The sequence below is a fragment of the Plantactinospora sp. DSM 117369 genome, assembly GCF_053764795.1.
In genome coordinates, this window is the sequence record NZ_CM132446.1 from 6,121,555 (window position 1) to 6,179,225 (window position 57,671).

At 70.4% G+C, this 57,671-nt stretch carries 49 protein-coding genes (2 of these 49 only partly in view); 25 read left to right on the top strand and 24 right to left on the bottom strand.

Annotation, left to right across the window (positions count from 1 at the left end; all coding sequences use genetic code 11):
* Positions 1-1,016, bottom strand: the 5' portion of a protein-coding gene (locus ACSMXO_RS26240) for a LacI family DNA-binding transcriptional regulator (protein WP_346256976.1). The gene continues 55 nt to the left of window position 1, outside the view; 1,016 of the gene's 1,071 nt are visible here — the first part of the coding sequence; the start codon lies at positions 1,014-1,016; the stop codon falls past the left edge of the window.
* Positions 1,017-1,279: 263 nt separating this feature from the next.
* On the opposite strand from ACSMXO_RS26240, the gene ACSMXO_RS26245 reads away from it, so the two are divergent.
* The 5 genes from ACSMXO_RS26245 (at position 1,280) to ACSMXO_RS26265 (ending at position 10,004) form a co-directional block, all read left to right on the top strand.
* Complete coding sequence (locus ACSMXO_RS26245) at positions 1,280-3,106, top strand: glycosyl hydrolase family 28-related protein (RefSeq protein ID WP_455414203.1); 1,827 nt, start codon at positions 1,280-1,282, stop codon at positions 3,104-3,106.
* 16 nt (positions 3,107-3,122) lie between these two features.
* Entirely contained in the window at positions 3,123-4,481 is a 1,359-nt protein-coding gene (locus ACSMXO_RS26250) for a sulfatase family protein (protein ID WP_455414204.1), read from the top strand.
* On the top strand, positions 4,478-5,347 hold the full coding sequence (locus tag ACSMXO_RS26255; protein WP_455414205.1) for an alpha/beta hydrolase fold domain-containing protein: 870 nt from the start codon (positions 4,478-4,480) through the stop codon (positions 5,345-5,347). The genes ACSMXO_RS26250 and ACSMXO_RS26255 overlap by 4 nt, the downstream gene beginning before the upstream one ends.
* 14 nt (positions 5,348-5,361) lie before the next feature.
* Positions 5,362-6,597 carry an SGNH/GDSL hydrolase family protein gene (locus ACSMXO_RS26260; RefSeq protein ID WP_455414206.1) on the top strand — a complete coding sequence of 412 codons (1,236 nt, stop codon included), beginning with the start codon at positions 5,362-5,364 and terminating at the stop codon, positions 6,595-6,597.
* 251 nt (positions 6,598-6,848) lie between these two features.
* On the top strand, positions 6,849-10,004 hold the full coding sequence (locus tag ACSMXO_RS26265) for a family 78 glycoside hydrolase catalytic domain (RefSeq protein WP_455414207.1): 3,156 nt from the start codon (positions 6,849-6,851) through the stop codon (positions 10,002-10,004).
* 282 nt (positions 10,005-10,286) lie between these two features.
* Here the strand turns inward: ACSMXO_RS26265 and ACSMXO_RS26270 are convergent, their stop codons facing one another.
* Positions 10,287-11,207: a hypothetical protein gene (locus tag ACSMXO_RS26270; RefSeq protein WP_455414208.1), complete on the bottom strand. Its 921-nt coding sequence runs from the start codon at positions 11,205-11,207 to the stop codon at positions 10,287-10,289.
* A gap of 113 nt (positions 11,208-11,320) precedes the next feature.
* Here ACSMXO_RS26270 and ACSMXO_RS26275 point away from each other — a divergent pair, with 113 nt between their 5' ends.
* Positions 11,321-11,761, top strand: a complete 441-nt coding sequence (locus tag ACSMXO_RS26275) for a hypothetical protein (RefSeq protein WP_455414209.1) — start codon at positions 11,321-11,323, stop codon at positions 11,759-11,761.
* On the opposite strand, the gene ACSMXO_RS26280 is transcribed toward ACSMXO_RS26275, so the two are convergent.
* Together ACSMXO_RS26280 and ACSMXO_RS26285 are read right to left on the bottom strand one after the other, a co-directional pair.
* On the bottom strand, positions 11,758-15,033 hold the full coding sequence (locus ACSMXO_RS26280) for a hypothetical protein (RefSeq protein ID WP_455414210.1): 3,276 nt from the start codon (positions 15,031-15,033) through the stop codon (positions 11,758-11,760). The two genes, ACSMXO_RS26275 and ACSMXO_RS26280, sit on opposite strands and share 4 nt — an antisense overlap.
* A gap of 92 nt (positions 15,034-15,125) precedes the next feature.
* Positions 15,126-16,772: a sialidase family protein gene (locus tag ACSMXO_RS26285; RefSeq protein ID WP_455414211.1), complete on the bottom strand. Its 1,647-nt coding sequence runs from the start codon at positions 16,770-16,772 to the stop codon at positions 15,126-15,128.
* A gap of 229 nt (positions 16,773-17,001) precedes the next feature.
* Between ACSMXO_RS26285 and ACSMXO_RS26290 the strand changes: the two genes are divergently transcribed.
* Positions 17,002-18,126, top strand: coding sequence for a LacI family DNA-binding transcriptional regulator (locus ACSMXO_RS26290; protein WP_455414212.1), 1,125 nt, complete (start codon positions 17,002-17,004; stop codon positions 18,124-18,126).
* A 140-nt stretch (positions 18,127-18,266) separates the two neighbouring features.
* Here the strand turns inward: ACSMXO_RS26290 and ACSMXO_RS26295 are convergent, their stop codons facing one another.
* Positions 18,267-20,210 carry a M1 family metallopeptidase gene (locus ACSMXO_RS26295; RefSeq protein WP_455414213.1) on the bottom strand — a complete coding sequence of 648 codons (1,944 nt, stop codon included), beginning with the start codon at positions 20,208-20,210 and terminating at the stop codon, positions 18,267-18,269.
* Positions 20,211-20,516: 306 nt separating this feature from the next.
* On the opposite strand from ACSMXO_RS26295, the gene ACSMXO_RS26300 reads away from it, so the two are divergent.
* A complete protein-coding gene (locus ACSMXO_RS26300; protein WP_455414214.1) occupies positions 20,517-21,089 on the top strand; it encodes a hypothetical protein in 573 nt (190 codons plus the stop codon).
* A 435-nt stretch (positions 21,090-21,524) separates the two neighbouring features.
* On the opposite strand, the gene ACSMXO_RS26305 is transcribed toward ACSMXO_RS26300, so the two are convergent.
* From ACSMXO_RS26305 to ACSMXO_RS26330, 6 genes are all read right to left on the bottom strand, one after another.
* Positions 21,525-22,928, bottom strand: coding sequence for an MFS transporter (locus tag ACSMXO_RS26305; protein ID WP_455414215.1), 1,404 nt, complete (start codon positions 22,926-22,928; stop codon positions 21,525-21,527).
* 673 nt (positions 22,929-23,601) lie between these two features.
* Entirely contained in the window at positions 23,602-24,918 is a 1,317-nt protein-coding gene (locus ACSMXO_RS26310; RefSeq protein ID WP_455414216.1) for an extracellular solute-binding protein, read from the bottom strand.
* Between the two features lie 87 nt (positions 24,919-25,005).
* A complete protein-coding gene (locus ACSMXO_RS26315; protein WP_455414217.1) occupies positions 25,006-25,905 on the bottom strand; it encodes a carbohydrate ABC transporter permease in 900 nt (299 codons plus the stop codon).
* Positions 25,902-26,786, bottom strand: a complete 885-nt coding sequence (locus tag ACSMXO_RS26320; RefSeq protein ID WP_455414218.1) for a carbohydrate ABC transporter permease — start codon at positions 26,784-26,786, stop codon at positions 25,902-25,904. Before ACSMXO_RS26320 ends, ACSMXO_RS26315 begins: the two co-directional genes overlap by 4 nt.
* The gene (locus tag ACSMXO_RS26325) at positions 26,783-27,604 is read right to left on the bottom strand and encodes an IclR family transcriptional regulator (RefSeq protein ID WP_346256993.1); all 822 of its coding nucleotides are present in this window, start codon (positions 27,602-27,604) and stop codon (positions 26,783-26,785) included. The genes ACSMXO_RS26320 and ACSMXO_RS26325 overlap by 4 nt, the downstream gene beginning before the upstream one ends.
* 116 nt (positions 27,605-27,720) lie before the next feature.
* A complete protein-coding gene (locus ACSMXO_RS26330) occupies positions 27,721-30,834 on the bottom strand; it encodes a golvesin C-terminal-like domain-containing protein (RefSeq protein WP_455414219.1) in 3,114 nt (1,037 codons plus the stop codon).
* A 143-nt stretch (positions 30,835-30,977) separates the two neighbouring features.
* On the opposite strand from ACSMXO_RS26330, the gene ACSMXO_RS26335 reads away from it, so the two are divergent.
* The 3 genes from ACSMXO_RS26335 to ACSMXO_RS26345 are packed head-to-tail and all read left to right on the top strand — an operon-like array spanning position 30,978 to position 33,774.
* Positions 30,978-32,123 (top strand): mandelate racemase/muconate lactonizing enzyme family protein, encoded by a 1,146-nt coding sequence (locus tag ACSMXO_RS26335; RefSeq protein ID WP_346256995.1) that lies wholly within the window; start codon positions 30,978-30,980, stop codon positions 32,121-32,123.
* On the top strand, positions 32,120-33,016 hold the full coding sequence (locus ACSMXO_RS26340) for a dihydrodipicolinate synthase family protein (RefSeq protein WP_455414220.1): 897 nt from the start codon (positions 32,120-32,122) through the stop codon (positions 33,014-33,016). The genes ACSMXO_RS26335 and ACSMXO_RS26340 overlap by 4 nt, the downstream gene beginning before the upstream one ends.
* Positions 33,013-33,774, top strand: coding sequence for an SDR family NAD(P)-dependent oxidoreductase (locus tag ACSMXO_RS26345; protein ID WP_455414221.1), 762 nt, complete (start codon positions 33,013-33,015; stop codon positions 33,772-33,774). The genes ACSMXO_RS26340 and ACSMXO_RS26345 overlap by 4 nt, the downstream gene beginning before the upstream one ends.
* A gap of 111 nt (positions 33,775-33,885) precedes the next feature.
* Here the strand turns inward: ACSMXO_RS26345 and ACSMXO_RS26350 are convergent, their stop codons facing one another.
* On the bottom strand, positions 33,886-34,710 hold the full coding sequence (locus tag ACSMXO_RS26350; RefSeq protein WP_455414222.1) for a hypothetical protein: 825 nt from the start codon (positions 34,708-34,710) through the stop codon (positions 33,886-33,888).
* Positions 34,711-35,129: 419 nt separating this feature from the next.
* On the opposite strand from ACSMXO_RS26350, the gene ACSMXO_RS26355 reads away from it, so the two are divergent.
* The 3 genes from ACSMXO_RS26355 (at position 35,130) to ACSMXO_RS26365 (ending at position 38,212) form a co-directional block, all read left to right on the top strand.
* Positions 35,130-36,194, top strand: coding sequence for a DUF2330 domain-containing protein (locus ACSMXO_RS26355; protein ID WP_455414223.1), 1,065 nt, complete (start codon positions 35,130-35,132; stop codon positions 36,192-36,194).
* A 295-nt stretch (positions 36,195-36,489) separates the two neighbouring features.
* Complete coding sequence (locus ACSMXO_RS26360) at positions 36,490-37,692, top strand: MFS transporter (protein WP_455414224.1); 1,203 nt, start codon at positions 36,490-36,492, stop codon at positions 37,690-37,692.
* 292 nt (positions 37,693-37,984) lie between these two features.
* Positions 37,985-38,212 carry a hypothetical protein gene (locus ACSMXO_RS26365; RefSeq protein ID WP_346257001.1) on the top strand — a complete coding sequence of 76 codons (228 nt, stop codon included), beginning with the start codon at positions 37,985-37,987 and terminating at the stop codon, positions 38,210-38,212.
* A gap of 207 nt (positions 38,213-38,419) precedes the next feature.
* Here the strand turns inward: ACSMXO_RS26365 and ACSMXO_RS26370 are convergent, their stop codons facing one another.
* Positions 38,420-38,641 (bottom strand): hypothetical protein, encoded by a 222-nt coding sequence (locus ACSMXO_RS26370; protein WP_455414225.1) that lies wholly within the window; start codon positions 38,639-38,641, stop codon positions 38,420-38,422.
* A gap of 419 nt (positions 38,642-39,060) precedes the next feature.
* Here ACSMXO_RS26370 and ACSMXO_RS26375 point away from each other — a divergent pair, with 419 nt between their 5' ends.
* From ACSMXO_RS26375 to ACSMXO_RS26400, 6 genes are all read left to right on the top strand, one after another.
* A complete protein-coding gene (locus tag ACSMXO_RS26375) occupies positions 39,061-39,237 on the top strand; it encodes a hypothetical protein (RefSeq protein WP_346257003.1) in 177 nt (58 codons plus the stop codon).
* Positions 39,238-39,271: 34 nt separating this feature from the next.
* A complete protein-coding gene (locus ACSMXO_RS26380) occupies positions 39,272-41,038 on the top strand; it encodes a thiamine pyrophosphate-dependent enzyme (protein WP_455414226.1) in 1,767 nt (588 codons plus the stop codon).
* 70 nt (positions 41,039-41,108) lie between these two features.
* Positions 41,109-44,246 carry an FAD-binding and (Fe-S)-binding domain-containing protein gene (locus ACSMXO_RS26385; RefSeq protein WP_455414227.1) on the top strand — a complete coding sequence of 1,046 codons (3,138 nt, stop codon included), beginning with the start codon at positions 41,109-41,111 and terminating at the stop codon, positions 44,244-44,246.
* On the top strand, positions 44,243-45,331 hold the full coding sequence (locus tag ACSMXO_RS26390; RefSeq protein ID WP_455414228.1) for an enolase C-terminal domain-like protein: 1,089 nt from the start codon (positions 44,243-44,245) through the stop codon (positions 45,329-45,331). The genes ACSMXO_RS26385 and ACSMXO_RS26390 overlap by 4 nt, the downstream gene beginning before the upstream one ends.
* A gap of 281 nt (positions 45,332-45,612) precedes the next feature.
* Positions 45,613-46,206 (top strand): lytic polysaccharide monooxygenase auxiliary activity family 9 protein, encoded by a 594-nt coding sequence (locus ACSMXO_RS26395; RefSeq protein ID WP_455414229.1) that lies wholly within the window; start codon positions 45,613-45,615, stop codon positions 46,204-46,206.
* Between the two features lie 167 nt (positions 46,207-46,373).
* Positions 46,374-46,556, top strand: coding sequence for a hypothetical protein (locus ACSMXO_RS26400; protein WP_455414230.1), 183 nt, complete (start codon positions 46,374-46,376; stop codon positions 46,554-46,556).
* A 53-nt stretch (positions 46,557-46,609) separates the two neighbouring features.
* Here the strand turns inward: ACSMXO_RS26400 and ACSMXO_RS26405 are convergent, their stop codons facing one another.
* Complete coding sequence (locus tag ACSMXO_RS26405; protein ID WP_455414231.1) at positions 46,610-47,017, bottom strand: hypothetical protein; 408 nt, start codon at positions 47,015-47,017, stop codon at positions 46,610-46,612.
* Positions 47,014-47,880 carry a class I SAM-dependent methyltransferase gene (locus ACSMXO_RS26410; protein ID WP_455414232.1) on the bottom strand — a complete coding sequence of 289 codons (867 nt, stop codon included), beginning with the start codon at positions 47,878-47,880 and terminating at the stop codon, positions 47,014-47,016. The genes ACSMXO_RS26405 and ACSMXO_RS26410 overlap by 4 nt, the downstream gene beginning before the upstream one ends.
* Before the next feature lie 68 nt (positions 47,881-47,948).
* Here ACSMXO_RS26410 and ACSMXO_RS26415 point away from each other — a divergent pair, with 68 nt between their 5' ends.
* Positions 47,949-48,536 (top strand): TetR/AcrR family transcriptional regulator, encoded by a 588-nt coding sequence (locus tag ACSMXO_RS26415; protein WP_455414233.1) that lies wholly within the window; start codon positions 47,949-47,951, stop codon positions 48,534-48,536.
* A 199-nt stretch (positions 48,537-48,735) separates the two neighbouring features.
* Positions 48,736-49,440: a VOC family protein gene (locus tag ACSMXO_RS26420; RefSeq protein ID WP_455414234.1), complete on the top strand. Its 705-nt coding sequence runs from the start codon at positions 48,736-48,738 to the stop codon at positions 49,438-49,440.
* Positions 49,441-49,526: 86 nt separating this feature from the next.
* Here the strand turns inward: ACSMXO_RS26420 and ACSMXO_RS26425 are convergent, their stop codons facing one another.
* Both ACSMXO_RS26425 and ACSMXO_RS26430 read right to left on the bottom strand, forming a co-directional pair.
* Positions 49,527-50,780, bottom strand: coding sequence for an RNA polymerase sigma factor (locus ACSMXO_RS26425; protein WP_455414235.1), 1,254 nt, complete (start codon positions 50,778-50,780; stop codon positions 49,527-49,529).
* Positions 50,777-51,148 carry a YciI family protein gene (locus ACSMXO_RS26430; RefSeq protein WP_346257013.1) on the bottom strand — a complete coding sequence of 124 codons (372 nt, stop codon included), beginning with the start codon at positions 51,146-51,148 and terminating at the stop codon, positions 50,777-50,779. The genes ACSMXO_RS26425 and ACSMXO_RS26430 overlap by 4 nt, the downstream gene beginning before the upstream one ends.
* Positions 51,149-51,402: 254 nt before the next feature.
* Here ACSMXO_RS26430 and ACSMXO_RS26435 point away from each other — a divergent pair, with 254 nt between their 5' ends.
* The gene (locus ACSMXO_RS26435; RefSeq protein ID WP_455414236.1) at positions 51,403-52,896 is read left to right on the top strand and encodes an MFS transporter; all 1,494 of its coding nucleotides are present in this window, start codon (positions 51,403-51,405) and stop codon (positions 52,894-52,896) included.
* Positions 52,897-52,983: 87 nt separating this feature from the next.
* The gene (locus tag ACSMXO_RS26440) at positions 52,984-53,670 is read left to right on the top strand and encodes a DNA alkylation repair protein (protein ID WP_455414237.1); all 687 of its coding nucleotides are present in this window, start codon (positions 52,984-52,986) and stop codon (positions 53,668-53,670) included.
* 164 nt (positions 53,671-53,834) lie between these two features.
* Here ACSMXO_RS26440 and ACSMXO_RS26445 read toward each other — a convergent pair whose 3' ends face one another.
* On the bottom strand, positions 53,835-54,293 hold the full coding sequence (locus ACSMXO_RS26445; RefSeq protein WP_455414238.1) for an Lrp/AsnC family transcriptional regulator: 459 nt from the start codon (positions 54,291-54,293) through the stop codon (positions 53,835-53,837).
* Positions 54,294-54,407: 114 nt separating this feature from the next.
* On the opposite strand from ACSMXO_RS26445, the gene ACSMXO_RS26450 reads away from it, so the two are divergent.
* On the top strand, positions 54,408-55,460 hold the full coding sequence (locus ACSMXO_RS26450) for a Glu/Leu/Phe/Val dehydrogenase dimerization domain-containing protein (RefSeq protein ID WP_455414239.1): 1,053 nt from the start codon (positions 54,408-54,410) through the stop codon (positions 55,458-55,460).
* On the opposite strand, the gene ACSMXO_RS26455 is transcribed toward ACSMXO_RS26450, so the two are convergent.
* From ACSMXO_RS26455 to ACSMXO_RS26480, 6 genes are all read right to left on the bottom strand, one after another.
* Positions 55,457-55,690, bottom strand: coding sequence for a DNA-binding protein (locus ACSMXO_RS26455; protein WP_455414240.1), 234 nt, complete (start codon positions 55,688-55,690; stop codon positions 55,457-55,459). The genes ACSMXO_RS26450 and ACSMXO_RS26455 overlap by 4 nt on opposite strands.
* A 126-nt stretch (positions 55,691-55,816) precedes the next feature.
* Positions 55,817-56,371, bottom strand: a complete 555-nt coding sequence (locus ACSMXO_RS26460; protein WP_455414241.1) for a hypothetical protein — start codon at positions 56,369-56,371, stop codon at positions 55,817-55,819.
* A 9-nt stretch (positions 56,372-56,380) separates the two neighbouring features.
* The gene (locus tag ACSMXO_RS26465; protein WP_455414242.1) at positions 56,381-56,923 is read right to left on the bottom strand and encodes a MauE/DoxX family redox-associated membrane protein; all 543 of its coding nucleotides are present in this window, start codon (positions 56,921-56,923) and stop codon (positions 56,381-56,383) included.
* The gene (locus ACSMXO_RS26470) at positions 56,920-57,360 is read right to left on the bottom strand and encodes a lasso peptide biosynthesis B2 protein (protein ID WP_346257021.1); all 441 of its coding nucleotides are present in this window, start codon (positions 57,358-57,360) and stop codon (positions 56,920-56,922) included. Before ACSMXO_RS26470 ends, ACSMXO_RS26465 begins: the two co-directional genes overlap by 4 nt.
* On the bottom strand, positions 57,357-57,617 hold the full coding sequence (locus tag ACSMXO_RS26475) for a lasso peptide biosynthesis PqqD family chaperone (RefSeq protein ID WP_455414243.1): 261 nt from the start codon (positions 57,615-57,617) through the stop codon (positions 57,357-57,359). Before ACSMXO_RS26475 ends, ACSMXO_RS26470 begins: the two co-directional genes overlap by 4 nt.
* A 9-nt stretch (positions 57,618-57,626) precedes the next feature.
* Positions 57,627-57,671: the 3' end of an asparagine synthase-related protein gene (locus tag ACSMXO_RS26480; RefSeq protein WP_455414244.1), read on the bottom strand. The gene runs 1,767 nt beyond the window's last position; 45 of the gene's 1,812 nt are visible here — the last part of the coding sequence; its start codon lies beyond the right edge, outside the window — the gene reads right to left on this strand; its stop codon occupies positions 57,627-57,629.

Sequence of the window (57,671 nt, forward strand, 5' to 3'; positions counted from 1 at the left end):
TCGGTGCACGGGACGAGCAGTTGGATCGGCCGTTCCTGCACACCGTCGAGCAGTTTGACCAGCAGGTCGACCGCTGCCCGGCCCATCTCGACCCGGGGCAGCTCGAAGGAGGTCCAGATCCGGGTCGCCGTCGGTGCGGGCGCGGAGCCCAGGAAGGCCACCGAGATGTCGTCGGGTATCCGGATTCCCGCCGCCCCGGCGACCTCGGCCAGCGCCACGCCCGTGGCGTTGTCCTCGGACGGCTCCACGAGGATCGCCGTCACGCCGGCCCGGATCCAACCGCTCACCCGCTCGGCGGTGACGTCCGCCGCGCCGGAGGAGAACTCGACGAGCAGGTCGGCGGCGGGTAGGCCGGCCGCCTGGGCGCCGGTGCGGCTGCCCAGTTCACGGTCCTCCCCCGGCTCGGCGCCGTCGGTCTGTCGCAGCAACAGCAGGCGCCGGTGACCGAGCGCGACAAGCTCCTCCACGAGGCCCCTTGTCGGTGCGACGTAGTCCGGGGCGACGTAGGAGAGCTCGGCGCCCTCCACCGTGCGTCGACCGATGAAGACGAACGGGAAGTCCTCCCGGACCAGGTTCGCCAGGTCGTCGCGGGAGATGTGCCGGCCCAGCAGGACACAACCGTCCGCCTTCAGCAGCGCGTTGTGCCCCCGGGCGTAGACGCCGTCCCGGGCCGTGTTGGCCGAGGTGAACAGCAACAGGTCGTAGCCGAGGCGGGCCGCCTCCTCCTCCACGCCGAGCAGGAACGGGTAGTAGAAGTCCCGCTGGTCGACCGGGAAGACCGACTCGAACGTGTAGAGCCCGATGGTCTTGACGGTCATGCCGCGCAGCGCCCGGGCGGCCGGGTTCACCGCGTATCCCAGGTCCTCGATCGCCTGGTGGACCCGCTGGCGGGTCTGCTCCGAGACCGGCACACCGTCGGTCTCGTTCAGCACGAGCGAGACCGTGGCCTGGGAGACCCCGGCCCGGCGAGCAATCTCGACCTGGGTGGGCCGTCTCGGCCCAACACGTTTCCGCATCTCGACCCATCTGACTAATACGTAACGAACTTCGGCACACAGTAGGGGTCCCGGGGCGTCTTCACAAGGGGTCAGGATCACGGAACGATGACAACGATGCTGCCGAGGCGTTACAGAAGGACCACTCGCCGCCTCTTGTGACACCTGGACGATCTTCTGTACGCTGCCGCCTCAATACGTATCAGTTGATCGCGCCGGTGCTGACCCGGAACGCACGACGACCGGGCGCTCCGCCCAACCCACTCCATGAGGGGGCCAATCGCATGGGCACCGTCAACCGCCGTCACCTCTTGCGCTCAGCCGGCATCGCGGGTATCGCCACGGCTGCCGTCGGCGCAGTCAGCCCTCCCGCCCACGCGGCGCCGGTCAACCTGGCCGACGCGACGACTCCGCAGGACTTCGGCGCGGTCGCGGACGGGGTGGCCGATGACACCGATGCCATCCAGCGGGCCATCGACGCGCAGCTCCAGCGGGCGACCAAAATCGTCTACTTCCCGCCGGGCACGTACCGGATCACCCGGACCCTGGTCATCCCGGACGTGGAGGGGGCGGGAGGCCCGCACTTCAACCGCCTCGTCCTCGCCGGCGCCGGCACGATGGGCTCGCGGACCTCGATCATCGACGTCGACTTCGACGGGACCGGCATCCTGCTGCGGGCACCGCTGGCGGCCGTTCGCGGCCTCTGCTTCGTCGTTGCGGCGAGCCTGAAGAACTCACAGGCCATCCACATCGCCCGGGATCCCGATGCCGAACGGGCGAACACCGACGACATGGACGCCACGATCACCGAGTGCACCTTCGTGGAGTTCTACACCGCCGTCAAGCACGTCGGGCGCGGACTCGTCTTCACCAACAACCTGGTCGCGGTCGGTGACTTCGGGCTGGACATCTCATGGCCCACCGCCGGGGTCTCCGGCAGCGGCGTCCACCTGCTGCCCTACGGGATGCGCAAGTGGCTCATCGAGGGAAACCACTTCCACAGCATGGGCACGGCCATCGTCACGTCGGGCGCGGACGCCCACAACTTCCGCGGCGCGGTCATCTCGAACAACGTTCTCGACATCGGCCGACGGCTGTTCTCCGGCGGGATCGTCAACTCGACGTTCGCCGGCAACGTCGTCGAGAACGGGTCCGGCGGATCAGTCGTCGCCATCACGTCCGGCGGCACGAACCTCACCTTCACCGGCAACATCTTCGGCGGCGGTGAGCCCACCGGCGGAGGCCGCCCGTCGCACGCGATCGAGTTCCGCCCCGAGGCGGCCGCGCGGAAGGTCACGATCACCGGCAACAGCTTCAACTGGGTCCTCCGCTCGCCGGTCTACTTCGCCTCGTCGGCGTCCGAGATCACGGTTGCCTCGAACTCGTTCGACAACTGGAATCTCGACCGGGACGAACGGTGGGGTGCTGTCCGGATCAACGGCGACGCGGCAAGCGTGACGGTGATCGGCAACGTGTTCGGCGACAACCCGGTGGCCAGCACGGCTCCGGTACGGGTCGTCGGTGCGATCTCCGGGTCCACGGTCGCGGGCAACACGTTCGGCAACACCGCCGGCGTCCTGCACGCCGGCACGGTCGGCGCCGACAACTATGTCGAGCGGCGCAGCGCCGGAGCCAACCAACACCAGCTCACCGCCGCCGTCAATGGCTCCGTCATCGTCCGGTCCACCACCACCGCCGCACCCAACGTCGGCTCGGACGCCTACGGCAGTTTCGTCGTGGAGGGCAGCAACGCCAGCGCCGGCGTCAAGGGCGGGCTGCGGGTGGTCCCGGTCAACCAGTCCGGCTCGGCCGCCACCGAGTTCCTGTGCGCGACCAACTCCAGCAACGAGGTGGTCTCGATGACCTCCAACGTCAACGGCCTGGTCCCGCCCGCCGACAAGGTGCGGGATCTGGGCAGCGCCGATCGGCGGATGCGGTCCGTCTACACCCATCAGGTGGTGCTCGCCGAGCACGCGCCGGACTCCCTGCCGGACCCGGCAGACAACGTCGGCGGGCTCGTCATGGTCCGCGATCCGTTGACCGGCAAGCGCGCCCTCGCGCTCTCCGACGGCCAGTCCTGGCGCAACGTCGTCCTCGGCTCGGCTGTCTGACGGCCGACCGATCGAAATGGACAGTCGCGGGCTGAACGTCCTTGTACTGCACTGCCACGACCTCGGTCGTTTTCTCGGCTGTTACGGCGTGCCCACAGTCGACTCACCGAATCTGGATAGGCTGGCCGCCTCGGGCGTCCGCTTCAGCCGGGCGTTCAGCACCGCCCCCCAGTGCAGCCCGTCGCGGGCGTCACTGTTCACCGGCCGCTTCCCCCAGCAAAACGGAGTACTCGGCCTGACCCACGCCCAGTTCGGCTGGGACCTTCGGCCGGGCGAGCGCCACCTGGCGGACAGGCTGGCGGAACTTGGCTATCTCACCTCGCTCATCGGTGTTCACCACGAGTCCCGGGTCCGACCCGACGGAGAGGTTGCCCGGCGGCTCGGCTTCGACGAGGTGCTGACGGGAGGTCAGGGAGAAGTCGTGGCAGACCGGGCGATCGACCGGCTGGTCCGGTTCGCCGACCTCGGCCGGCCGTTCTACCTTCAAGTCGGGTTCCGTGAGCCGCACCGGCTGCCGGGCCGCCGCGACCCTGCCGACGTCATGGGATTCGTCGGGGACCACATGTCGCCGTACGCCGAACGGGGAGTTGCGGTACCCGACTATCTGGTCGACGACACGAGCGCCCGGGAGGAGATCGCGGAACTGCAGGGCGCAGTGCGGTACATGGATGCCTGCGTGGGCCGGGTTCTGAGCAAGCTCGACGATCTGGGGCTGGCCGAGAACACCATCGTGGTCTTCGTCACCGACCACGGCCTCGCGCTGCCAAGGGCGAAATGCACCCTCTACGACCCAGGACTGGAGATCGCGCTACTGGTCCGGGCACCCGCGCTCGGCTGGCAGGGCGGCCGGATCGTGACCGACCTGGTCTCCGGGATCGACCTGGTACCGACGCTGCTCGACGGGCTCGGACGACAGGTCCCGGCCGACGTGGCGGGCCTGAGCCAGGCGCCGGCCATGACGGGGACGGCCGGCCGACGTCACCAGGCGGTCTTCGGCCAGCTCACCTACCACGACTATTACGATCCGCGCCGCTGCGTGCGAACCGGTTCGCGAAAGCTCATCGTGAACTTCAGCTCCGCACCGTCGATCATGGACGCGAGCCAGTCGTGGCACCGGCGGTGTACGCCGCGCGTCGGACTGAGTGGCCCGGCAGCCAGCCATCCCGTTGCGGAACTGTACGACCTCGACGCCGACCCAACCGAAATGTCCAACGTGATCGACGATCCACACTACGCCGACGACCGGGCAGCACTGATGTCCCGCTTGCGCCAGTGGCTGATCGAGGTCGGCGATCCGCTGCTCGTGGGCGCGGTTGGGTCGCCCTCGCATGACGAGGCGATGAGCGCGCTCGGGGCGGGCAGGGGACGTTCGTGACACGACCACCACCCGCCACCACTCCTTCGCGGCGCCGGGGATATCGATGGCGATCGGGCGTCGTCTACGGGACAGCGGGCAAGGGAGGACGGACCCTGACTCTGGACCTCCACGCCGGCGATCCCGCACACCAACGGCCGGGGGTCGTCTTCATCCACGGCGGCGGGTGGAGTTCGGGTAACCCCGGTCTGCTTGCCCGACTCGCCGACGAGCTCGCCGCCGACGGTTATGTGACCGCCACGATCAACTACCGCCTGTCGGGGGAAGCCCGGTGGCCGGCAGCCCTCGAAGACGCGAAGTGCGCTGTGCGTTGGATGCGCGGCCACGCCGCCGAGATCGGCCTCGACCCCCGGCGGCTCGCGGTAGCCGGCGGATCGGCCGGAGGTCAGCTGGCGGCCATGGTCGCCCTGACCCCTGGGCGCTTCGAGGGATCCGGCGGCTGGGCGGAAGTCTCCAGCCAGGTTCAGGCGGCGGTGCTCTACAACCCTGTCGTCGACCTGCGCAGCGAGGCACTCGGGCGGCCGCCGCTCCCGGAGCGGGTCCAGGCGTTCCTCGGCGACGACAGCGACCAGGTGACGGCCGCCCAGGCATCCCCCATCACCCACGTCACCCCGACCTGCCCGCCGATCCTCACCCGCGTCGGTGACCAGGACGAGGCCACCCCGCCGGCCGCGGCTGAGGCATTCCACGCCGCGCTCGACGCCGCCGGCGTGCCCAACCGGCTCGAAATCGTCGTCGGAAAAGGGCACGCACTCCCGGTACACGACCATGCCGGCTGTATGAGCGCGACGACCCGCTTCCTCGGCGAGCACTTCACGTCGGTGATCGGCCCGTCGGCGTCCACTGCGCCGAGCCCCACCAGGTAGGAAGGAAGACGCGCATGTTCGCATCCAAGAAGGAGTCGCCGAGTCGCGTCGGACGGCGCGCGTTTCTCGGTGGAGTCGGCGTGGCGGCCGTCGGCGCGCAGCTCGCGACCTCTCGGCCGGCGGCTGCGGTCGTGACACCGACGACCCACGGACCGGTGACCATCTGGGGAACGTCGCCGGACGCGCTGCCCTACCCGATTGCCGACCAGACCGTCCGGGTCACCGTGCGGGCGACCATCGGCGCCCGCAGGCTACGGGTCCGGCTGAGCAACGCCTTCGGCACCGCGCCGCTCATCGTCGGCTCGGCTTATCTCGGCCGCCGATCGGCCGGCGCGGCCCTGGTGCCAGGCACGAACAAGGCGCTCACCTTCGGCGGCTCGACGGCGATCACCGTACCGCCGGGCGCCGAGGTGATCAGCGACCCGGTGCCGCTCCTCATCGGGGCGGGCGATGACCTGGCGATCAGCGTCTACACGCCCGGCCGGTTCGAGCAGGTCACCGGGCACCTACGCCCCAAGGACTTCTCCTTTCTGTCCCCACCGGGCGACGCCGGGGCGGACGAGTCCGGGGCGGCGTTCCCCACACCGGTGGAGCACTGGTTCTGGGTGGATGCGGTCATCGGCGAGGATGAGCCGTCCGCCGGTACGATCGTCGCGCTCGGTGACTCGATCACGGACAGCGGCAGCCTGCCCCGGGGCGGCTACCAGGGGTGGTGCGACTTCCTCGCCGAACGCATCGCCGCCACCCTGCCCCCACCCCGCAGGCCGGCGATCCTCAACGCGGGCATCTCGGGCAACCGGCTCATCACCGAGCGACCGGGTGCCGGCGTCACCGCCCAGGCCCGGCTGGACCGCGACGTCCTGTCCCATGCGGGCGTGCGCACCGTGATCGTGTTGGAAGGCATCAACGACATCTACGGCTCGACCGCCACCTCCGCGGACCTGATCGCCGCGCACCGGCAGATCGCGTACCGTGCGGCGGCCCGCGGCCTGCGGGTCATCGCCGGCACCGTTCTGCCGTCTCACCGAGGCGCGTACACCGAGCAACGGGAGCGGATCCGCACCGAATTGAACGCTTACCTCCGCAGCGGCACCGACCACGACGGAGTGATCGACTTCGACGCCGCGCTACGCGACCCGGAAGACCCGACATCGTTGTTGGGCGAGTACGACAGCGGCGACCACACCCACCCCAGCCCGGCCGGATACCGCGCCATGGCCGACGCCGTCGACCTGCGCCTGCTCCGTTAGCTTGAGCTTCGACCGGTGCGGCGTGGCCTCGGGGTATACGAGGTCTTCGTTTTCATACCGCGATTGTTCGGTCTGTTGGTGATAGCGGCGGTGTGCCGATTTATCCATTGGTCCATGCACCGATCTGTGTAGGAGGCATTGTGTTCCGACTCCGGGTTCGTGCGGTTGCCGTGCTGGCGGTTCCGCTGCTAGTGGCGTCACTGGTGCCGCAGCCGGCGCCAGCGGCTGATCGCGGACTGGTCGTGGCCGATATGACGGTGGAATATGCACACAATCCATTGGGGATTGACGAACCTCATCCTCTGCTGAGCTGGGTATTGGAGTCATCGCAGCGGGCCCAGGTGCAGACGGGCTACCGCGTTCAGGTGGCGTCCACGTCCGACCGGTTGACCGACGGCCGACCGGACGTGTGGGACTCCGGCTGGGTGGCGTCGTCCCAGTCGGTCAACGTCGCGTACGCGGGTCCGAGTCTGCGTGCCGGTACCCGGTACTTCTGGCGGGTCCGGGTCGCTGACGGCGACGGCGACGTCCGGGCATGGAGCGCCCCGGCCTGGTGGGAGATGGGGCTGCTCGACGAGTCCGACTGGAAGGCCGAGTGGATCGGCATGCCGGAGGGACCGAACAACCTGGCCGGAGCCTGGTGGATCTGGAACCCGGAGGGCGACCCGGCAACCTCCGTGCCCGCGGGCGCTCGCTACTTCCGTCGGACGCTCGACCTGCCGGCGCAACCCGTCGAGCGAGCCGTGATGGTCGTCGCGGCGGATGACGCGTTCGTGTTGTATGTCAACGGGGCGGAGGCCGCGCGTTCTCATTCGCGGGTCTTCGGCGGTCGGATGGCCATTGAGGTCGACCTCGCCGACATGCTGGTGGCCGGGTCCAACACGCTGGCGCTCTTGGCCCGCAACCGGTATGTGGGCCCGGCGGGCCTGGTCGGCAAGCTCAAGGTCGAACTGGCCGGCGGCGAGCGCGTCGAGGTCATGACGGACTCGTCCTGGCGCGCGACGCGGCAGGCCGAGTCGGGCTGGAACCAGCCCGGTTTCGACGACACCGGCTGGTCCGAGGCGCTCGGGGTGGCGGCCTACGGGAAGGGGCCGTGGCTGAACCAGGTACGGCTTCGCCCTACCCATCCACCGGCGCCCTTGCTCCGGAAGGAGTTCGGTGTCACCAAGCCGGTCAAACAAGCTCGGCTCTACGCGAGCGGGCTCGGATATGGTGCGTACTACCTCAACGGCGCACGGATAGCCGCAGCCACGAGGAGCGAGGAACGCAGCGGTGACCGAGTCCTCGACCCGGCTTTCACCGACTACAACCAACGGGTGCTGTACTCGACCTACGACGTCACCGGGCAGATCAAGCGGGGCGCCAACGCGATCGGCGCCGAACTGGGTCGAGGTCACTTCGGATTCGTCAGCCCAGCCGGCGGTGCGGATTTCGTCGACGACACCAAGCTGCTACTGCAGTTGGAGATTGAATACACCGACGGTAGTACGCAGACCGTGGCCTCGGACGGGACCTGGCGGGTGACCGAGGGGCCGACAGTTTACGACAACATCGCCACCGGCGAGACATACGACGCCCGGCGGGCGCTGCCGGGTTGGGTTACGCCCGGCTACGACGCCACAGGCTGGTCCAGCGCCGCGGTCCTCTCGCCCCCGGCGCAAAAGATTCGGGCGCAGTCGATGCCTCCGATCACCGCGACCGACATCAAGCCGGTGCGCATCACGGAGCCGAAGCCGGGCGTATATGTGTTTGACATGGGCCGGACCACGGCTGGTTGGGCCAGACTGTCGGTTTCCGGTCCGGCCGGCAGCGAGGTCAGGATGCTGTATGGCGAGGAGTTGAACGACGACGGCACGGTGCGGAACCTCGGCCACCACGACCCGGAGCGCAGCGACGCGCCCGGACAGCTCGACATCTATCTCCTCAACGGCAAGGGCAGGGAGGTCTGGGAGCCTGGATTCAGCTACACCGGTTTCCAGTACGTCCAGGTGGAGGGCCTGCCCGAGCGGCCCAGCACCAGCACCATCACGGGTCGGCAGGTACACAACGCGGTCGACTCGGTTGGCCGCTTCACGTCGTCCAACCGGCTGTACGGTCGCATCCACGATGCGATGCGGGCCACCATCCTCAACAACCTGCAGAGCATTCCGACCGACAGCCCGACCTTCGAGCGGCGCGGCTGGTCCGGCGACGCGCACGTCGCGCTGCCGACGATGCTCTACAACTTCGACATGGCCGCCTTCTTCAAGAAGTGGCTGGACGACTTCGAGGACAACCAAGTGGATACCGCGCAGAACGGGAGGGTGACGGTCGTCGCGCCATGGCCGAACGACTTCCGATCCGGAAGTATCTCCGCGGCCTGGACCGGCGTGCTTCCGGCACTCACCTGGGCTCTCTACGTCAGTTACGGTGACCGCACCGTGCTCACCGAGCACTACGGGCTGCTGACCAGGTACATGGATTTCATGCAGACGCAGCTCGACGACGGAATCATGAGTGTCGAGCAGTACGGCGACCACTCGTCACCCTTCGGGGCGAACCCTCAGGAAGACCGGCGCCTGGTCGGCACGGCCTATTTCTACAAGTCGGCCCGCGAGATGGCGCAGATCGCCACCGTGCTCGGCCGAGCCGCCGATGCCGCGCGCTACACCGCCCTGGCCGACCATGTGCGGGACCGGTTCAACGCCGTCTACTACGACAAAAACGGCGGCTACTACGACACCTTCGAGGGGTTCGAGTACAAGCAGACCTCCAATGCCGTGCCGCTCGCCTTCGACATGGTGCCGGAGGCGCACAAGGCGTCGGTGGTGCAGAGCCTGGTCGACGACATCAAGGCTCGCGGTTGGCACCTCAACGCCGGAATCCTGGGCACCAGCGTGCTGCTGCCGGTGCTGTCTGCGTACGGTCACCACGACGTTGCGCATCGGATCGCCAGCCAGACCACCTATCCCAGTTGGGGCTACTGGATCGAGAACGGGGCGACCACGATCCCGTCACGCTGGGCCATCCTTCCGGGATCCAACAACCACTACATGCTGGGCACGGTCGACCAGTGGTTCTACAGTGACCTCGCGGGCATCACGCCGTCCCCGTCCGGGCCCGGCTACGAGAAGTTCGTCGTCCGGCCGCGCATCGGTTCACTCGGGCACGCCACCGCGACGCACGAGTCCATCCGGGGCCGGATCGCAGTCGGGTGGGAGCGCGACGACGACGTGTTGACGCTCACCGTCACCGTACCGGTCAACTCCTCCGCGACGGTCTATGTGCCCACCAGCGACAGTGACAGTGTCACCGAAGGCCGTCGGCCAGCCGACCGGGCCGAGGGCGTCAGGTACGTCGAGACGCAAGGCGGGTACGCGGTCTACGAGGTGGGTTCGGGCACCTACCATTTCGCCTCGAAACTGTAGACCCCGCGGGACTGGGCTGGGAGCGGGTGCGCACCGAACTCGACGCGTACCTCCGGCGCGTATCGCCGGTCGACTCGGCCTTGCCGCCTCGACCTGCCACGCGGTGCGCCAGCCGGGCCGGGGCGGCCCGGCTGGCGCGCGCTTCGATCGACTCGCGGGTGTGATGGTAGATCGGCCGGGCGGCAAGGTCGCTTTGGACATACCGTCCGGTGCACGCTCTTGACCGCCCCGGTCAGCCGCACGTACCGGTTGCGCTTGACCGGCTGAATTTGTGTGCTGATGTTACGCATTAGCCCGGCGGAGGCGTTCGGCTGCCTGCACCCGCAGCGCATCGACGCCCGCCGGAGCGCCACCGCACAGTGCCATCTCCCGGGCGTTGTACGCAGCCATCCACAGGCTGGCCGCCCACGCGATCTCCAGCTCCACGGCCGTGAACAGGCGCCGTCGAATGTCTTGATAAGCCACCAGGAACGCCTCGGAGCTTTCGATCGGCGCCAGCGTGGGCGGCCCGGAACTGGCGAACGACCCGCTCGCCGCTCCCACAAGCGCCGCCTCCGGCTGCCATGCCAGGCTGTCCCAGTCGTGCACCGCCCACACCTGCCGACCCTGCCACCGCAGGTTCTGCGCCTCGAAGTCGGCGTGGCCGAGCACGCACGGCAAGCCGGCGGCCAGCAGCCGCTCCCGGGCCCGCTCAGCCGTCTCGACAATGTGCTCGGACACGGCACTCTGGTCCCGGCTGTCGAGAATATCGATCGCCGGCCACACCCCAGAATCGGTGTGGTCCCAGCGCACCCAGGGCGGATTCGGCAGCGGCGGCGCGACACTCACGCCGGCAAGTTCGGCCATCAGCCCGGCGAACACCTCCGCGCAGCGCACAGCAATGTCCGGGGCGTCCCCGTGCAACACCTCGCCTCCGGGCCGGAATTCTTCGGCGTGCACGGCCAGTGCACCGACACCGACCACCGGCGTGAGCGGCCGGGCACACGGAAACCCGCGCTCGGCCAGCCGGGCCTGCGCCGCGACACACGACGAGGCCCGGCCGTCGTCGGCGCGCGCCTTGACCACGACGTCCCTGCCACCGGCCAACCGCAGACCAAACACCATCGAGACCTGTCGCGACTGGAACAGCACGCCGGCGGGTTCGCCGCCCAGATGGTCAAGACACCAAGCCGGCAACCAGTCCGGCAGCTCGTCCAAGGCCACACTCAGGACTGTGCCATAGTCACCGAACGCACCGGACCAGACCCGACTGCCGACGCCGCGCCAAGGCTGAGCGGTGAGCACGACCCGCGCGGACGGCTCCTATCCTGGCGGCTGTGGCCGCCACATGGACGATCGCTGACGCCTGGGTCTTCTCCTCTATCGAGGGAACCGGTCCGGACGACGGCTACACCCTCACCCACATCATCGCGAAGGCCGACGCCATCAACCACGCCGTCCTGACCGAGGCCGAGTTCACCCAAGCCGTGCCCCGCTTGATCGCCGCCGGCCTCATCGGCGCGCAAGCCGAAGCCGACCGCTACTGGCACACCGAGACCGGACAGGCACTGCATCGACAACGAACGAAACGCCGCGGCGCGTTCGGCTGGACCGATGCAATACCAGCAGCACTACGCAGGCTCGGCGAGCCCCAAGACACCGCGTGGGCACTGCCCACCGGCGTCTTCGACCGCGCGACCCAGGAATATCTACAGCGAGCCGACGCCACCCTCAGCCAACACAGCGTTCGGCCCCAAGATCCAGGAGACCCGCCCTAACGCACCTTGTCGTAGATTTCGAGTTCGTGCACGCGCGCCACGTCGATCTCGTCCGTGGATCGCTCGGTAACCACCAGGCGAACCTGGTCGGTGGGGCCGGAGTCGATCGGGATGTCGACCACCGGAAGGGTGTTGCCGGTGAAGGCGCCGACCTGCGCCCAGGTGCCGTCAGAGCCGCGGGTCTGCACGATGCCGGCGACGATCCGAAGGGAAAGGGTTCCTCCGCCGGTGTAGAGCCGCACCAGCCTCGGCGTGGTCGGCGTGGCGAGGTGGACGGTGATCGACGGCTGTGCGTCGCCGAGGGCGGAGAGCCAGCGGCTGGCGTTCGAGGTGGCGTTGCCGTCCACCGCCAGGTCGCCGGTGTACCGCGGCTGGTATGTCGAGCTGACCTCGACCGGCCGGTTCAGCGCAAGATTCGGGCCGTCCGGAATGTACACCTCGGGCACCTCCCACTCGGTGCTCGGCGAGTATCCGACGGTCCCGTCCGGCAGGCGGGTGGCGACGCGCACCTGCACCACGGTCGGCCGCTCGAGGGTCGACAGGTCCAGGGTCTGCGTGAAGGCATACCCGGTCTCGTGGGCGGTGTCGGTCCAGGTCTGCGCCCCGGCAACCCGCCACTGCGCCCAGCTCTCGACCGTGGCGAGGTACGACCAGAAGACCAGTGGCGTCAAGGGTTCGCCATCGACCGTGACACCGCGCAACTCCGGCCCCAGCGGGTCGTCGGAGAGGCTCACGTCGACAGCGAGGACGGCGACGCCGTTCGGGGGCAGTGCGAGCGACCACTCGGCGTCGCCGGTCCTGGCGACCTTTCCGGTGACGGCCCGCCAGCCCGTCCAACTGGCGCGACGGCCCGGTTCGACGCCGCGCGGGTTGAGTGTCACGGTCGCCGAGGTGGCCCGGCCGAGTTGGTTGAGCGCCACCACGTACGCCCGGGTGCCGTCGGTGGAGCGCGCGGTGATGACGTCCACATTGGGGTCGTCGACGGTGAGCAGGGTCCGTGGCATCCACAGGTCCACCGGCTGTCCGTACAGCCGGCCGGCGGCGAAGCCGTACGGCCGGTGGGAACCCACCTTGGCGGTGCAGAGTCCGGGCGGGAAGCTGACCTTGCCGCCGGTGCGCAGGTGGGCTTCGGCGAGCAGGTAGTCCAGTACCCACCCGATGTGCCACCAGCCGTGCCATGGGTAGACGCTGTCACCGCCGTTGCCGGCCGACCAGTAATACGACGGGATGCCGCTGCTGGCACCGACGAAGGCGTCGCGGCCGCGGGCCGCGGCCCGGGCCAGGTCGAGAAAGTGCACGTCGCCGGTGAGCTGGAAGAACCGCACGAACGCACCGGCGTGGCTGGCCAGCAGGATGGGCCCGGCCCATCTCGCGCTGCCGGTGTAGCCGGACCGCTCGTAGCTGAGGCCGACCTGGCTTGTCTGCCAGTCCGCCATTTCGACACCGTGGAAGGTCTTCGTGGTCGTGGTGGCGGTGGGATGGTCGAAGATGTGCAGCGTGTAGAAGCGGGCGCACGCGATCGCCGCGTCCCGATAGAACGGGACGCCGGTCAGCTCGTGCAGGTCGAGCAGGGCCTGCGCGGCGAAGATGACGGAGAAGTCGCGGGTCAGCCGGGCGTCGTCGCAGACCCCGACGAAGTCACCGGTGGTGACCGCGTGCTCGATGAACCAGTCGGCGCCGCGGCGGGCCGCGGCCAGGTACCGGGCGTCGCCGAGGATCCGGTACGCGGCGACGAAGCCGTACCAGGTGGCACGCAGATCGGGCAGCTCCGGGTACTGCCGGACGTCCGGCTTCTCCCGCTGGTAGCCGATGTCGAAGCTGCCGTCGTCGTGCTGCCAGCTCAACAGCTTTTCGGCGCCGAGCCGGATCCGATCCCGGATCTCGGTGTCCGACGGGTCGAACAGGGCGATGTTGCCCATGTCGGCGAGCGTGTAGAAGGTGGTGAAGATCGGCGAAACGTAGTCCGGGGTGGGGTTGTTGGTCCAGGGAAGCTCGCTGACCCAGCCACCGTTCATGAAGTACTCGCCGAGCGCGGCGCCGTGGAACGGCCCCTCGGTGGTCTGCTGTTGGGCCAGCTTGAAGTTCCGGGCCACCGGCAGCCGGTCATGGCGGATGATCGGGTCACCGGTGAGCCTGTCCATCATCCACATCGCACCGACGTCGGAGAGCTTGCCGCTCTCCGCGCCGAGGGTCAGCCCGGCATACTCCCAGGTGTGCCACTGGGAGCGTGGCGAGACGATGAAGTCGTGCATCCGGTTGATCCGATGCGACAGCGAGTTGGCCGCATTCGCCAGGGCCAGATAGTCGCCCAGCCGGTACACGTCCCGGGTGGCATGTTTGGCCACCTCGTACCAGCCGTCGTCGCTGAGCACGTACCGGAACGTCGCCGTGACCGACTCGCCGGCGGCGAGCTGCGAGCCGGCCTGCCCGAGCACCGGGTAGACGCTCGTCGGGCTGAGTTCGCCGGTGAGCGCCCGCAGCGACATGCCCACCTGCCAGGTGCTCTGCGTGGAGGCGTTGCTGGCCCACGGGTCGCGGGCCAGCGACGGGTCGGCGATGACGGCGAGAGCGACGTCCTGGGTGCGGCTCCGCAGGATGGCGCTGAGGCTGGTCGTCGTGGCCTCCGTGGTCACCAGCGGTACCGTCGGCACGCCCACCTGGTACTGGTAGGTCAACGTGTCGTCGGTCGCCGAGGTCGCCGACGACCAGTAGCCAGGAATGACGCCCCAGCCGAGGTCGTCGTCGGCAAGGGTGCCGAGCGTCGGGCTGGGGATGGAATACCAGCCGGCGCTGTTCGGCGTCCAGGTGAGGGTCACCAGGACGTCGGTCGCGGCGGCAGGGTCGAGCCGCCACACCGCCCGCATGGTGCCGGTGGGCTGCGTCGCGACGAAGGTGACCGTCTGCCCCCGCCGGCTCGCCCGCTGCGGAAGGAACGACATCCGGGTTCCGGCGGTCACCCGCCGCACACTGTCGGCGTCCGGTGCCGAGCCGGCCGACCAGATGCCGTACCGGCCGGACGGCGTGAGGACGGTCCGCCAGCCGTTGTGCCGCTTTCTCCGCAGCCAGGTCAATGCCCAACCGTCGGGGGTGTGCTGCCATCTCAGGCTGATCGCGTGGTTCTGCAGGACAAGGGCGTCACCGTCGCCGCCGCCGTCGGTGGTGCCGGCGGCGGCACCGGATGCCAGCAGGGCGGGCACTGCGGCGCCGGCGCCTCCGGCCGCGGCGTACCGGAGCAGGGCGCGGCGGGCGAGTCCCGCTTCGGGCCGGGTCATGGGAACCTCCGAGTGCGGTCGAGCAGATGCCTGCGAGAGCCGACGGTCTATCTGCGGGGAGATTGGCTCGCCGGTGCGAACCCGAGCGGGCGTCAACGACCGGGCGGGACCTGCGTCAGGCGGATGTGGTCGAGGCCGAGTCCGGTCCCGCCGCCGGGTCCGGGCCCGTCGACCGCGAGTCGCAGCCGGTAGGTGCCGGGGCGGGCGATGGTGAAGCGTCCGCAGGAGAACTCGCGGAAGGCGGTGCCGACGTCGATGGCCGGCGCGAAGGTCGCTCCCGGTCCGACGCCGACGATCGAGGCACTGACGATGCCCGCTGCGGCGTCCTGCCGGCACCGGGCCGTCACGACGTAGACACCGGGCAGCGGTACCGGCACGGACAGCTCGAGGTGGTCGCCCGGTGCCGCCGCCGCGTAGTCGAGCAGGCGGTATCCCGACGCGTTCGGATCGACGACGGCCTCGGCGGCACCCCCGCTGACCCGCCACCGCGCGGTCTCGGCCGGCAGGCGGAACTCCCTGATCCGGGGACCCCGCCGCAGCGAATCCTCACCACCAGTGAGCCATGCCAGGTCGAAGCGCGCGAGCGCGACGTGGTCGACGACGTTGTTGGTGCTGACATCCTTGCCGTACAACACCAGGATCGTCCCGTCGGCGAGCCGGGCGATGTCCGAGTAGCTCGACCGTCCGGGGTAGACGGTCCTGCTGTAGCGGTAGCTGCATCCCTCGTCGTAGCTGAGGCTCACGGTCAGGTTCTCCCGCGCAGCGGTGCTGTCCGGCCGGCTGAACAGCGTCCGGGAGACGGCATGGCTGCCCGGACCACCGGTGTAGCGGGTGAAGCTGGCATCCACGGCGGTGAAGTGGGCCACCGACGAGTCGAACACCAGTGGCGACCACGACTCGCCCCGGTCGACGCTGACCGCGGTGATCCGGGGGTGGACGCCGCCGCTGGAGTACCGGCCGTTGAGGACGATCGAACCGTCGGGCCGCTGCACCAGGCGTGACTCGTTGACCGGGTATATCGGCGACACCGGGGCCACCCCGCCGGCCCGCCAGGTGGCGCCGTGATCGTCGCTGACGATCACGCCGACCCCGTACCGCCGCTGGTCGGCCGGGAACGCCACGCCGCGCCGGTGCCACACCTGCTGCACGAGCCGGCCGTCGGCGAGCTGGATCCCGTGGCCCGGCCCGGGCAGATGGAACGTCCATTCGTGCTCGTCACCGTCGAAGAGACCGGTCACCTCGCTGCGGTCGGACCAGCTTCGACCGTCGTCGTCGGTGAACCGGAAAAACACCCGGCTCGCCGCGTTGTGCTCGTTGAGCGCGTAGAAGACGAAGACCCGGCCGGTCCACCGGTCGACGAGCGGCGTCGGGTTCGCCCAACTCTCCTCCCCCTCGCTTGCCTCGATCGCGATGCTGTCGCCCCAGGTGGCCCCGCCGTCGACGCTGCGTCGGCACACCACGTGGTGTGCGCCGTCATCAGCGCGGCTCAGGCGCGCCTCGCTGAAAGCCAGCACGGTGTCCCGAGTAGTGACCGCCAGGCCGTAGACGAAGTGCGTCACCACCCCGTCCTCGCCACTGGCCCAGACCGTCGACTCGGCGAAGAACCCGTCGCGTGCCAGTGGCGTGGAGCCGGAGCCGAGGGCGGGACGCGCGCCGAGGACCGCCGCGCCCGCTGCGGCCGCACCGGCGGCCAGGACGGTTCGTCGTGGTACGCCGTGCCGGTTGATGGGCAGGACCATGCGAATGTCTCCTTGGACGGAGGGCTCCGGGCATTGCACGACCTCGATGAGGTTTTCCGGACGTTACCGCCGTCCTGATCATGACACCAGACGCTAATGGGTATTAGCATTTCCGGCTCGTTTCTTGCCGCTGGCCGTCGGGAGACTCGTGCCAGCTCCCTTGACACTGCCGCAACCCCCGGGTGAAGCTTGCGATCACCACAGTCGGGCGCATTAGCAAGGGGCAGGAATGACCCGCGGGCCGGCGAGGCGACCGATCCAGGCCGACGTCGCCCGCCTCGCCGGCGTCAGCCAGACGACGGTCTCGCTCGTGCTGAACGAGCGCGACGCGGGCGTGCGGATAAGCCCGGCGACCCGGGAGCGGGTGCTGAGCGTCATCCGCGAGTTGGGCTACGTCGCCAATGCCTCCGCGCGGTCGCTCGCCGGCGGTCGCAACAGGATCATCGGCGTCTACACCTTTGAACCTGTCTTCCCCACCACCAGCCTCGACTTCTACTTCCCGTTCCTGCTCGGCATGGAGCAGGAGGCCGCCGAGCTCGGGTACGATCTGCTGCTGTTCACCGGCGTTGCCGGCGGCCGGCAGATCTTCCGGGACGGGTCGACGCGGCTGGCCCTGGCCGACGGTGCGCTGCTCCTCGGCCGCTATCCGAATGTCGAGGAGATCGAGCAGCTTCGCGACTCCGGTTACCCGTTCGTCTACGTGGGACACCGCGAGGTCAGCGGTCCGCCGATCCCCTATGTCGCCGCCGACTACGCCCGAGCGACGCAGCAGCTCACCGAGCGGCTGTTCGAGGTGGGACACGAGCGGGTCGTGTACGCGCGGATCGGCAACGGTGACGCCCAACCGAGCCGCGACCGGGAGAAGGGGTTCCGGCGCGCGGTGCCGGCCGGAGACCTGCGCCGGCCCGTCGGCCCGGTGTGGACACTCGAGTCGCCGGACGAGGTGGCGGGGTTGCTCGCGGAGATCCGGCGGGCCGGCGTCACCGCGGTCGTCGCGGAACAGCACGTCCTCGCCCAGGAGCTCCTGGCGTGCGGTGAGCGGCAGGGCATGTCGGTTCCGGGCGACCTGAGCATCGTCGTTCTCGGTGACTCCACGGGTGCCCGCGGTGACGACACGCCCTGGACCGGGCTGGTGGTGCCCCGCGAGCAGATGGGCCGACAGGCGACCCGGCTGCTGGTTCGGCTGTTGAAGCCGGCAGAGGAGGCGGAGGCGACGGAGGCGACGGAGGCGGCCCAGTGCGAGAGCGTCGAGTGCCCGCTCGTGCCGGGCGCCACCGTCGCGCCGCCGCCCGTACCGTCGAGACAGCGGCGACCCCGCCGACAACCACGGCAGACCGGAGTGTCGACATCATGATGCCGGCTCTCCGGACCGCGACCACACCGACGGCTCACGACAGCCGCGCACGCACACGCCGGGCGCGCCCGAAGCCGAGCCCGTCCCGGTGGTACGGGCCGGTGGGCCGGCTCGTACCACCGGACGGTTCCCGCGGTCGATCAGTAGCGCATCGGCGGCCCGTCGGGCCGGAGCGACGAGCTGAACCGGGGCTCGCGTACCAGATCCTTCCTCGGCTGGTCGGGGCCGCGCCGGACGCCCGGCGCCGCCGGCTTGGTCGTGCTGTAGAGCCAGGCGGCGAAGAACTCGTCGAGAGACTTCCCGGAGATCTGCTCGGCGAGCGCGATGAACTCGTCGGTGCTGACCGTGCCACCCGCCCGGGAAGCCGTCCAGGTGCGCAGGATGTCGAAGAAGGCGGCGTCGCCGACGGTGACCCGCAGCGCCTGTAGCGTCATCGCCCCGCGGCTGTAGACGACCGGGGAGAGCATCTCCGCCGCACCGGGATCGCCGATCTTCAGCTGCCAGATCGGTGAGTCGGCGGGGAACTCCCGGTAGTAGTAGTCGAAGGTTTCCTGGGGCGTCGAGCCGCCGTCGTGCTCCTCCCAGAGCCACTCGGCGTAGGTCGCGAACCCCTCGTTGAGCCAGATGTCCCGCCACTGCCGGACCGTCAGGGCGTCGCCGAACCACTGGTGGGCCAGTTCGTGGACCACGACGCTGTCGGCCTGGCTCTGGTACGCGAAGAAGTCGGGTGAGTAGACGGGCCGGGTCTGGGTCTCGAGCGCGAAGCCGAGTGGCGCCTTGTCGACGATGGCGCCCGCCGTGGGGAACGGGTACGGGCCGAACGCGTCGGCGAGGAACTCGATGACCTCGGGCTGGCGGCCGAGTGCCCGATCGATGACGCTGCCCGCGGACGGCAGCCCGTCGACCGTGGTGGCGGCCCAGGTGTTCGGGTTGGCGGGACTGCCCGCCGGAGCGCCCGGCGTGGTCCAGCCGTCCAGGACATCCCCGTCCGCCTCGAAGGAGGTGTTGCCGGCCCCGGTGGAGACGGTGAGGTCGTCCAGGTATACGCCGGTGCGCTCGGTCGTGTCGTCGGCCGGGCCCGGCGCCTTGGTGACGTAGGAGAGCGAGACCTCCACCCGCTTGCCCGCGTACGCGGCCAGATCGACCGTCCACCTGCCGTACTCGCTGCCATAGTTGAACGAACTCTGCGCGAACCACCTGCCGGTGGTGCCGGACGGCGCGCACGTGCCGTCGGGCCCGACGCTCAGGTAGTGGGCGAGGAAGGGATGCGTGCCGGGGATGCTGTCGCACATCGACCCGGCGTAGCCCCTGGCGTAGCCGTCGGCGTCCGGCAGGGTGGTCCAGTCGTCCGACCCGACGGTGTGCGCCTCGACGAAGAAGAAGCCCGGGTCCGGCGTGTCCAGGCTGGCCCAGAAGCTGAGCTGCGCGCCGTCGGCGGGGACGTCGATGGTCCGGGAGAGCCGCTTGTAGCCGGGCGCGCCGCTCCGGGAGTAGAGCAGCCGGTCCCCGGTGCGTGGCCGCACGACCGGCCCGGTCAGCTCGCTGTCGACCGCGTCCCAGTAGCGGACCCCGTCCCGTTCGTACGCGCGCAGGTCGAACCGGCCCACGGTGGCGGTGGCCAGGTAGGAAGCCATCGGCTGCCGGGCGTCCCAGCTCCACGTGGTCCGGCCGTCCCGGCTGGAGCGGCCGGTCAGGACGCCGTTCGAGACCGCCGTCAGGCCGTCCGGCACGGTGATCCGGATGGTGTACGACGCCTTGTCGCTCGGGTGGTCGTTGACCGGGAACCAGGTGGCGGCGGCGTGCGGTTGGCCGGCCACGACCATGCCGTCTGCGGTGTGGACGAAGCCGGAGGTGCCGATCGCCGGGTCGTCGATCGTCTGCGGTACGCCGTCGTAGCGCACCACGGTGGTGAAGGTGGCATTCCGTGCGACGCCCCACGCCGGGGTGACCGTCAACTCGCCCCCGTCCCGGCTCCACCTGGCCGAGTGCCCGCCGACCGTGACCGAACGGACGGTCAGCCCGTCGAGGTCGAGGTTGAAGGCGGAGAGGTTCTGCGTGGCGACCGAGGTGATCGTCGCGCTCACGATACGGAGCGGAGCGGCCTGACCCGCTGTCTACTGCCGACACATTCCGGCCCTACACCTTGTCGGTACCGCTGGCAGCGGTCTGGTGGGGCACTTCCGATGGAACAGGTCGAGCGCCCGGTGGGCGTGATCCGCGGATCTCCGGTACGGCCCCGGCGGCACTTCGGACCGGTCGCAGCCCGGACTCGTCAACAACGGGAAGGACTGCCGAGGCACCGAGTCGCCGCCCCGTCGTGAGCACGCGTACTCAGGGAGGCTCGGCCGGGTGCCTTCCATCGATTGCCGGCGATGGGCATGATGGTCCGCATGCGAAGGACACTGATTGTGATCACGGCCCTGATCCTGGCGGTCGTGTCGGTTGGCGGGCCGGCGGTGGCGCAGCAGCGGCCACCGGAAATCCCTGACCGGGTCATGTTGCAACCGGAGGATCTCCGGGGGGCCGTGCCGGGGCCGGTGGAGGACGGACTGAGGTGGCCGCTGCTGCCCCAACCGTGCCCGGACACGCCAATGCCGCAGCCGGTCGTGAGCCGCGCCGAGGCAGCCGACCTCAGTACCCGGTTCCGGGTCTACCAGAACGTCGCCTGGTACCGCGGCGACGGGGCACATGCGTACGTCACCGAACTGAAGGCGCAGCTTGCCCGGTGCGGGGTAGGTGGCTACGACGAGGGCTTCGACCCGGTCGCCGAGGACCACCTCGGGCCGGACACGGTGCTGTTCCTCCGCACCTACGACGAAGGCGACCGCTACGTCGGCTACGTCGCCGCTGCGGTCGGCCACTACCTGGTGGTGGTCATGATGTCGGACTCATACCTGGGAGCGGCCGACCTGACCACGCTGAACGGCCTGGCCGGTACCGCGATGAGCCGAGCGGCGGCGTAGCCGGCGAGGCCGGCCCTCCAGGAGACCGGCCGAGCCGGTGCTGCTGCCGGCCCTCACCGCCGCAGCGCTGACCGCGGCGGTGCAAGCCGCTCTGGACAACGTACGCCGACACGCCGGCCCCAGCGCCCGCGCCTGGATGCTGGTCGAGGACGAGGGGGATGTGATACGCGTCGCCGTCCGCGGCACGGGATCGGATTCCCTCCGGAGAGGCTGACCGAGGCGGCCGAGGCCGGTCGGCCGGGCATTGCCCAGGCGATACCCGGCCGGATCACCGCCCTCGGCGGCACGACAACGATCCACAGCCCTCAACGGCACGACAACGATCCACAGCAGTCCAGGCGAGGGAACCGAGGTCGAATTCTCGGTTCCGCGGCGAAGGCCCGCCGGGCGGTGAGCGCCACCCAACAGCCGGGCGCCCGACCACGGGGTACCGGGTCAGGAAACTCGGCTCGTGGGCCGGGCCCAGGTCGCGAACAGCACAAGCGCGGCCAGCGGGAAACCGACGGCGCAGGTCAGCGCGACGGCCATGGCGGACGATTGCCCCGACGCGCCGGCCGAGCCGCCGTAGATGCTGCTGAGCACGGCGAGGCCGACAGCGCCGCCGAGTTGCTGCATGGCCTGGTTGAGGCTGGCTGCCGAGCCGGTCTGTCCGGCCGGTGCCGTGTGCATGACGACCGCTGTCAGCGGTGCCACGGTCAGCCCGGCCCCCAGCCCGAGCGCCAGGAACGGGCCCAGCAGGCCGCTCAGGAACGTGCTGTCAGCGTTCAACCGCGACATCCAGAACAGCCCGGCGCTCAACGCGACCATCCCGGCCGAGGCGACGACCCGCTCGCCGTACCGGGCGACGAGCCGACTCGTGTTCAGATTCGTGGCCAGCAGGGCCACGGTGAACGGCAGCACCGAAAGCCCCGTCTGCAGCGGGGTGAACCCGAGCGCCTCCTGGGTGAAGAGCGCCGCGAAGTACAGAAACCCGAACTGGCCGGCCGGGATGAGCAGCATCGCGAGCCACGGCGCGGCCGAGCCCATGCGGGTGAAGAACGTCAACGGGACCACCGGCGCCGGGTGCCGCCGCTCGACGAGAACGAGCGCGACCAGCCCGACCACGGCGACAGCCAGTGCGGCCAGGACCGGTCGGGCGGTCCAGCCCTCGGCGGCGGCCGTCGTCAGCGCGTACACCAGCGCCGCCATCGCGACGGTGGACGCCGCAGCGCCACCGACGTCGAGGCGACTCGCTGATCGGACCTGCTCGGGCATCAGCCTCCGGACGCCGACGATGACCGCCAGCCCGATCGGAGCATTGACGAACATCACCGCCTGCCATCCGAACGCCGACGTGAGCAGCCCACCCAGAACCAGGCCGGTCGCGGCGCCGACGCCAATCGAGGTGACGAAGACCGCCATCGCACGAGCCCGCTGCCGCCCCGGTTCGGTGATCGCCATGAGCAGCACCAGGATGCTCGGCGCCGCCAGCGCGGCCCCCGCACCCTGCAAGGCGCGCGCCGCGATGAGGATCGCCTGGCTACCAGCGAATCCCCCCAGCAGGGACGCGGCGGTGAACACCGAGACACCGACGAGCAGGGCCCGCCGGGGCCCGATCATCGACCCGACCCGGCCGCTGACCAGAACCAGGCCACCGAACACCAGCGCATACGCCGTCACCACCCAGGACAGGCCGGCGTCGGTGAAACCCAGCGCCTGCCGGATCTCCGGCAGCGCCACGTTGACCACACTGGTATCGATGACCAGCGTCAACTGGGTCAGGCAGAGCACCAGTACGGCCGGCAGCACCGCCCCCAGCCGACCCAGCTCGCTGTGCCGTGTCGGCGATGCCGCTCTCACCGAACCCTTTTCAACCTCCCCTTGCGGTGCGGTGGACCGCAAGGTCAGCCGCAGTGCGTGAGCGCCGCGCGGTTCAGGTTGAAAAGGGTTCCCTCCGCGGTCGTCATACGCCGTCCTCATGCCCGCGTCTCCTCAAGCTCAGCCGGAACGAGGCGGATGGCGATCGCAGCCACCCGCTCCCGTGGTTCGCCATCGAAAACGACGGGTGGCCAGGATTATTCGATCCCTTGCCGTTTCGGCAAGACGCACGGCGGGACAGGCGCCCGCAGCGCCTGAGCCTGACACCTTCGTCGGCAGTTCCGGACATCGGCGACGGACGGTGACATCCCCGGTGGGTGGTGGCGCGCCCGGGCGGTGGCCTGCGGCGACGGCGTTGTCCGAGTCGAGAGGATTCCCGCCAGCCGCCACCCGGCCCGCGCTGGGGATCTAGGTCACCGGTGCCGTGGGACGGGGTGACCGCGGTGCCAGCCGCCATGCCGCCGTCGGCGTCACGGGGGCGTCGTGTCATGCCGCCGGGGGATTCACGGTTCACACCTCGGCGGAGGTCCGGACGGCACCGATGCCCGTCCGGCCACGACGTCGATGTCGATTGCGAGCTGCTGACCGGCGCGGACGACCGCCCGGGGCGCGGGCGACCGCAGGACCGCGATCGCCCGCACGCCGCCTGGCAAGGTCACTTCGTCAGCGCCTGCATCTGCTCACGGGCCGTGGTCAGGGCCTCCTTCGGGGACGCCTTCCCCACCAGTACGGCCTGTACGCCGGTGGCGAGGGCCTGTTCGATCTGGGCGAACTGAGGGTAGATCCAGAACGGGTCGGGTTCGGCGGACGCCCCGATGCTGGCGGTGAACTCCTTGGTGAACACGTCCGCCTGGACCTCCGCACCGGACAGCCCCGCTGTGGTGGTGGGCGGAAGCCCTGCCTTGGCGAACCAATCGGCGCCGTACTTCGGGTCGCTGGTGAGCGTCGCGGCGAACTTGGTCGCCGCCTCGGCACCGCTGCCCTGCACGACCGCGATCGCGTGTCCCCAGGCCAGGTTGCGCGACTTCGCTCCGGCGGTCAGCACTGGCCGGGGGGTGGGCCGCAGCTTCTCGCCGAGTTGCTTGTCCGGGGCGGTCTTGAGAACCGCGCCCCGGCCCGCGATGGCGTCCTCGTAGTAGCCGACCTTTCCCTGCGCGAACAGGGCACGGGCGTCGAACCGGTTCACGTCGGGGGCGATGAGCTTCTCGTCGTACAGCTTCTTGTACCAGGTGAGCGCCGCTACGCTGGCGTCGTCGCCGACGACCACCTGGCCATCCTGGACGACCGGCGAGCCGAACGCCCACATCCAGGCGATGAAGTCCTTGAGCTGGTCGACCTTGGTCATCGCCGCCCACGGCACGATCCCGTTACCGAGTCCCTTGAGCGCGCGCAGCGCCTGCTCGAAGTCCTCGATGGTGGTCGGCGGGGTGCTGATGCCGGCCTTGCCGAGCAGTTCGGAGTTGCCGATCAGGCCGATCCCCGCCGTGGTCCAGGGCAGTCCGTACTGCTTGCCCTGGACCTTCCCGATGTCCAGCGCCGCCTGGGTGTAGCCGCCACCGGTCGCCGGCGAGCCGAACTCCACCAGCTTGCCGGTGGCGGCCAGGGTGGCGAGCCAGGCGACGTCCACCTGTACGGCGCCGGTGAGCGTGCCGCCACGGACCTGCAGCAGCACCTGGTTGAGATAGTCGTTGTACGGGTACGACGCGGTGGTGATCTTCGCGCCGTTGGCGCTGGCGTACGTGTCGAGGAGCGCCTGGAGCGCGTCCTTCGTCGACGCCTCGTTGAGCGACCACCCGGTGAACGAGAAGTCCTTCCCGCCGTCGTCGCTCGACGACCCGGCGGATCCGGTGGTCGACGGGGCGCAGCCGGCGAGGGCCCCCGCGCCCAGCGTGGCGCCGGCGCCGAGGCCCACGAGCCGGAGCAGGTTACGGCGGGACAGCGAGCTGGCGGGAAGACTGCCTGACGATGTCATCTGGAATCTCCTGTGGTTTCGGGACGAGGTGTGTGGCGTCATGGCCGGCCGCCCGGAGCCGGGACGGTCGGCGCGGGATGCGGGGCGTCAGCCCTTGACCGCGCCGGCGGTGAGGCCGGCGACGAGGTAGCGCTGGAGGATGATGAAACCGATGACGACAGGTAGCGATACGACGAGCGAGGCGGCCATGAGGTCGGGCCAGGCTGCCTGGAACTCGCCCAGGTAGGTGTTGACCAGCCCCGGAGGAAGGGTCTGCTTCTCCGGGCCGGCGAGGGTGAGGGCGAAGATGAAGTCGTTCCAGCCGCGGATGAAGGCGAACAGTCCGGTGGCGACGAGGCCGGGCAGGCTCACCGGCAGCACGATGCGGTGGATGATGGCGCCCTGCCCCGCGCCGTCCACCTTGGCCGCCTCGATCAGTTCGTCGGGGATCGTGTCGAAGAAGCCCTTGAGTATCCAGACACAGAGCGGCAGCGTGAACGTCGTGAAGGAGAGCACCAGCGCCAGGTAGGTGTTGAGCAGCCCGTACGCGCTGAAGACCAGGTAGAGCGTGATGAGCAGGAGCGCCTGCGGGAACATCTGGGAAGCCAGCACCAGGTACATCAACGACCGCCGGCCGCGGTAGCGGAACTTCGCGAAGGAGTACGCGGTGTAGCCGGAGACGATCACCGTGAGGACCGCGGTCAGCAGCGAGACGACAAGGCTGTTGCCCAGATAGCGGGCCAGCGCCGGGTTGTCGGCGAGGTTGGTGAAGTGCTCGAAGGTCACCGTCCGGGGCCACAGCCGGGGCGGGAAGGCGAACACCTCGTCGTTCGGGGTGAGTGCGGTGACCAGCAGCCAGTAGACCGGGCTGAAGGCGAAGGCGCCGATCACGGCGACGGTGACGGCCGCACCGAACGGCCGGGGCCGGCGTTGGCGTCGGGCGCCCGGCGAGGCGGCGGGGGTACCGGCATCCTGTGCCGGCAGAGTCCTGGATTCGGCGATCGTCACGACTTCTCCCCTCGTTCGGCGGCCCAGACGTACACCACGACGAGGACCGACAGCAGCGCCATCCAGAGCGCGCCGAGCGCGGCGGCGCGGCCCAGGTCGAAGCCCTTGAACGCGGTGTCGTAGACCGACACGGCAAAAGTCGTGGTGGCACCGGCGGGCCCGCCGCCGGTCAGCACGTAGATCGTGTCGAAGTGCTGGAAGTTCCAGATGGTCTCCAGCAACAGCACCACCCCGACGATGCCGCGCAGGTGGGGCAGGGTGACGTGCCAGAACCGGCGTAGCGTACCGGCCCCGTCGAGCGCGGCCGCCTCGTGCAGCGTCTGCGGCACGGTCTGGAGGCCGGCCAGCAGCATCACCATCATCCAGGGGAAGCTGGCCCAGGACTTGGCGACGATCACCGCGAGCATCGCCGTACCGGGCTGCCCGAGCCAACTGATCGGGTCGTCGACCAGGCCGAGGCGTACCAGCAGGCCGTTCAGGACCCCGTAGTTGGCGTTGAAGATCCACATCCAGACGAACGAGACCACGACGCCGGGGATGATCCACGGGAAGAGGAACAGCCCTCGGAGTACGGCCCGGCCGGGCAGCCGGGTGTGCAGCGCGAGCGCGAGGGCGAAGCCGATCGCGAACGGGATGAGCGTGCTGGCGACGGTGAACACGAGGGTGTTCTGCAGCACCGGCCAGAACTGGTCCGCGAGGACGGTCCGGAAGTTGTCCAGCCCGGCGAAGCTGCGCCCGGGCAGCACCAGGCTCTGCCGGAACAGGCTCGTGGTCAAGGACCCGACCAGGGGATAGAGCACGATCGCGCTGAACAGCACCAGCGCCGGCAGGGTGAGCAGGAAGCCGAAGGTACGGTCGGAGAGCCGGCGCCCGGCGCTCATGACACCACCTCTGGCGTGCTGAACCGCTGCGGTGTGACGTGGGCCGGGCCGACATAGCCGAGACCGATGCTGATCGAGTCGGCCGCTTCGATCACGGCCCGCACGAGTTCCGCCTCGCGGTGCGGCAGGTCGATCGCGGACAGCGGGCCGGACACCGACAGGCCCGCCACCACCGCTCCGGATCCGTCCCGGATCGGCGTCGCGACGCAGGCCCGGCCGAGGGCCAACTCCTCGATCTCGGTGGCGTAGCCCCGGGCCAGCGTACGGGCGATCTCCTCGTCGAGCTGCTCGTGGCTGGTGACCGTGTGGGGCGTGTAGGCCGGCAGCGTCTCGCCCGGCAGCACGCTGCGCCGCTGGTCGGCGGTGAGCCCGGAGAGCAGCGCCTTGCCGAGACCGGTGGCGTGCAGCGGGTTGTACTGCCCGGCGAGGACGAACGACCGGGGGGCGTTCCGGCCCTCGAAGTTGAGCAGGTAGAACAGCCGGTCACCACGCCGTACCGCGACGTTGGCGCCCAGCCCGAGCTCGGCGGCGAGGTTCTGCGCCGTCTGCCGGGCCTCCCGGTGCACCGGGTGGTTGTTCAGGACCGAACCGCCGAGCGAGACCAGGTCGAGCCCGAGCCGGTAGAGGCCGCTGATCGGGTCGCGGTCGACGAAGCCGGCGCTCTCCAGGGTGGCCAACAGCCGGGACGCGGTGGAGAGGCCGAGGCCGGTCGCCTTGGCCACGTCGGAGACGCGCATCTCGGACCGCCCGGCGCTCAGGGCGCGCAGCACGCCCAGTGCCCGCTCGACGCTCTGGTTGCTGCCGGATTCCGCTGCCATGTGAGACCCTCTCTGAAAGTTACTTGCGCGATCCGGGAAGTTAATCCCGGAGGTTGCACGCGGTCAACGCCCGGATGCCGTGGCGATCGGCCTCGGCATCCGGCGTCGACCGCTCGTCAGGGCCGGGTGAAGCGGACCGCGTCCGCCCGGGTGGCGCCGGAACCCGCCGTCAGCGTCACCGCGGCAAGTCCCGCCGGTAGCTGGTACGTGCCGATCGAGTGCCACGACCCGCCGGTGGCGCACTGGTCGACCGGCACCGTCACCCCGCCGACCGTGTACGTCGCGTCGGCGCTGCAGACCGTGTTCCCGGGTGACCAGACCTCGACCTGGTAACTGCCGGCCGGCAGGACCGCGCGCCAGGTGGCGGTGAGTCCGGCCGTTCGGGTGTACCGGCTGCCCGACCCGTCGAAGCCCTTCAGGCTGCTGGAGAGCCAGCTACCCGACTCGCCGTACGCCGGGTTGTCCGGATCGCAGGTCGACGGCGTCCCCTCGTTGGTGACGACGACGGCCTGCGCCACCTCGCCGGGCAACGGCTCGATCGGATGCGGCTCCGACGGCTCTCCGCCGCCGACGCTGTTCGTCGCGGTCACCCGGTAGGTGCCGGCGACATCCTCGTTGTCGAACACCAGACTGGTGCCGGTCGCCGAGCCGACGACCAACTCCGGCGTGCTGCTGCCGCACTCCTGCCGCAGTTGCGCCGTCACCACGTACGACCGGGTGCCCTCGACCGGGTCCCAGCTCAGCGTCGTGGTCCCGGTGCCGGTGTCGTGCTCCAGGCCGGTGACCCGCCCAGGCACGGCGGTGTCCCGCGCGACGGTGTGCCCGGCGGTGCCGCCGCCGGTGAGCCGGTACGTGTGTCCCTCGGCGACCGGGAAGCGCAGCGCACCCGTGACCGGGTCGATCCGGTAGCCGACCCGGGCGCCGGTCCTGGTGTCCCGCACGGTCAGCGAGCGGGGATCCCAGCCGGTGTTGGCGTTGGAGACGGTGACCGCGTCGCGGCCCCGGCCTGCGGTGTAGCGGGAGCCGGTCGAGACCGGGTACACCTCGGCCGTCAGCGCCCCGGCCTTGCCGGTGACCAGGACACCCTTGCCGCCCGCGAAGGCGGGGATCCGGTCGGCGCCGATCGCGTAGTTGCGCAGGGTCGTCGGTCCGTGGAACACCGCTCCGGTCTCGATGTCGATCCACTTGCCCGCCGGCAGGTAGACATCGCGCGTCTGCGCCGTGCCGAAGTCGGCGCCGAAGACCGGGGTGGCGAGCAGCGACTCGCCGAACATCCACTCGTACTGCCGGGTGGTGTCGTTCGCCAGGCCGTAGGTGGCCGGGTCGTCCGGGTAGGCCAGCGGCAGCGGGGTCACCGCGCTCGGGAACCCGGTCTCGTACCCGTCCAGCACGGCGTCGTAGATGTACGGCCGCAGCGCCTCGTGCCACAGCGCCAGCCGCTTCACCGACGCCGCGTAGTCCTCGCGGCCGAGTTCCCACGGGCCCTTGCCGAAGGTCAGCACCGGCAGCATCGTGTTGAACTGGGCGTTGCGGACGAAGTACCGCTGGTACGCCGGGTCCCCCAGCGACGGTCCCGGGGTGCCGCCGACGATGTCGGGGGACAGGTTGCCGGCGCCGGAGGCGGCGTAGTTGAGCAGGTTCACCGGCATCCGGTCCGGGTCCTCGTGGTAGACCTCGCCGGTGCCGTAGATGGTGTCGTTGATCCGGAGCATGTCACCCGGCACCGAGTACGCCGCGTTGCGCACCATCAGCAGTTCGCTGGCGTCGTGCAGCGCGTTCTGGACCGCGTTCCAGTTGCCGTCGAGGTGGAAGTTCGGGTCGTAGAGCATGGTGTCCTCCTTGAACCCGTCCACCCCCCACAGCCGCAGCCGGTCGACAAACCAGCGCACCGCCTCCGGGTTGGTGCCGTCCAGGACGTAGCTGGCGCCGGACGGGAACTGGGCCCGGGTCACCACCCGCGGCGTACCGTCGGCGTTGCGGAGCAGGTAGCCGTGGTCCAGCGCCTCCTGCAGGAACGGCCCGTCGTAGCTCGGGTTGTGATTGCCGCCGTCGGCCGGCAGGGCCTTGAAGTTGTTGCGGGCGCCGAGCAGGAGCTTGATGTCGTTGTCGGCGAAGAGCTTCTTCAGCGCGTCCGGATCGGGGTAGCGCGGGTTGGGCAGCCCGTCGTCGCGGCCCTCCTCGGCGGTGTCGTCCCACATCCCGAAGCTGTTCGTGGTGCCCTCGACCTTGTTTCCGCGCGGCCCCGGCCAGAAGCCGGACCCGACCACGCCCCAGCTCAGCGGGTAGCCGTGGTCGAGGAACCCCTGGACCGTGTCCATCACCGAGGACTGGTACGTGTTCCAGGCGAGCGCGCCGTACGCCTCCCAGCCGAGCCCGAAGGCCGACTCGGCGGGCTTGGCGTCGACGTACCCGTGCCGGTGCCGGGCCTGCCGGTAGTCGGCGTACACCTGGCGCAGGTCGCGGCCGACGAAGTAGTACAGGCTCTGCACCTCGTCGACGCCGGCGGCGCCGAGCCGGTTCTCGTCCGTGGTGAGACCGACCCGCTTCTGGCCCTCGGCGAACCACACCTGGCCGAACCGCTGCTTCGGGAAGACGGTGAAGGTGGTGATGAAGCGCTTGCAACTGCCCTCGTTGGTCAGGTTGTCCAGCACCAGGCCGGTCAGCTCGGTGCTCGGCCGGACCTGGACGTTGCCGCTGCACGGTGTGCCCTGCTCCGGCTGCCCGTCGGCGAACGAACCGTAGTCGCCGAGCCCGTACGCCGGGGCCACCCCGCCGGTACGGAAGTCGACCGTGCTGCTCTGCCCGGGCAGGTCCGGCACGGTGACCCGGGCGTACGTGTCGGTCGGCTGGATGTGCACGGTGACCCGCGCGCCGTCCGTCATCGTGACGGCCAGCACGGCGGTGGCGGCCCGAGGGCTGGAGACCAGCCGGGTCTCGGCGGCATTGCTGAAGTCGGTCGCGGCGGAGGTCTTGATCCGCAGGCCGGAGGTCGGGTGGGCCGGCGCGACGGGCTTGCCGGTCGGGGTCTCGAACGAGTACCGGAAGCCGTCCTTGACGATCCGCATCCGGTAGGTCGTACCACGGATCATGATGCTGTCACCGGCGTCGACCACCCGCCGGTCCGGTCCGTCGGTGTCGGGTTGGCCGGCGGCGGGGGCTGCGGTGGTGAGGCCGAACCCGACTATGACCGTGGTGGCGACCGCGGTTGTCCGCGTGGCGCGTTTCCGCATGATGGGCTCCTGAGTCACCGGGCGGCGGGGGCACGCCCTGGGGTGAAGGTGTGGAGTGAGCGACCCTGTATGGAAGTTGCTTGCGCGATACGGCAAGATATCCCGCATGTTGCACAAGGTCAACCGCCAGCCGGGAGTCTGTAGTGGAGATTGAGCGGGTCGAGACCCACGTGGTGAAACTGCGTCCACCGGAGGCGTACCTCGGGGCGCGGCCGGACGGCGGCGACGGCGACTCGTACTATCTCCGGCCCCCGTGGCGCAGCCTCTACTCCGACCGGTTCGAGACGCTGCTGGTCAAACTCACCTGCGTCGACGGCACGTACGGCTGGGGTGAGGCCCTCGCCCCGGTGGCGCCGGAGGTGCCCCAGGCAATCGTCGACCGGCTGCTCAGCCCCGCGCTGATCGGCCAGGACCCGCGCCGGGTACGCCCGCTCTGGGCCCGGCTCACCGGGCTCATGCGGGAACGTGGTCACCTCGTCGGGCACCAGGCCGACGCGCTGGCCGCCGTCGACACCGCCCTGTGGGACCTCGCCGGCAAGGCGTACGGCGCACCGGTGCACGCCCTGCTCGGCGGCGCGTACCGCACCGAGGTGCCGACGTACGTCTCCGGGCTGCCCAAGCCCACCGACGCGGCCCGCGCCGAACTCGCCCGCGACTGGGTCCGCCAGGGGGTACGCGCCATCAAGCTGCACCTCGGCCACGGGGTCGACGCCGACCTCGCCACCTACGACGCGGTCGCCGCCGCCCACCCCGAGCTACGCGTCGCGGTCGATGCGCACTGGGCCTACGACAGCGCGGACGCCCTGCGCCTGGGTCGGGCCCTGGACGAACGGCGGGCCTGGTTCCTGGAGGCTCCGCTGGTTCCCGAGGACGTCGACGGCCACCGGGAACTGGCCGCGGCGATCGCCACCCCGGTCGCCATCGGCGAGGCGCTGCGCAACCGGTACGAGTTCCGGACCTGGCTCGCCGCCCGCGCGGTCGACCTGTGCCAACCGGACGTGGCCCGGACCGGGATCACCGAGGCGATGGCGGTCGCGGAACTCGCCGCGGCCCACCACGTACCGGTCGCTCCGCACCATTCGGTCGGCCTCGGGGTCGCGGTCGCCGCCGGCTTGCACCTCGCCGCCGCCGTCGAGGCGATGCCGGCGTTCGAGTTCCAGCCGGGAACCATGGCCGTCGCCAGCCGCATCCTCACCGCGCCGCTGCCCGGTGGCCCGGTCTCCTTCCCACTCCCCGACACCCCCGGCCTCGGTGTGGACGTCGACCTATCTCTCCTGGAGGACATGTGACCCGATCGTCCGAGGTACGCGGCCTGATCCCGGTGCTCGCCACCCCGTTCGCCGACAACGGTGAGCTCGACCTCGACTCGTTGCGCCGGCTGGTCGAGTTCCAGGTCACGACCGGCGTCGACGGGGTCGCGCTGTTCGGTTTCGCCAGCGAGGGCTTCGCCCTCTCCGCCGCCGAGCGCGCCCGGATCCTTGACGTCGTGACCAGCGTGGTGAGCCCACACCTGCCGGTGGTCGCCGGGGTGGCGGCCACCGGTACCGCCGAGGCCGTCGAGCAGGCGCGCCGCGCCGCGGACCGTGGGGCGAGCACCGTGATGGTGGTACCGCCCTTCATGGTGAAGCCCAGCGCCGCGCAGGTGGTCGACTTCTACGGCGCGGTCGCCCGGGACGGCGGCCTGCCGGTGATGGTGCAGGACGCCCCGGGAAGCACCGGAGTGACCATGCCGGTGCCGCTCATCGCGGAGGTGTCCAAGCTGGACGGCGTCGCCTCGGTCAAGGTGGAAGCCCCGCCGACCGCGCCCAAGATCGGGGCGGTGGTCGAGGCCGTCGCCCCGGACCTCCTGGTGCTCGGCGGGCAGAACGCGCTGTTCCTGCTGGAGGAGTACCGCCTCGGCGCCGTCGGCACCATGCCCGCCTGCGAGTTCCCGGACCTGCTGCGGCCGGTGCTGGAGACCTGGGCGGCGGGCGAGGTCCGGTCCGCCCGCGCCGCGTTCAACCGGCTGCTCCCGCTCATCCGGTTCGGCCTGCAACCGGGAATCGCCTGGTCGGTCCACAAGCACGTCCTGGTCCGTCGCGGCATCATCGACTCCCCGGCGGTCCGGCCACCAGCGGTGGACGCCACCCCGGGCACCCTGGCCGCGCTCGCCGACATCCTCGACGACCTGGGGCTCCGGTGACCCGGGGAGTCCTGGTCGTCGGCTCCGGCTCGCCGATCGGCCGGGCGATCGGCCGCGCCTTCGCCGACGCCGGGGACACCGTGGTGGGTGCCGCGTTGGAGCAGGTCGACGACTCCCCGTACGCGGCGGACCTGGTCGGGGACTGCGCAACCGCGACCGGAGCCGAGGCCGCGGTAGGCGTCACCGTCGAGCTGGCCGGCCGGCTCGACGTGGTGGTACTCGCGGCGGCCGCCATGCCGGTGGCGCCGATCACCGCGACCACCGATGCGCAGTGGCGCTCGGCGCTCGACGCCACGCTCGGCACGGCGTTCGCGGTCAGCCGCGCGGCGCTGCCGCTGCTGGCGGCGGCCGCCCGGCCCGACCGCCCTCGGCTGGCCGGCCCCGCCATCGTCGCGGTGAGCTCGGTCAACGCCACCCTCGCCGCACCCGGCCTGCCCGGGTACGCGACCGCCAAGGCCGGGCTGGAGGGGCTCGTCCGCCAACTCGCCCTGGAATACGGCCCGGTGGGCGTACGGGTCAACGCCGTGGCGCCCGGCCTGATCGGCGGCGACGGGATTCCCGACGCGTCGGCGGGCTACCCGCTGGGACGTACCGGCACGCCGGAGGAGGTGGCGGCGGCGGTGTTCTTCCTCGCCGGCGCGGGCTTCGTCACGGGCGCGGTGCTGCCGGTGGACGGCGGCCTCACGATCGCCTCCCCCGCCGCCTTCCTCCGGCCGGACCTGCGGGCCAGATGGCTGGCACCCGGCGGAGCGCCGTAGGGCTGGCACCGCACCCGACGCCGGACCTCCGCCCGGTCTTGGACACGACGAGCGGGAAACGTGGTGGGCCCAGAACCCGACGACTGGACGCCGTGCCCAGCCCTCGGCCGGTCAGCCGCCGCCGTCGCTGGTGACCTTAACGGCGGCACCGAGGGTCGGTGCCGCCGCCCTGGCGAGTTCGCCGGCACGGTCCAGATCCGCGCTGTTCGCCACGACGATGCTCACCGCCGATCCTGTCGCACGATCGCGTCGCAGCGTCGCGCCGACGACGCGGTACCGAGCGACCACCGCGTCGTACGCGGCGATCGCCTCGGCGGGGAAACCGTCGTTGAAGTCGGTCTCGACTCGGAGCGAGGGCCGCACGCCACGCTCGGTGCTGACCTCTAGCGAGGTCACTTTCGAGAGTGGCTGGTGCTGGTCGCCGTCGGCCATCATGTCCTTGAACAGCGCCATCGCCCCGGCGGAATCGACCGCGGTGACCTTGATCTCCCAGCGGTCGGTCTTCTCTTTCCAGGGCGCATCCTTGATGTCGCCGGTCACCACCCGGTGGTCGTCCGTCAGTGAGTGCCACAGCGCCAGTGCCTTGCCGGCGCGGGTCTTGTCCGCGACAACGGTGAAGGTGATGCCGTCCGCCGTGATCCGGCCGGTGGTGTTGTCGTGACCGGCGACGTACTCCCTCAGCTTGTTCGCCAGCTCGGTCACCCGGTCGGCCGAGGTGCCGTCCTTGAGGATCAACACGCCGCTCGCCGTTCCGAGGAAGGGCAGCGTGTTGTTGTCGGTGGTGTGGATTTCGGCGACGTCCGGCGTGCCGGCCCAGTCGTCCTCGAAATCCGCGGCGAGTGCCGAGCCCTTGTCGATGGCGCAGCCGGTCAACAAGGTCAGGCCCAGCGCGAACGCGATGATCGACACCGGCCACCGCAGGCCGTTTCTTCCCAATGTCGTCTCCTTCAAGGGGTAACCGGCCGGGGCCGATCAGGCCGAGACCTGGCCTGCAGGGGTCGCGACCATCTGTTGCCTGCGGTGGTGTTCGCCGACGGTAAGCAGGTTAGCCTCCTTGATCAAGGCGAGGGCGCACCGGGGGCCTGATCGCCAGCTTCTCCCGCGGCACATGGTCGGCGCCGTCGTGGCCCTGCGCCGGCGGTCGGCCAGGGCCTGACCGGGTGCTGCCGAGTGGGCCCTCGCTCGGTCACGCTCCGGAGCTGCCGCACACTATGCCGACGACCCGACGGGAGGGTGCTGTGACAGTCCGCGGAACAGGCCGGCCGGTGATCCGACCGGAGCTCGCCGAGGAGCACGACGGCCGGGCCGGAGGGCCACGACATCGCCACCACCGTCCACGACCACGGAACCCGACCGTGGTCGACCGCGTCCGACGGGTCATGGCGATCGGTCGTACGGCAACCCGGATCGGGGTGGTGGTTGCGCTCGCCGTCACGATGCTGGGAGTCGATCCCGCGACGTCCGGCGCCTGCGCCTGCGGGGCGTTCGTCGCCAACGACAAGCTGCGTGCGCAGCAGGAGACCGCGCTGGTGGAGCTGACCGGCCGCACCGAGTCGATCACCCTCTCGGTACAGGCGCGTTCCGAGGCGACCCAGGCGGCGTTCCTGATGCCGGTTCCCGCCCGCGCCCGGTTCGAGGTGGCCAACGGGGAACTGTTCAGCGAGCTCGACCGGATCAGCCGCCCGGACGTCGAGGTGCGGCGCGTGCGGGTGGACGGTGACGGCGCGGGTGCACCCCCGCGGTCCGATCGCGGCGCCACCGTCGTCGACCACATCGAGATCGGGCCCTACGAGGTCGCCCAACTCGCCGGCACCGACGCCACCGCCGTGGCGCGCTGGCTGGGCGACAACGAATTCACCCTGCCCGCCGCCCTCGAAGGCGCGCTCGGACCGTACCTCGCGGAGGGTTGGCTCGTCGTCGCGGTGCGCCTGGCCCCGACCTCCGGCAGCCTCTCCGCCGGACTGCCGCCGATGCGGCTGGAGTTCGAGACCGACACTCCGGTCTACCCGATGCGACTGTCGGCCACAGCCGAGGGCAGTCAGCCGCTGCGCCTGTACGTGCTGGCCGACCACCGGATGGATATCAGCAATCCGGCGCCCAGCGGCAAGGCGCCCGATCTGACGTTCGCGGGCGAGGTGAAGCCGGACCCGCAATATCCGACGCTGTCCGCGGCGTTGGTCGGCCCGCGTTTCCTGACCCGCTACGACGGGGAGTTCAGGCCGGCGCAGATCACCGACGACATCCGCTTCACCCGCTCCGCGACCGATGAGCCCCACCGCGCGGTCGTGATCGTCAAGGAGTACGTCCGCTCGCCGTGGCCGATGCCCGCGGTGCCGCTGATCCTGCTGGGCTCGGCGCTGGTCGCCGTCGCCATCGCCGTCGTCGTGGTGGTCGTACGCCGACGGTCGGCCAGGGCCTGACGGCGTGCTCCTTGCTGGGGCTCACCCGATCACGCTCCAGAGTTGACGCCTACTATGCCGACGACCCGACGGGAGAGTGCGGGGACAGTCCGCGGAACACGCCGGCCGGTGACTCGCCGCTACGCCCCTGAGCATCCCTTACCCGCAGTACGGGAAGGTCGACGTGTCGCCAGTGGACACGCCTGCGGTGCGACGGCAAAAACGATTTGACGGCGACGATAGTCTGATCCTCCGTACTTTCGGCGGACCGCGAGTCGCGAGGGGGCCCCTGCCCTCTCCAGACTCAGGAGCCGCAATGCGCCGGGCGCCCGCCCTCTCCTTTCTCCTCGTCACTGTCTTCCTCGACATGCTCGGGCTCGGCCTGATCGTGCCGATCGTGCCGGCCCTGATGACGGCCGTCACCGAGGACGCCGCCGCCGCGGTCTTCTGGTCCGGCCTGCTCGGCTCGATCTACGGCCTGCTGCAGTTCGCCGTCTCGCCGCTGCTCGGTCGGCTCTCCGACCGGTACGGCCGACGGCCCGTCCTGCTCGCGTCGCTGGCCTGCCTCGGCCTCGACTGGCTGGCCCATGCGATGTCACCCAGCCCCTGGACGCTCCTGGTGTTCCATGCCCTCGCCGGTGCGTGCGCGGGAACGAACACCGTGGTCAACGCGTACATCGCGGACGTCACGGAGCCCGGGTCGCGGGCTCGCGCGTACGGGTTGATCGGCTCCGCGTTCGGGCTCGGCTTCGTCGCCGGCCCGACCATCGGCGGCCTGCTCGGCGCCGTCGACGTACGCCTGCCGTTCTTCGCCGCGGCCGCGCTGTCCTTCGCCAACGTCGCGTACGGCTGGTTCGTCCTGCCCGAGTCGCGGCCCGGCGACCGGACCACCCCGCTCACCCTGCGGCTGGCGAACCCGGCCGGCGCGGTCGCCGTCGTCCTGGGCCGGCCGGTGCTCGGACGGCTCGGGTACGCCCGCTTCTGCGCCGATGTCGCCCGCATGACCCACCAGTCGATCTGGACGTTCTTCCTCACGTACCAGTTCGCTTGGAGCACCACGCACGTCGGCGTCGTGATGGCGGCGGGCGCGTTCGCCGGCGCGGTCTTCCAGGCGCGGGCCGTCGGTCCGGTCGTCCGACGGCTCGGCGACAAGCGTGCCGCGGTGGCCGGCAGCCTGCTCGGCGTCGCGTCGCTGGCAGGTACGGCGTTCGTGTCCGTGCCGTGGATGCTCTACGTCCTACAGGCGGTCGGCGTGCTCGGCTCGGTCGGCGGTGCGGCCGCGCGATCGTGGATCTCCCGCAACGTCCGGGCCGACGAACAGGGGACCGTGCAGGGCGCGCTGACCGGGATCGGCGCCATTGCCGAGACCGTGGTGCCGGTTGCGGCTGGCACGGCGTTCGGGTGGTCGCTGACGAACGCATCACCAGGTCTGGTCTTCGTCGGTGCGGCCGCTTTCGCGGCCGTGTCGACGCTGCTGCTCGCCGCTACGCCCGACACCCGGACGGCGCCGATCGGATAATGCCGGTGCGGTCGTCTGGGCATGCACAGGACTCCGAGGGTTTCCTGCGCCGCCCGGACGACCGCGCCTCAACTCATGGCGCGACTCCACCGACGTGCGGCGGCTGTGAGCGTCGTGCCGGACCTTCGGCGTGGACGCGACGAGGTCGACGCGGGGCGTCTATGCTGCCTCGCACGCCGGGCACGTGCTGCGGGGCGCCGAGCACGAGGACCGAAGGGACACTGGTGCCACATCCACGCCAGCGAGCTGGAGCGAACGGGCAGCGTGCGCTGTCCGGAGAGCTGGGGACGGCATGAGCGGACTCGGGAGGTGGAGCCTCGGTATCGGGATCGGGCTCCTGGTCGTGGCCGTACTGTGCTCGGTGCTGACCCTGGTCCCGGTCGCGGTGATCACCGGCATCCTGGGCCTGGTCGCGCTCGGCATCGCCGGGTACGACGCGGTCTACTACTGGCTGGACCGGGTCGGCCAGCGCCGTCGGGAAGCCAGGGCCCGGGAACGCCAGGCCCGCGAGGGCCGCTGAACCGGAGAACCGGAGAACCGGAGGCCGTTCCCGCACAGGAACGCCAGACCCCGAACCGAGTTCGGCACCCTACAGGTGTCCACGAGGTCTCCGGTTCAGGTTCCGCGTGGTCGCTGGACCCAAAACCGGAGACCTCGCTACATCACGACCTCCGAGATGCGAAGACCGGTCGAATCCCGGGACCCATTCGTCGCCCGCTCCGGCGCCTCAGTACGTGTAGAAGTACCAACCGATGTCGTAAAAGCAGCCGTGCGTGCGTTGTCCGGTCGCGGCCACCGCGTACTTCCAGTAGTTGCAGGTTCCCTCATCGGCGTAAGGGCCGTAGTAGGTAGCCGATTCCGTGGCCCGTGCGGGGGCGACGGAGAGTAGCAGTGTCGCGAGGGTGGCGGCCGCCGTCATAGCGATCCCCCTGGTGATGTGTCGTTTCATGCGACCGGTCCTTCCCGTCGAATCGTCGTGGTACGGCTGGCTGCCCGAGTACGAACCAGTGTTTGCAGCCACCGTTCGCCTTACGGAGAAAGCGACGCTAGCTGCGCCTCCTAACGCTCGCCTCATCCACGTGCGCACGCTACAACCGCGTGGTTTCAACCCGGCTTCATGCGATTAGGGAAAGCAATCCTGCCCCGAAGTCCGGCCACGCCCCGGCATGTCTGCGCCAGCCCGAGGGAGGTGGCCCCCTCCGGACCGTCGGCGGCCGGCCCGGATGAAGGTCTCGACCCGGGCTCACCCCGCGCCCCTGTCGGGGGTGCTGCCCGGATCCTTTGCGGTATGTCCAGTATTCGGACAAAAACTCGCTATCGTCGGTTGGGTGGATGTTCGGGGCTGAGGCGGCGGGAGGGGGACGGGCGATGTCGCGGGAGCGGGTCGGTGACCGTGTCATCGGGGCGGTCGGTGCCGCCGCGGGTACCGCCGCGGATCCCAGGGCCGGGGTGGGGCAGCTCCGCGGCCGGGTGGCCCGGCCGGCTGCGGTCGGGATCGCGGTCGCCCTGGTCGTCGGTTATCTGCTCGGCCGCCGCCGTCGCTGAACCAGTTCGGCCGGCCGGATACGGGGGACCAGTCATGCAGGAGATTGTCGGAGAGGTCGTTGCCCGCCGCCTGGTCGAGTGGGGCGTCGACACGATCTTCGGGCTGCCCGGCGACGGGATCAACGGCCTGATGGAAGGCTTCCGTCGACAGCGGGAGCGGCTGCGGTTCGTACTGGTCCACCACGAGGAGGCCGCGGCCTTCATGGCCACCGGGTACGCCAAGGCGACCGGGCGGCTGGGCGTCTGCGCCGCCACCTCTGGCCCAGGAGCGATCCACCTGCTCAACGGGTTGTACGACGCGAAACTCGACCACGTCCCGGTACTGGCCCTCACCGGCATGTCGGAGACCTCGGTCATCGGCTCCCAATACCAGCAGGAGGTGCACACCGACCTGCTCTTTCAGGACGTCGCCGGCTACAACGTGGTGGTCATGAACCCGCAGCAGGTGCCGGGTGTGGTCGACATCGCCATCCGCACCGCCCTGGCCAGGCACACGGTGGCGCACCTGACCTTTCCGAACGACGTGCAGGTGGCGGCGGCCGCGGCCGACCCGTACCGGCATGTCAGCCCGGGAGCCCCGCCACGCAGCAGCCCGTCGGTCGCCCGTCCTCCGGTGCCGGCCGTGCAGGAGGAACTGGAGCGGGCCGCCGAGGTGCTCAACGCCGGCCGCAAGGTCGCGATGCTGGTCGGCGTCGGCGCCCGGGACGCCCGCGACGAGGTGTTGGCCGCCGCCGACCGCCTGGCCGCGCCGATCGTCAAGACGCTCCCCGGCAAGCAGGTCGTTCCCGACGAGCATCCGCTCGCCACCGGCGGTCTCGGGCTGTTGGGCACGAGGCCGAGCGAGGAGCTGATGGAGGAGTGCGACACCCTCCTGATGGTCGGAACGAACTTCCCGTACGCCAGTTACCTGCCCTCTCCCGGGCAGGCGAAGGTGGTCCAGATCGACCGGGACGCCGACCAGATCGGCATGCGGCTGCCGGTAGCGGCGGCGGTCACCGCCGATGCCGGGCTGGCGCTCAAGCAGCTCGTACCGATGCTGCGATCGGCCTCGGACCGCTCCTTCCTCGGCAAGTACCAGCGGGCCCGCGACGAGTGGCAGGCAGACATGAAGTCGCTCTGCGACCCGAGCCGGCACCCGATCGCCCCGCAGTACGTGGTCGACTGCCTGGACGAGATGGCCGCCGACGACGCGATTCTCACCTGCGACTCCGGCACCATCGCCACCTGGTCGGCACGGCACTGGACGATCCGGGGCGGCCGGGAGTACTACCTCTCCGGCAACCTCGCCACGATGGCGTGCGGCCTGCCGTACGCCATCGCCATCCAGCGCGCGTACCCCGGTCGGCAGGTGATCGCGTACGTCGGGGACGGTGGCTTTGCGATGCTGATGGCGGAGTTCCTCACCGCGGTCCGGCACGAACTGCCGATCAAGGTGATCGTCAACAACAACAACGCGTACGGGCAGATCCTCTGGGAGCAGATCGTCCTCGGCTATCCCGAGTACGCCGTCCGGCACCCGCAGCCGGAGCCCGACTTCGCCGCCTGGGCCCAGAGCTGCGGCGGGTACGGTGCCAAGATCACGGAGCCGGGACGGGTCTCCGCCGCGATCCGGGCGGCCCTGGCCCACCCGGGGCCGGCGCTGGTGGACTGCCAGGTCAACGCCGACGAGCCGCCGATGCCCGGCAAGGTGCGCTACGAGCAGGCGAAGGCGTTCACCGAAGCGTTCCTGCGCGGCGAGCCGAACCGGATGGCCAAGCTGGCCACGGTCACCCGCGACAAGATCAACCAGCTTCGGTCATGAGCGAGTGCGGCGAGCGGGTCATCGGGCGCGGCGTGCCGGCTGGCGGCACGGAGCGAACCGGAGTACCGAGATGAGTGCGATACACCTGCCCGACCCGGTCACCCGGGCCCCCGGGCCCGTCGAGGGGATCGACCTGTCGAGGCTCGCGGCCGACCTGCGCGCCGTGGTGGACGGGGAGGTGCGATTCGACGCCGGCTCCCGGGCCGCGTACTCGACCGATGCCTCCAACTACCGCCAGGTCCCGCTCGGGGTGGTGCTGCCACGTACCGTGGAGGCGGCCGTGGCGGCGGTGGCGGTCTGCCGGCGGTACGCGGCCCCGGTGCTGTCCCGCGGCGGCGGTACGAGCCTGATCGGCGAGTGCACCAACGTGGCCGTGGTGCTGGACTGGTCGAAGTACTGCCACCGGGTGCTGGAGGTCGACCAGGAGCGGCGGACCTGCCTGGTCGAGCCGGGCATCGTCCGGGACACCCTCAACGAGCGGCTGGCGTCGTACGGGTTGGAGTTCGGCCCGATGCCGGCTACCCACGACCACTGCACCGTCGGCGGCATGCTCGGCAACAACTCCTGCGGTGCCAGCGCCCAGCGCACCGGCAAAGTGGTCGACAACGTCGTCGAACTGGAGGTGCTGCTCTACGACGGCACCCGGATGTGGGTGGGCGAGACCAGCGACGAGCAGTACGCCGAGATCCAGCGCGGCGGCGGCCGGCGGGCCGAGATCTATCGGCAGCTCCGGGCGCTGCGCGACGAGTACGCCGACGACATCCGCGCCCGCTTCCCGAAGATCCCCCGCCGGGTCTCGGGCTACAACCTCGACAGCCTGCTGCCGGAGAACCGGTTCCACGTCGGCCAGGCGCTGGTCGGCGCGGAGGGAACCCTGGTCACGATCCTGCGTGCCCGGTTGCGTCTGCTGCCCACGATCAAGGCACGGTGCCTGGTCGTGCTCGGCTATCCGGATCTCGCCGCCGCCGCCGACGACGTGCCGCGCGTCCTGCCGTACGACCCGGTCGCCCTGGAGGGGATCGACGACAAGCTCATCGACTTCGAGAAGCGCAAGCACCTGCACCCGGCGGCCCTGCACCTGCTGCCACCGGGCGGCGGCTGGCTGATGGTTCAGTTCGGTGCGGACACCGAGCGGGAGGCCGACGAGGCCGCGCAGCGGTTCAGCGCGGAGATCCAGGGCCTGGACGGGCCGATCGTCTTCCGCTTCGAGAAGGAGGCCGACGAGGCGCAGCTCTGGACGGTCCGGGAGGCCGGCCTCGGCGCCACCGCCTGGGTGCCCGGCATGGCCGACACCTATCCCGGTTGGGAAGACTCGGCCGTCCCGCCCGAGCGGCTCGGCGCCTACCTGCGCGACCTCGATCGGCTCTACCAGGAGTTCGGGTTCGAGCAGGCGTCCCGCTACGGGCACTTCGGGCAGGGATGCGTGCACAGCCGGATCCCCTTCGAACCGCGCACCGCCGACGGCGTACGACAGTTCCGGTCCTTCGTGGAACGCGCAGCGGACCTGGTCGTCTCGTACGGCGGCTCGTTCTCCGGCGAGCACGGGGACGGGCAGGCCACCGGCGAACTGCTGCCCCGGATGTTCGGCGAGCGGGTGGCTCGCGCCTTCGGCCAGTTCAAGGCCATCTTCGATCCGACCGACCGGATGAACCCCGGCAAGGTGACGCCCGCGTACCCGATGGACACCCAGTTACGGCTCGGCGTGGACTACAACCACGGCCCGGTCGACACGGTGTTCCGCTACCCGGAGGACGCCGGCAGCTTCCCCCGGGCGGTACTGCGCTGCGTCGGGGTGGGCAAGTGCCGCCGCGAACACGGCGGGGTGATGTGCCCGTCGTACATGGTGACCCGGGAGGAGGAGCACTCCACCCGGGGCCGGGCGCGGCTGCTCTTCGAGATGCTCGACGGTACCGACCGGGGCGGCACGATCGGCGACGGCTGGCGCTCCGCCGCGGTCCGCGACGCCCTCGACCTCTGCCTCGCCTGCAAGGGCTGCAAGTCCGACTGTCCGGTGAACGTCGACATGGCCACCTACAAGGCCGAGTTCCTCTCCCACCACTACGCCGGGCGGCTGCGACCCCGCGCGCACTACTCGATGGGCTGGCTGCCCGCCCTGGCCGCGGCCGCGTCGCGGGTGCCCTGGCTGGTCAACAGCCTGACCCACGCGCCTGGCCTGGCCCGGCTGGTCAAGTCGGCGGGGGGCCTGGACCAGCGCCGTGAGCTGCCGCTCTTCGCCGAGCAGACGCTCCAGCGCTGGTTCGCCGACCGGACGCCGAGCGGCGACGGGTCGCGGGGCGAGGTGGTGCTCTGGCCGGACACCTTCACCAACCGGTTCCACCCGTCGGTCGGCCGGGCCGCCGTCGAGCTGCTGGAAGCCGCCGGCTGGCGGGTACGCATGCCGGCCGAGACCGTCTGCTGCGGCCTCACCTGGATCTCCACCGGCCAGTTGCACACCGCCAGACGGGTGTTGCGGCGTACGGTGGCCTCGCTGCGGCGTCATCTGCGGGCCGGCGCACTGGTGGTCGGTCTCGAACCCTCCTGCACCGCGGTGTTCCGGGCGGACGCCTTCGACCTGTTTCCCGACGACGAGGATGTGCGCCGGCTCAAGCGGCAGACCGTGACCCTGGCCGAACTGCTCCACGAGCACACCCCCGGCTGGCGGCCGCCCCAGCTCTCCCGGACCGCGTTGATCCAGACCCACTGCCACCAGCACGCCGTACTCGGCACAACCGCCGAAGAGGCGGTGCTGCGCCAGGCCGGGGTGACGGCGCACTTCCTCGACTCCGGCTGTTGCGGGCTGGCCGGCAACTTCGGCTTCGAACGGGGGCACTACGAGGTCTCCGAGGCCTGCGCCGAACGGGTGCTGCTGCCGGCGGTACGCGCCGCCGAACCGGGCGATGTCATCCTCGCCGACGGGTTCAGCTGCCGTACCCAGATCGCGCAGGGTGCGGCGGACGGGCGCGCCGCGATCCACCTCGCCGAGTTGCTCCGCGCCGGGCTGCGCGGCGACCACGGCGAACCGATGCCGGAACGCCGGTGGGCGCAGCGCCCGGACCAGCCCACCGCGCCGCTGCGGGCGCTGGTCGGCGCGGCGGCCGGGGTCGCGGCGACCGGCGCGCTGATCGGCGCGCTGACCGCGCTGGCCGGCACCCGTGTCCCGGGGCGCGGGCCGGGCGCGTCCGGGACCGGCACCACTCGCCGGCGGTGAGCGGGGTGCGGCTGGTCGCCCGGGCCTACCGGGTGCCGACTGACGCGCCCGAAGCAGACGCCACGCTCACCTGGTCCAGCACCACCCTGGTGCTGGCCGAGGCGAGCGCGGACGGGTTCACCGGGCTCGGCTGGACGTACGGGCCGGCGGCGACCGCCGGTGTCGTCACCGAGTTGCTCGCGCCGGCCGTGGCGCGGATCGACCCGGACGACGTACCGGCCGCCTGGCTGGCGATGCACCGCGAACTGCGCAACGCCGGCCGGCCCGGGATCGGGGCGCTGGCCCTCTCCGCGGCGGACAACGCACTCTGGGACCTCAAGGCCCGCCGGCTGAACCTGCCGCTGGCCCGCCTGCTCGGTACCGTACGGCGTCGGCTGCCGGTCTACGCCAGCGGCGGATTCACCAGCTACGACAGGGAGCGGCAGCACCGGCAGTTGGCTGCCTGGACACGGGAGCAGGGCATCCCCCGGGTGAAGATCAAGATCGGCGGCTCCTGGGGGGCCGAGGAGGAACGCGACCTGGCCCGGATGGCAGCCGCCCGTCGCAGCATCGGCGAGGACGCCGAACTCTACGTCGACGCCAACGGCGGTTACCGGCGCAAGCAGGCGATCCGGGTGCTGCGGGCGGCCGGCGACCTCGACATCCGGTGGTTCGAGGAGCCGGTCAGCTCCGATGACCTGGCCGGGCTGGGCATGGTCCGGGACCGGGTGACCGCCGACGTGGCGGCCGGCGAGTACGGCTACGACCTGGCCTACTTCCAGCGCATGGTGCCGTATGTGGACTGCCAGCAGGTCGATGTGACTCGGTGCGGTGGGATCAGTGAGTTTCTCCGGGCGGCGACGGTGGCCGCAGCGGCCGGACTGGAGGTCTCCGCGCACACCGCGCCGAACCAGCACCTCGCCGTCGCCGCGGCGGTGCCGAACCTACGACATCTGGAGTGGTTCCACGACCACGTCCGCATCGAGGCACTCCTCTTCGACGGCGCGGTGCAGGCACTCGGCGGCGACGCCCCGGTGAACCTGACGGAACCGGGCAACGGGCTGGCGCTGCGGCACACCGACGCCGAGCCGTTGCGGATAGCCTGACGGCCTCTGATCCACCGACCGCCGGATTTCCCCGCCCGTCGGGGTCGGACAAGCCACGCACCCGACGGCGACTTCGGCCAACTCGGTCCATGCCAATACTAATAGACGATCGTTGATATTTCGACCCGTAGGTGTGATACTTGCTGGAAGCGCTCCCACAGTGATCGTCAGCGCCGAGGAACGGAGGATGTACAGTGCGTTCACACAAGCCCGATCAATCCGGTGGGCGATCTCGGTCAGCCGCCCGCAAGCCCCTTCGAGCGCTTGTCGTTGTGCTCAGCATGGTGCTCGGCACGCTGACCTGGACCGGCACGGCTCAAGCTCACGGCACCATCATCAACCCGTCGACTCGGGCCTACCAGTGCTGGAAGGACTGGGGAAACAACCACACGAACCCGGCCATGCAGCAACAGGACCCCATGTGCTACCAGGCGTTCCAGGCCAACCCTGACACCATGTGGAACTGGATGAGCGCGCTGCGCGACGGCCTCGGTGGACAGTTCCAAGCCCGTACCCCCGACGGACAGCTGTGCAGCAACGCCCTCTCCAGGAACAACAGCCTGAACAACCCCGGATCGTGGAAGGCGACCAACGTCGGCCGCAGCTTCACGGTCCAGCTGTACGACCAGGCCAGCCACGGTGCCGACTACTTCCGGGTCTACGTCACCAAGCAGGGGTTCAACCCAACCACCCAGCGCCTCGGTTGGGGAAACCTCGACTTGATCACGACGACCGGGCGTTACGCGCCGGCGCAGAACATCTCGTTCAACGTCTCGACCTCTGGGCGCACCGGCCACCACATCCTCTTCGTGATCTGGCAGGCATCGCACCTGGACCAGGCCTACATGTGGTGCAGCGACATCAACATCTCCTGATCCGCAGGAACGACAGCCGCGGAACTACTCCGGCCCAGGACATCGTCCTGGGCCGGAGTAGTTCCACCGACGGTGGCCCAGCCGGCCGTGCGGAAAGACCGACCGGCAACCGGGCTGCTAGCGTTCGGCGCCATGTGGACCGAGGCGATCGTGGCCGGGCGCCCGGCATGGCGGCACACCCCGTCCGGGGTGGTGTTCCGGAAGGTTCCGGGCGGCACGTTCCGGATGGCGCCGCCGACCTCTCTCCCTGGCAGGGCTGCGACGAGTGGCTGCTGCTACTCTCCGCCACCCGGTACGAGCACGCCCAGTTCACCGCGGTACGCCCGGTCGCACCACTGCCACCCCGCTGAGAGCTGTCCCCAGCGGATCCAGCTTCTGGCCAGTGCCAGGGGTAGAGGCGTGGTCACGACAAGCCGGCGAGCAGGTGCCGTGCCCGGGCCCGTTCGTCGGCGCATACATCGTCGAGATCGCCCGGCACCGGCGTGTCCAGGCACAAGCGAAGCAGCTCGACGGCCTCGACGCGCCGGCCCTGCCGGGCCATCAGATCGCCGAGACAGCAGAGGACGACAACCCTGGTGACACCGCCGGTGTCGGCATCCCCGGCGGCCAGCGCGTCCCTGAGCGTGCCCTCCGCCCGCGTCACCTCGCCCCGGTCGAGCAGACGAAGCGCCTTGGCCAGAAGCAAAGGTGCGGGCAGCGGCATGGAAGCATGATGACAGTTCACCGAGCAGTCCTGAGCAACCAGCCGCTGCCGCAGCCTCGACCGCACGACGCCCAGATCGCCGCAGATGACGAGGACGTCACGCCTCACCCGCTGCCACGAACGTGACGCCCCCTCCCCTCCCCCTCCCCGGACTGGACACCGGTCAGGGTCGCGGTGAGGCCCCAGGTGGCGTACGGCAGCGTGACGGAGCCGCCCAGATCGTCGACCGCCGCGCCCACGTCCGCCAGCACCGCCGCCACCCGGTCTGGCGGCAGACTACTGAGGCCGCCCGAGGTCGACACGAGGTCCAAGAGCTCGTCGCGGGTGTACGAGCGCTTCCAGTCGTACCGCCACAGTTCGGGCTCGCTGAACCCGCCCGCCTCGCGGATCCCGTCCGCAGCCCTGGCGTACAGCGCCTGGTACCCGTCGAGGATCGAGCCGTCGGCAGGGCCGCCGAGGTTGAGCGGTGAGTCAGGGACCACACGGCGGTACGCCGCGGCGAGGGCGTCCGCCACGGTGGGCGGAAGCTGGTACACGTGCCCGAACGGCGCCAGCACGCCGGCCGGCCGCAGGATCCGTGCCGCCTTCGCCGCACCTGCGATCGGGTCGACCCAGTGCCAGGCCGTACCGGAGACGACCGCGTCGAAGGTGCGCCCGGCCGGCTCCCACGCCTCGAAGGTCGCGACCTCGACCTTGAGGCCGGTCCCGCGCGCGAAGCCGGCCATCCGGGGATCGGCCTCGACACCGAGCACCGCGCGGCCGGCGGCCAGGAACTGGCGGGCTTCGATGCCGGTGCCGCAACCGATGTCGAGGAAGTCGGTGCCCGGGCTGAGAGCCACGATCCGCTCGATCATGGCGTCGGGGTACGGGGGCCGGCTCCGGTCGTACCGTTCGGGGTCGACCCCGAACGACTCCGCCATGCGGCGGTGCAGGTGCGGGTTTGGGGTGGGCGAGGACGGTACAGTGGGCATGCGCCCACAGTAGTGGGCGCATGCCCACTACTGCAATCGTGTTCGCTCAGTGAGGGAAGGGACGCCCGTTGCCGACCGGCGTAGCATTACAAGATCCACGCCGACAACTCTTCGACGCCGCGGTGCGGGTGCTGGTCCACGACGGTGTCACCGGCCTCACCAGTCGGGCGGTCACCACAGAGGCGGGCGTCGCCAAGGGGGTCCTGCATCGGCACTTCGCCGACTTCGACGCCTTCCTCGCCGAGCTGGTGCTGGAGCGCATCGCTGAGGTCGAGGCCCAGGCCAGTGCACTGCGGGAGGCAGCCGGGACCGGTAGCGTCGCCGACAACCTGACCCGTGCCCTGATGACCCTCTTCGAGCCGGTCATGGGCGCGATCGTGGTCCTCGTCATCGCCCGGGACGAACTGCGCACGCGGCTGCGTGCTGCCGGCACCGCCCGGTTTCCGCTCGTCGGCGAGGGCGTGGCCATGATCGCCGGGTACCTGACGGCCGAGCGGGACCATGGCCGGATCGCCTCCGACACCGACATCGACACCCTCGCACCCACCCTGATCGGCACCGCGCACCTGCTCTTCACCGAGCAGCCGGGCAGCCCACCGGAGCCCGCGGCCGTCCGCAAGGTCGTGACCACGGTCCTGGCCAGCGCCATACGGTGACTGCCGTCCCATCCCCGACCTAGGCAGTCAAGGGATTCGCTCATCGACTTCTCGTCACCGGTGGTACGCCCATTCCGACGACGTGAGGATCGGGGCAGTCCGGAACGTCCGGCAACTGCCGGCGCCCTGCGCCGGTCGCGACACATCAGGCGCGGCCCGCCGACTTGTTGTCCTGCCGGCCCGTGTCTACTGTGCGGTGATGCTCTCGCGACTGTTGACGGTAACCTTCGATGCGCACGACGCGGCTCGCCTGGCGCAGTTCTGGGCCGGCGTCCTCGGTCGGGAGGTCGTCGAGGAAACCGGCAGTGCGCTCCTGCCCGGCGACGATGCCCAGCTCAGTCTCCGGTTCGTCCCGAGCCGCGCGGAGAAGGTGGGGCTGAACCGCATGCACCTTCACCTGACCAGCACCAGCCTCGCCGACCAGCAGCACAAGGTGGCGACGGCGCTGGGGCTCGGCGCCGGCCACCTCGACGTCGGGCAGCGCCCCGAGGAGGGGCACGTCGTCCTGGCCGACCCCGAGGGCAACGAGTTCTGCGTGATCGAGCCGGGCAACGCCTTCCTTGCCGGTTGCGGCCTGCTCGGGGAACTCGCCTGCGACGGCACCCGGGAGGTCGGCCTCTTCTGGAGCGAGGCGCTGGGCTGGCCGCTGGTGTGGGACCAGGACCAGGAGACCGCGATCCAGTCACCGAACGGCGGTACGAAGGTCGCGTGGGGAGGCCCGCCCGTGGCCCCGAAAGAGGTGAGGAACCGGCAGCGCTTCGACCTCGCCCCGGCCGGCGGTGACCAGCAGGCGGAGGTCGACCGGCTGGTCTCCCTCGGGGCCACTCGGCTCGAGGTCGACCAGGACGGCGCCGTCGTGCTGGCCGATCCGGACGGCAACGAGTTCTGCGTCAGGGGGAGCTGACCACAGCGCGACCGGGTTGCCCAGGAGGTCAGGGCGGCGCCCGCAGGTGGGCGACACCACCGGCGGCCACGGCCAGGATCAGCCGATCAACGGCAGCGATATCTGGTAGCGGGGCATCCATCACCGGGTCCCGGCCTCACCCGGCTGGCCCGGGACTCCAGGTAACGTTGCTCGGCGATGCTGGCGGTGGACTTCGCGGCGCGCCGGTAGTGGGCGTACGCCCCGGCCGTGTCGCCGGTCTTCTCCAGTAGATGCGCCCGTACGGACAGCAGCCGGTGATGCCCGGCCATCCGCTCGTCGTCATCGAGTGTGCAGAGCAAGGCCAGTCCGGCCGACGGCCCCTCGATCTCGGCGAGCGCGACCGCCCGATTGAGGGTGACCATCGGGTTCGGAGCGATTCGTTCCAGGATCAGATAGAGGGCGTGCACCTGCGCCCAGTTGGTCTCCTCGGCCGTGGTCGCGTCGTCGTGCGTGGCCGCGATGGCGGCCTGTAGCTGGTACGGCCCCAGCGCCGGGCCGGCCAATGACGCCTTGGCCAGTTCGGTGCCCTCGTCGATCAGTCCGCGGTCCCACTTCGTGCGGTCCTGCTCGTCCAGCGGCACCAGGTCGCCGGCTGCCGTCGTACGCGCCTTCCGGCGAGCGTGGGTCAGCAGCATCAGCGCGAGCAGCCCGGTCACCTCGTCGTCCTCGGGCAGTTGGGCGTGCACCATCCTGGTCAGCCGGATCGCCTCGTGCGCGAGGTCGGCACGGTGCACCTCGGTGCCGGAGGAGGCGGCGTACCCCTCGTTGAAGATCAGGTAGAGCACGTGCAGGACGACCCGTAGCCGCTCCTCGCGCTCCGCGCCCTGCGGCAGGCGGAACGAGCTGCCGGCCGCCTTGATGCGCTGCTTGGCCCGGCTGATCCTGGCCGCCATCGTCGCCTCCGGCACCAGGAACGCGCGGGCGATCTCGGCGGTGGTCAGGCCGCCGACCGCCCGCAACGTCAGGGCGATCTGTGAGGCCGCGGTCAGCGTCGGATGACAGCACAGGAACAGCAGGACTAGGGTGTCGTCGGTGTCCGGTACGTCCTCGGGCACCAGTTCGGTGGCTACGGCCGACTCCCGCTCGCGGCGCGCGCGGTCACTGCGCAGCTGGTCGATGAACCGCCGGGACGCGACGGTCACCAGCCAGCCGCGCGGATTGTCCGGCACCCCCTCGGCCGGCCACCGCACGGTGGCGGCGAGCACGGCCTCCTGCACGGCGTCCTCACACCCTTCGAACTGGCCGTGCCGACGTACCAGCGCGCCGAGGACCTGCGGCGTCAGCTCACGCAGCAGGTCCTCGATGCCTCGTGCCGTCATGCCTCCAATTGTCCGTCAGCAAACATCACCTGCCGCACCTCGACACCCAGACCCTCAATCGCGGCGTCCGGGATCTGCAGTGCCAGCTCGATCGCCCGCTCCTTGTTCTCGCAGTCGATCAGGTAGAAACCGCCCAGATACTCCTTCGACTCCAGAAAAGGGCCGTCGGTCACCACCGGCTGGCCGTTGCGTACGCGCACCACAGCGGCCTGCGACGGATCCACCAACGCCTGCGTGGTGATCAGCTCGCCGGACTCCTTCAGCGCCTCGATGAACGTGCCGTGGCCGTCGCCGATCGCCGCCCTCTCCTCGTCGGTCAGCGCGTCCAGCACGGCCGGGTTGATGTGCAGGCTGATCAGGAACTGCATCCTGGTACTCCTCGTGGTTCGCGAGCCCTGGTTGGCCCTTCGCCGGTTGGTCGGAGTCGCCGCCGCCGTCTTGACGTCCCGGCCAGGACTTTCGCATGAGGTTCTCCACCGTCGCACCACCCGGACCGCGAGGTCGTCATTTCGGGTGACGCCCGCCATGGCAGACGGGAGAGATTTCTCCCGTACTGATGTCAAGAAGCTCTCGGCCGCTCCGACCAACCTGCGACACGTCGAGAGAACAGGAAATTTCGGATATGCGAGTCAACCGGGCATGGCTGGGACTGGCCGTCCTCATGATGCCGACGTCGCTCGTCGCGATCGATACGACGGCGTTGCTCCTCGCACTCCCACGGCTGAGCGCCGACCTGGGTGCCACCAACGTCCAGCAGTTGTGGATCAGTGACAGCTACGGCTTCATGGTGGCCGGCCTGGTCATCACGATGGGTACGCTCGGCGACCGGATCGGCCGCCGCCGGCTGCTGATGATCGGCGGGGCGGCCTTCGCGGTGCTGTCAGTCATGGCGGCCTTCGCGGCCAACCCGCTGGTGCTGATCGTCGCGCGTGCGCTGCTGGGCGTTGCCGGCGCCTCCCTGGCGCCGTCCACCCTTGCCCTGATCACCAACATGTTCCGGGACGTCCGACAGCGCGGGCGGGCCATCGCGATCTGGGCGGCCTGCCAGTTCACCGGCGGCGCGCTCGGTCCCGTACTCGCCGGACTCCTGCTCCAGCACTTCTGGTGGGGATCGGTGTTCCTCGCCGCCGTGCCGGCGACGGTGCTGCTGCTGGTCGCCGGGCCGGCCCTGCTGCCGGAGTTCCGCAGCGACCAGGTCGGCAGGCTGGACCTGGCCAGCGTCGGGCTGTCGCTCGCGGCCGTGCTTCTGATGGTCTTCGGCATCAAGCAGTTGACCGTCGAGCACGTGTCGGTCGTACCGGCCGCGGCCCTCGTCCTCGGCACGGTCATCGGCTACCTGTTCGTACGCCGGCAGTTGCGGCTGGATACACCGCTGCTGGACCTGCGGCTGTTCCGCAGCCGCCCGTTCACGGCCGTACTCATCGCGCTGGCCTTCGCCGGGATCGCCATGGCGGGTACGGGACTGCTGGTGACCCAGTATCTGCAGGGCGTGCTGGGATTCTCGCCGGTCGCGTCGGCGATGCTGTTCGCACCAATGGGCCTGGGCACCGCGGTCGGCACCATGGCCGCGCCGGCGCTGACCCGGCGGATGAGGCCGGCGACCGCGATCGCCGGTGGGCTGGTGGGGTCTGCGCTCGGCAGCCTGCTGCTGGTCGGCGTGCACGGTGCGGGCGCCCTGCCGATGGTGATGATCGGCATCGCCGTGCTGGCGTTGGGCACCGGTCCGCTGTTCGCGCTGGGAACCGGGCTGGTCGTCGGGTCCGTACCGCCCGAGCGGGCCGGTTCGGCGGCCTCGATGTCGGAGACCGGCAACTACTTCGGTGGCTCGCTCGGCTTCGCGCTGCTGGGCGTGCTGGCCGCGGTGGTCTACCGCAGCGGGATGGACGGCACGTCCGACTCACTGGCCGGCGCGGTCGCCGCGAGCCGGCATCTTCCCGCCGGTCAGGGCGCGGATCTGCTGCACAGCGCGCGGGAGGCGTTCACCACCAGCCTGCACGTCACCGGCGTCGCCGCCGCGATCATCTTCACCGGACTGGCCGTACTGGTCCTGACCATGCGCCCGGCAACCCGGACCGCCCCGGCCGTACTCCCCGAATACGAGACGACTCGCGGATAGGACCCCGCCGGTCGCTCACGGCGGAAGTCCACCGGCAGGGACTCCGTCGTAGGCTGCTATCTCGCCCGTGGTGGACAGGAGGTTGAGATGGCCGAGACGACGCTGACCGAGACGATGCTGGCCGAGGTGATGGCCGAGCTGGCCGAGCTCGAGGACCCGAAGATCCGCAAGGTGAACGAGAAACACGGTGACGATCATGGTGTGAACCTCGGCAAGCTGCGCGCACTCGCGAAGCGGCTGAAGACGCAGCAGGAACTCGCGCGCCAACTCTGGGAGACGGATGAGACCGCGGCGAGACTGCTGGCGATCCTGATCTGCCGACCGAAGGCGTTCGCGCGTGACGAGTTGGACGTCATGTTGCGTACGGCGCGCACACCCAAGGTGCACGACTGGCTCGTGAACTACGTGGTGAAGAACAACCCGCACTCCGAAGAGCTTCGCCTGGCCTGGTTTGCCGATCCGGATCCGGTGGTCGCGAGTGCCGGCTGGGCGCTGACCACCGAGCGCGTGGCCAAGAAACCCGAGGGCCTCGACCTCGCAGGACTGCTCGACGTCATCGAGGCGGAGATGAAGGACGCCCCGGATCGCCTGCAGTGGGCGATGAACCACTGCCTGGCTCAGATCGGGATCGAGCACGCCGACCACCGGGCCCGTGCGATCGCCATCGGCGAGCGCCTGGAGGTGCTCAAGGACTACCCGACTCCCCCGGGCTGCACGTCTCCGTTCGCGCCCATCTGGATCAGCGAGATGGTGCGCCGACAGCAGGCCCAGTAGGAAGGTTCACCCGCACGCTCGTTGAGCGTCGGGCCGCCGACGACGAGGACTGGAGCGGGTGGCAGGCCGCAGCTCGGACGTGGTGCGCGGATATGCCAGACCAGGTACCCTGCGCGCGGCAGATATGGGCGCGATTCTGGCTGGCGGGGACCGCGCTCACATGATCATAGATCGATCGGTTCGATGACCTGCTTGCGGGCGTGCTGGTAGATGATCGAGCTGCGGAAGCCGACGATCTCGCGGCGTCCGCTGAACTTGTCCATGAGGAAGGCGTGCAGGCCGTCCACGCTGGGCACGGCGACGTGGACCAGGAAGTCGTCGCCGCCCGCCACGACGAACACCGACAGCACCTCGGGCAGATCCATCGCGTACTTCTTGAAACGGTCGATGACCGTACGGCTCAGGGGCCGGACCTGCACGTGCAGCAGGGCTTGGACACCGCGGTTGAGCGCGGGCAGGCTGATCTCGGCATGGAATCCGGTGATCACGCCGCGTTCCCGGAGGGCGCGTACCCGCTCGAGACAGGTGGACGGCGCGATGCCGACCGCGCGGGCCAATTCGCGGTTGGTCTGCCGTGCATCCGTTTGCAGGCGTTCGATGATCGCCGTATCAAGTTCGTCCACGACCCAGATCTTGCCACTTTTGTCGAACGATGTTCGGAAAGAGCGAGACGGCGCCGGTCACCTGCCTAATGTCGGCCCGCTGCGGCAAACGAACGGCAGGGAGCCATCATGGTCATGAGCGGGATCGACACCGACTTCACGCACGAACACGTCGTCGTCAGGCAAGGCGCACGATCGGGCCTGCCGATCGTGGTCGCGGTGCACTCCACCAAGCTCGGGCAGGCCATCGGCGGCTGCCGGCTCGCACCCTACCCGCACTGGAGTGACGGGCTCACCGACGCGCTGCGGCTCTCCGCCGCGATGTCGGACAAGTGCGCGCTGGCCGGTCTGCCCAACGGCGGCGGCAAGACCGTCGTCGCCCTGCCCGTGGGCGGCCCGCCGAGCACTGCCGACCGCACGGCGGTGCTGCACGACGTGGGCGACGTCATCGCCGGTCTGGGCGGCAGCTACGCCACCGGCCCGGACGTGGGCACCGGACCGGACGACATGGTCACGATCGCCGAGCGCACCCCGTACGCGTTCTGCCGACCGGTCGACGCCGGCGGCAGCGGCGACTCCTCCGAGTACACCGCGGTCGGGGTACTCGCCGCACTGCACGCTCTGTGCTCCGAAAGGTTCGGCTCGGACGACCTGTCCCTGCGCCGCTTCGCCGTGCTCGGCCTCGGCCGGGTCGGTGGCCACGTGCTGCGGATGCTCGCCGACGCCGGCGCGACCCTGGTCGCCAGCGACATCGACGAGAGCTTGCGTCCGCTCGCCGACGCCGCCGGTGCCGCCTGGGTCACTCCGCAGGAGTGCCTGAGCGCCGACGTGGAGGTGCTCGTTCCCGCCGCTCTCGGCGGCCTGCTGACCGCGCGTTCGGTGCCGGCGCTGCGCTGCGTCGCGATCGCCGGACCGGCCAACAACCAACTCGACACCCAAGCCACCGCCGACCTGCTGCACCAGCGCGGCATCCTCTGGGCGCCGGACATCGTCGTCAGTGCCGGCGGCATCATCCACGCCACCGCCGTCGAGCTGCTGAACGAGACCTCCGCCCAGGCCACCGTCCGGGTCAGCGGCATCGCCGACACCCTCGCCAGCATCCTGCATACCGCCCGAACCACCGGCTCGACCCCGGCCGAAGCCGCGCGCTCCCGCGCCCGCCAGCGCATTCACGGCGGTCGCGGCTAGCCTCTGCCGCCACCACTCGGCACTGCGAAGGCAAGGCCACGCTCGGCCAGCGCGGCGGCCAGGATGCTGACCGCCCGCGGCCCGACCCCGTGCAAGGCCAGTAGATCGCGGCGCCGGTAGGTGGCCACTTCCGCCAGCGTCGTGATACCGGCTTCGAGCAAGGCGCTGTTGGCTGGCCGTCCGATCGGTGGCAGGTCACCGATCTGCACGGGCACATGGCGAGTACTCACGCGATCACGATAGTTCCGCCGCGCTGCCGACCCGCGACCCCACGGAGTGCGGCGGCTCCGACCTGCCGCAGGGCTCCCGCAGTGCTGCCATCATCCCGACCTCCAGGCTCCGCCTCGTGCGTGCGGTCACCGGGTCTTCGGGCCGATCGGGTTTGCGGTCAGGCCCGGCACCGCATCGGCGTGGATACCGGTCCAGGTCACGCACCCGGACTCCGCCAGTACGAAGATCGCCGGGAATCCCTCGATACCGAACGCGTGCCGCATCGCCTCGTCTGCGTCGACGACGATCCGGGCCACCGGGTCCAACTGGTTGAGGAACCGGGCCGACGCGCCGGGTCCCGTCACCACGGCGAGCACCCGCCCGGAGCCGCCCGGCCACCGGGCCGCCACCACCCGGAACCGTGCGCGCTCGCGGCGGCAGGATGCGCAGGTGGGGCTGAAGAAGCCGACCAGCGTGTCCGCCGGTACGTCCGGAGTGACCGGGCGGCCGCGGGTGTCGTGAGCGAGAAAGCCTCCCACGGTGTCACCGCGGGACAGTGCACGCGCGGGAACTCCCTGCCTCTCCACCTCCGACAGCAGTTCGGACTGGTAGCGCAGGCGCCGCACGACCGCCGCCAGCAGGGCGGTGTTGAACGCGCACACGATGCTGTTGAGCACGACGGCGGCGACGAGCACGGACATGACGCGGCCTCACAGACGAGCGGTGAACAGGGAGGTGATCTCGTGCAGGCGGGTGATGAAGGTGGCCAGCGCGACGGCGGCCAGCGCACATAGCAGGATGGCGTCCCAGCGCATCGATACGGCCCCGGTCGCGAGGTGGCTGCTCACGAGTCCGCCGAACACCACGCCCAGCAGCAGGACGTTACGGGCGATGGCGGTGTGGCGGGTGGCGGAAACCGACGAGCCGAAGCAGCCGCACTCCAGTGCCTGCCCGGATTCCGGGGACCGCGCCAGTGCCCAGGTGAAGCCGCACAGCAGCACGCCGGCCACGCCGAGTCCAGCGGTGGAGAGCGGGCCCGCGGATGCGGTCACCGCCACGGTCACCTCGCCGGCGACGACGAGCCGGGCCAGCGCCGAGGCCGGTTCCTCCGGCAGGCCCGTCAACAGGCGGGTGGAACGGCGGAACCGCGCGTACGCCGCCCGGCTGCGAAGCTTGCCGAACGCGGAGAGCGCGAACACCACGACGACCGCGCCACGGCAGACCAGGCAGAGGTACGGGAGCACCGCGCTCATCCGAGTTCCTGGCGGTTCTCGGCGGCGACGGTCAGCAGGGGGATGTGGAAGTCCTCCGGGTACGGCTCGTCCACCGCGGCGCCGTCCACCGAGACCCAGGCATGCGCACCAAAAGGCGGATACCGCCGTACGCCGGCGTGCCACACCGGCCAGCCGCCCTCCAGCCGGCACAGCAGCACGGTGGCGATCGAACGCGGCAGGCATCCGAGTGGACCGCTACAGAAGGCGCTGATCGCGACGGTGTCCCGGCGTGCGGTGGCCGCCTCCGCACGACTCGCCGGACGCGCGCCACGGCTCAGGCGGTGCAGTACTCGATGAATGCGATCGGGCTTCTGCACGGCCAGCAGCCTGGCCATGGCAACGACCGCGCGCACGACCAGCCGCCGCCGCATACCCAGGCGCCGGGGGTCGTGTTTGAGTACCTGTTCCGAGGTCACGCCGCGACCACCAGTCCAGCCGCCTCCAGGTCGGCGATCAGCCCGGGCACGTCCGCGACCATCGCCGCGGCATCGCCGTCGAACTCCTCCTCGAGTCGTGCCGCCGCGTGCTCGGGGCTCCCGTCGGCCAGCAGCGAGGCGAGCACCGCCGCCGCGGTCGGGTTGAGCGTCCAGTACTCGCCGGAGCTGGAGTCCAGGAGCACGCCGCCGTACTCGGTCGGCGTCCAGGACACCCGGTCGGGTAGCTTCCACGTCATGGTCGTTCCTCATCGGATAGCGGGTGCGGGCTCCACGGTGCGCAGCCAGGTCTC

Coding starts and splice junctions, on each gene's coding strand:
- ACSMXO_RS26360 (WP_455414224.1), top strand. CDS start 36,490: ATGCGCCGGGCGCCCGCCCTCTCCTTTCTCCTCGTCACTGTCTTCCTC.
- ACSMXO_RS26325 (WP_346256993.1), bottom strand. CDS start 27,604: ATGGCAGCGGAATCCGGCAGCAACCAGAGCGTCGAGCGGGCACTGGGC.
- ACSMXO_RS26310 (WP_455414216.1), bottom strand. CDS start 24,918: ATGACATCGTCAGGCAGTCTTCCCGCCAGCTCGCTGTCCCGCCGTAAC.
- ACSMXO_RS26460 (WP_455414241.1), bottom strand. CDS start 56,371: ATGTCCGTGCTCGTCGCCGCCGTCGTGCTCAACAGCATCGTGTGCGCG.
- ACSMXO_RS26250 (WP_455414204.1), top strand. CDS start 3,123: ATGGACAGTCGCGGGCTGAACGTCCTTGTACTGCACTGCCACGACCTC.
- ACSMXO_RS26245 (WP_455414203.1), top strand. CDS start 1,280: ATGGGCACCGTCAACCGCCGTCACCTCTTGCGCTCAGCCGGCATCGCG.
- ACSMXO_RS26410 (WP_455414232.1), bottom strand. CDS start 47,880: ATGCCCACTGTACCGTCCTCGCCCACCCCAAACCCGCACCTGCACCGC.
- ACSMXO_RS26320 (WP_455414218.1), bottom strand. CDS start 26,786: ATGAGCGCCGGGCGCCGGCTCTCCGACCGTACCTTCGGCTTCCTGCTC.
- ACSMXO_RS26370 (WP_455414225.1), bottom strand. CDS start 38,641: ATGAAACGACACATCACCAGGGGGATCGCTATGACGGCGGCCGCCACC.
- ACSMXO_RS26395 (WP_455414229.1), top strand. CDS start 45,613: ATGGTGCTCGGCACGCTGACCTGGACCGGCACGGCTCAAGCTCACGGC.
- ACSMXO_RS26330 (WP_455414219.1), bottom strand. CDS start 30,834: ATGCGGAAACGCGCCACGCGGACAACCGCGGTCGCCACCACGGTCATA.
- ACSMXO_RS26435 (WP_455414236.1), top strand. CDS start 51,403: ATGCGAGTCAACCGGGCATGGCTGGGACTGGCCGTCCTCATGATGCCG.
- ACSMXO_RS26380 (WP_455414226.1), top strand. CDS start 39,272: ATGCAGGAGATTGTCGGAGAGGTCGTTGCCCGCCGCCTGGTCGAGTGG.
- ACSMXO_RS26475 (WP_455414243.1), bottom strand. CDS start 57,617: ATGACGTGGAAGCTACCCGACCGGGTGTCCTGGACGCCGACCGAGTAC.
- ACSMXO_RS26365 (WP_346257001.1), top strand. CDS start 37,985: ATGAGCGGACTCGGGAGGTGGAGCCTCGGTATCGGGATCGGGCTCCTG.
- ACSMXO_RS26375 (WP_346257003.1), top strand. CDS start 39,061: ATGTCGCGGGAGCGGGTCGGTGACCGTGTCATCGGGGCGGTCGGTGCC.
- ACSMXO_RS26465 (WP_455414242.1), bottom strand. CDS start 56,923: ATGAGCGCGGTGCTCCCGTACCTCTGCCTGGTCTGCCGTGGCGCGGTC.
- ACSMXO_RS26285 (WP_455414211.1), bottom strand. CDS start 16,772: ATGGTCCTGCCCATCAACCGGCACGGCGTACCACGACGAACCGTCCTG.
- ACSMXO_RS26385 (WP_455414227.1), top strand. CDS start 41,109: ATGAGTGCGATACACCTGCCCGACCCGGTCACCCGGGCCCCCGGGCCC.
- ACSMXO_RS26425 (WP_455414235.1), bottom strand. CDS start 50,780: ATGACGGCACGAGGCATCGAGGACCTGCTGCGTGAGCTGACGCCGCAG.
- ACSMXO_RS26260 (WP_455414206.1), top strand. CDS start 5,362: ATGTTCGCATCCAAGAAGGAGTCGCCGAGTCGCGTCGGACGGCGCGCG.
- ACSMXO_RS26265 (WP_455414207.1), top strand. CDS start 6,849: ATGACGGTGGAATATGCACACAATCCATTGGGGATTGACGAACCTCAT.
- ACSMXO_RS26400 (WP_455414230.1), top strand. CDS start 46,374: ATGGCGGCACACCCCGTCCGGGGTGGTGTTCCGGAAGGTTCCGGGCGG.
- ACSMXO_RS26440 (WP_455414237.1), top strand. CDS start 52,984: ATGGCCGAGACGACGCTGACCGAGACGATGCTGGCCGAGGTGATGGCC.
- ACSMXO_RS26450 (WP_455414239.1), top strand. CDS start 54,408: ATGAGCGGGATCGACACCGACTTCACGCACGAACACGTCGTCGTCAGG.
- ACSMXO_RS26430 (WP_346257013.1), bottom strand. CDS start 51,148: ATGCAGTTCCTGATCAGCCTGCACATCAACCCGGCCGTGCTGGACGCG.
- ACSMXO_RS26280 (WP_455414210.1), bottom strand. CDS start 15,033: ATGACCCGGCCCGAAGCGGGACTCGCCCGCCGCGCCCTGCTCCGGTAC.
- ACSMXO_RS26300 (WP_455414214.1), top strand. CDS start 20,517: ATGCGAAGGACACTGATTGTGATCACGGCCCTGATCCTGGCGGTCGTG.
- ACSMXO_RS26290 (WP_455414212.1), top strand. CDS start 17,002: ATGACCCGCGGGCCGGCGAGGCGACCGATCCAGGCCGACGTCGCCCGC.
- ACSMXO_RS26420 (WP_455414234.1), top strand. CDS start 48,736: ATGCTCTCGCGACTGTTGACGGTAACCTTCGATGCGCACGACGCGGCT.